The 57,671-nt window shown below is 44.0% G+C and carries 50 protein-coding genes and 2 tRNA genes (1 of these 52 running past the window's edge); 35 read left to right on the top strand and 17 right to left on the bottom strand.

The window, feature by feature from the left end:
* Positions 1-345 precede the first annotated feature (345 nt).
* From CZ794_RS07315 to CZ794_RS07360, 10 genes are all read left to right on the top strand, one after another.
* Positions 346-786 (top strand): thiol-disulfide oxidoreductase DCC family protein, encoded by a 441-nt coding sequence (locus CZ794_RS07315; RefSeq protein ID WP_087040985.1) that lies wholly within the window; start codon positions 346-348, stop codon positions 784-786.
* Positions 773-1,162 (top strand): DoxX-like family protein, encoded by a 390-nt coding sequence (locus CZ794_RS07320; protein WP_087040986.1) that lies wholly within the window; start codon positions 773-775, stop codon positions 1,160-1,162. The genes CZ794_RS07315 and CZ794_RS07320 overlap by 14 nt, the downstream gene beginning before the upstream one ends.
* A gap of 106 nt (positions 1,163-1,268) precedes the next feature.
* A complete protein-coding gene (locus CZ794_RS07325; RefSeq protein WP_087040987.1) occupies positions 1,269-1,802 on the top strand; it encodes a (d)CMP kinase in 534 nt (177 codons plus the stop codon).
* 86 nt (positions 1,803-1,888) lie between these two features.
* Positions 1,889-2,233, top strand: a complete 345-nt coding sequence (locus tag CZ794_RS07330; protein ID WP_087040988.1) for a lactoylglutathione lyase — start codon at positions 1,889-1,891, stop codon at positions 2,231-2,233.
* Positions 2,234-2,344: 111 nt separating this feature from the next.
* On the top strand, positions 2,345-2,764 hold the full coding sequence (locus CZ794_RS07335; RefSeq protein ID WP_087040989.1) for a GFA family protein: 420 nt from the start codon (positions 2,345-2,347) through the stop codon (positions 2,762-2,764).
* Positions 2,765-2,951: 187 nt separating this feature from the next.
* On the top strand, positions 2,952-3,782 hold the full coding sequence (locus tag CZ794_RS07340) for a TIGR02391 family protein (RefSeq protein ID WP_087040990.1): 831 nt from the start codon (positions 2,952-2,954) through the stop codon (positions 3,780-3,782).
* A gap of 18 nt (positions 3,783-3,800) precedes the next feature.
* Positions 3,801-4,976 carry a HEPN-associated N-terminal domain-containing protein gene (locus tag CZ794_RS07345; protein WP_218778316.1) on the top strand — a complete coding sequence of 392 codons (1,176 nt, stop codon included), beginning with the start codon at positions 3,801-3,803 and terminating at the stop codon, positions 4,974-4,976.
* Positions 4,977-5,137: 161 nt separating this feature from the next.
* Positions 5,138-5,551 carry an OsmC family protein gene (locus CZ794_RS07350; protein ID WP_087040991.1) on the top strand — a complete coding sequence of 138 codons (414 nt, stop codon included), beginning with the start codon at positions 5,138-5,140 and terminating at the stop codon, positions 5,549-5,551.
* 4 nt (positions 5,552-5,555) lie between these two features.
* Positions 5,556-6,017 carry a flavodoxin family protein gene (locus CZ794_RS07355; RefSeq protein ID WP_087040992.1) on the top strand — a complete coding sequence of 154 codons (462 nt, stop codon included), beginning with the start codon at positions 5,556-5,558 and terminating at the stop codon, positions 6,015-6,017.
* 57 nt (positions 6,018-6,074) lie between these two features.
* On the top strand, positions 6,075-6,716 hold the full coding sequence (locus CZ794_RS07360; protein WP_179207272.1) for a DUF938 domain-containing protein: 642 nt from the start codon (positions 6,075-6,077) through the stop codon (positions 6,714-6,716).
* Positions 6,717-6,838: 122 nt separating this feature from the next.
* Here the strand turns inward: CZ794_RS07360 and CZ794_RS07365 are convergent, their stop codons facing one another.
* Positions 6,839-7,630, bottom strand: a complete 792-nt coding sequence (locus CZ794_RS07365; RefSeq protein ID WP_087040993.1) for a dienelactone hydrolase family protein — start codon at positions 7,628-7,630, stop codon at positions 6,839-6,841.
* A 423-nt stretch (positions 7,631-8,053) separates the two neighbouring features.
* Here CZ794_RS07365 and CZ794_RS07370 point away from each other — a divergent pair, with 423 nt between their 5' ends.
* Complete coding sequence (locus tag CZ794_RS07370) at positions 8,054-10,141, top strand: catalase (protein ID WP_087040994.1); 2,088 nt, start codon at positions 8,054-8,056, stop codon at positions 10,139-10,141.
* A gap of 286 nt (positions 10,142-10,427) precedes the next feature.
* Positions 10,428-11,213 carry an MBL fold metallo-hydrolase gene (locus tag CZ794_RS07375; protein WP_087040995.1) on the top strand — a complete coding sequence of 262 codons (786 nt, stop codon included), beginning with the start codon at positions 10,428-10,430 and terminating at the stop codon, positions 11,211-11,213.
* Between the two features lie 58 nt (positions 11,214-11,271).
* On the opposite strand, the gene CZ794_RS07380 is transcribed toward CZ794_RS07375, so the two are convergent.
* The 7 genes from CZ794_RS07380 to leuS form a co-directional block, all read right to left on the bottom strand.
* Positions 11,272-11,347, bottom strand: a tRNA-Lys gene (locus CZ794_RS07380).
* A 143-nt stretch (positions 11,348-11,490) separates the two neighbouring features.
* Positions 11,491-11,566, bottom strand: a tRNA-Lys gene (locus CZ794_RS07385).
* A gap of 322 nt (positions 11,567-11,888) precedes the next feature.
* On the bottom strand, positions 11,889-13,886 hold the full coding sequence (locus CZ794_RS07390; protein ID WP_087040996.1) for a MacB family efflux pump subunit: 1,998 nt from the start codon (positions 13,884-13,886) through the stop codon (positions 11,889-11,891).
* Between the two features lie 97 nt (positions 13,887-13,983).
* Positions 13,984-15,315, bottom strand: coding sequence for an efflux RND transporter periplasmic adaptor subunit (locus CZ794_RS07395; protein WP_087040997.1), 1,332 nt, complete (start codon positions 15,313-15,315; stop codon positions 13,984-13,986).
* Positions 15,316-15,571: 256 nt separating this feature from the next.
* A complete protein-coding gene (gene holA, locus CZ794_RS07400) occupies positions 15,572-16,648 on the bottom strand; it encodes a DNA polymerase III subunit delta (protein WP_087040998.1) in 1,077 nt (358 codons plus the stop codon).
* A 41-nt stretch (positions 16,649-16,689) separates the two neighbouring features.
* Positions 16,690-17,409: a hypothetical protein gene (locus tag CZ794_RS07405; RefSeq protein ID WP_087040999.1), complete on the bottom strand. Its 720-nt coding sequence runs from the start codon at positions 17,407-17,409 to the stop codon at positions 16,690-16,692.
* 93 nt (positions 17,410-17,502) lie between these two features.
* Entirely contained in the window at positions 17,503-20,232 is a 2,730-nt protein-coding gene (leuS, locus tag CZ794_RS07410; protein ID WP_087041000.1) for a leucine--tRNA ligase, read from the bottom strand.
* A 219-nt stretch (positions 20,233-20,451) separates the two neighbouring features.
* Between leuS and CZ794_RS07415 the strand changes: the two genes are divergently transcribed.
* On the top strand, positions 20,452-20,823 hold the full coding sequence (locus CZ794_RS07415; protein ID WP_087041001.1) for an arsenate reductase: 372 nt from the start codon (positions 20,452-20,454) through the stop codon (positions 20,821-20,823).
* A gap of 81 nt (positions 20,824-20,904) precedes the next feature.
* Positions 20,905-21,288: a hypothetical protein gene (locus tag CZ794_RS07420; RefSeq protein ID WP_256958913.1), complete on the top strand. Its 384-nt coding sequence runs from the start codon at positions 20,905-20,907 to the stop codon at positions 21,286-21,288.
* 73 nt (positions 21,289-21,361) lie between these two features.
* Here CZ794_RS07420 and CZ794_RS07425 read toward each other — a convergent pair whose 3' ends face one another.
* The 6 genes from CZ794_RS07425 to CZ794_RS07450 all read right to left on the bottom strand — a co-directional run bounded on the left by CZ794_RS07425 (position 21,362) and on the right by CZ794_RS07450 (position 28,715).
* On the bottom strand, positions 21,362-21,595 hold the full coding sequence (locus CZ794_RS07425) for a hypothetical protein (RefSeq protein WP_087041003.1): 234 nt from the start codon (positions 21,593-21,595) through the stop codon (positions 21,362-21,364).
* A gap of 24 nt (positions 21,596-21,619) precedes the next feature.
* Positions 21,620-22,522 carry an acetylglutamate kinase gene (argB, locus tag CZ794_RS07430; RefSeq protein ID WP_087041004.1) on the bottom strand — a complete coding sequence of 301 codons (903 nt, stop codon included), beginning with the start codon at positions 22,520-22,522 and terminating at the stop codon, positions 21,620-21,622.
* Positions 22,523-22,596: 74 nt separating this feature from the next.
* On the bottom strand, positions 22,597-24,312 hold the full coding sequence (locus CZ794_RS07435; RefSeq protein WP_087041005.1) for a phosphomannomutase: 1,716 nt from the start codon (positions 24,310-24,312) through the stop codon (positions 22,597-22,599).
* A 319-nt stretch (positions 24,313-24,631) separates the two neighbouring features.
* On the bottom strand, positions 24,632-25,096 hold the full coding sequence (gene dut, locus CZ794_RS07440) for a dUTP diphosphatase (protein ID WP_087041006.1): 465 nt from the start codon (positions 25,094-25,096) through the stop codon (positions 24,632-24,634).
* Between the two features lie 69 nt (positions 25,097-25,165).
* Positions 25,166-26,569, bottom strand: a complete 1,404-nt coding sequence (gene mgtE / locus CZ794_RS07445; RefSeq protein WP_227681163.1) for a magnesium transporter — start codon at positions 26,567-26,569, stop codon at positions 25,166-25,168.
* A gap of 112 nt (positions 26,570-26,681) precedes the next feature.
* Positions 26,682-28,715 (bottom strand): UvrD-helicase domain-containing protein, encoded by a 2,034-nt coding sequence (locus CZ794_RS07450; protein WP_087041007.1) that lies wholly within the window; start codon positions 28,713-28,715, stop codon positions 26,682-26,684.
* 821 nt (positions 28,716-29,536) lie between these two features.
* Here CZ794_RS07450 and ndhC point away from each other — a divergent pair.
* From ndhC to CZ794_RS07520, 14 genes are all read left to right on the top strand, one after another.
* Positions 29,537-30,160, top strand: a complete 624-nt coding sequence (gene ndhC, locus CZ794_RS07455) for an NADH-quinone oxidoreductase subunit A (protein WP_087041008.1) — start codon at positions 29,537-29,539, stop codon at positions 30,158-30,160.
* A gap of 183 nt (positions 30,161-30,343) precedes the next feature.
* Positions 30,344-31,012, top strand: coding sequence for an NADH-quinone oxidoreductase subunit B family protein (locus tag CZ794_RS07460; protein WP_087041009.1), 669 nt, complete (start codon positions 30,344-30,346; stop codon positions 31,010-31,012).
* A gap of 131 nt (positions 31,013-31,143) precedes the next feature.
* Positions 31,144-32,919, top strand: a complete 1,776-nt coding sequence (gene nuoC / locus CZ794_RS07465; protein ID WP_087041010.1) for an NADH-quinone oxidoreductase subunit C/D — start codon at positions 31,144-31,146, stop codon at positions 32,917-32,919.
* Positions 32,920-33,098: 179 nt separating this feature from the next.
* On the top strand, positions 33,099-33,608 hold the full coding sequence (gene nuoE, locus CZ794_RS07470; protein WP_087041011.1) for an NADH-quinone oxidoreductase subunit NuoE: 510 nt from the start codon (positions 33,099-33,101) through the stop codon (positions 33,606-33,608).
* Positions 33,605-35,029, top strand: coding sequence for an NADH-quinone oxidoreductase subunit NuoF (nuoF, locus tag CZ794_RS07475; RefSeq protein WP_087041012.1), 1,425 nt, complete (start codon positions 33,605-33,607; stop codon positions 35,027-35,029). The genes nuoE and nuoF overlap by 4 nt, the downstream gene beginning before the upstream one ends.
* 10 nt (positions 35,030-35,039) lie before the next feature.
* The gene (gene nuoG, locus CZ794_RS07480; RefSeq protein WP_087041013.1) at positions 35,040-38,126 is read left to right on the top strand and encodes an NADH-quinone oxidoreductase subunit NuoG; all 3,087 of its coding nucleotides are present in this window, start codon (positions 35,040-35,042) and stop codon (positions 38,124-38,126) included.
* Positions 38,127-38,178: 52 nt separating this feature from the next.
* The gene (gene nuoH, locus CZ794_RS07485; RefSeq protein WP_179207286.1) at positions 38,179-39,171 is read left to right on the top strand and encodes an NADH-quinone oxidoreductase subunit NuoH; all 993 of its coding nucleotides are present in this window, start codon (positions 38,179-38,181) and stop codon (positions 39,169-39,171) included.
* Between the two features lie 55 nt (positions 39,172-39,226).
* A complete protein-coding gene (gene nuoI / locus CZ794_RS07490) occupies positions 39,227-39,775 on the top strand; it encodes an NADH-quinone oxidoreductase subunit NuoI (RefSeq protein ID WP_021813437.1) in 549 nt (182 codons plus the stop codon).
* Entirely contained in the window at positions 39,772-40,488 is a 717-nt protein-coding gene (gene nuoJ / locus CZ794_RS07495; protein ID WP_087041015.1) for an NADH-quinone oxidoreductase subunit J, read from the top strand. The genes nuoI and nuoJ overlap by 4 nt, the downstream gene beginning before the upstream one ends.
* A 98-nt stretch (positions 40,489-40,586) precedes the next feature.
* Positions 40,587-40,895 carry an NADH-quinone oxidoreductase subunit NuoK gene (gene nuoK / locus CZ794_RS07500; RefSeq protein WP_087041640.1) on the top strand — a complete coding sequence of 103 codons (309 nt, stop codon included), beginning with the start codon at positions 40,587-40,589 and terminating at the stop codon, positions 40,893-40,895.
* A 4-nt stretch (positions 40,896-40,899) separates the two neighbouring features.
* Positions 40,900-42,774, top strand: a complete 1,875-nt coding sequence (gene nuoL, locus CZ794_RS07505) for an NADH-quinone oxidoreductase subunit L (protein WP_087041016.1) — start codon at positions 40,900-40,902, stop codon at positions 42,772-42,774.
* Position 42,775: 1 nt separating this feature from the next.
* On the top strand, positions 42,776-44,401 hold the full coding sequence (nuoM, locus tag CZ794_RS07510) for an NADH-quinone oxidoreductase subunit M (protein ID WP_087041017.1): 1,626 nt from the start codon (positions 42,776-42,778) through the stop codon (positions 44,399-44,401).
* A gap of 3 nt (positions 44,402-44,404) precedes the next feature.
* The gene (locus CZ794_RS07515; protein ID WP_087041018.1) at positions 44,405-45,883 is read left to right on the top strand and encodes an NADH-quinone oxidoreductase subunit N; all 1,479 of its coding nucleotides are present in this window, start codon (positions 44,405-44,407) and stop codon (positions 45,881-45,883) included.
* A gap of 315 nt (positions 45,884-46,198) precedes the next feature.
* Positions 46,199-47,041 (top strand): ferredoxin--NADP reductase, encoded by an 843-nt coding sequence (locus CZ794_RS07520; protein ID WP_087041019.1) that lies wholly within the window; start codon positions 46,199-46,201, stop codon positions 47,039-47,041.
* Between the two features lie 128 nt (positions 47,042-47,169).
* On the opposite strand, the gene CZ794_RS07525 is transcribed toward CZ794_RS07520, so the two are convergent.
* Complete coding sequence (locus CZ794_RS07525) at positions 47,170-47,943, bottom strand: hypothetical protein (protein WP_087041641.1); 774 nt, start codon at positions 47,941-47,943, stop codon at positions 47,170-47,172.
* A gap of 388 nt (positions 47,944-48,331) precedes the next feature.
* On the opposite strand from CZ794_RS07525, the gene CZ794_RS07530 reads away from it, so the two are divergent.
* Both CZ794_RS07530 and CZ794_RS07535 read left to right on the top strand, forming a co-directional pair.
* Positions 48,332-49,219 carry an energy transducer TonB gene (locus CZ794_RS07530; RefSeq protein WP_087041020.1) on the top strand — a complete coding sequence of 296 codons (888 nt, stop codon included), beginning with the start codon at positions 48,332-48,334 and terminating at the stop codon, positions 49,217-49,219.
* Between the two features lie 84 nt (positions 49,220-49,303).
* Complete coding sequence (locus CZ794_RS07535; protein WP_087041021.1) at positions 49,304-50,179, top strand: mechanosensitive ion channel family protein; 876 nt, start codon at positions 49,304-49,306, stop codon at positions 50,177-50,179.
* Between the two features lie 57 nt (positions 50,180-50,236).
* Here CZ794_RS07535 and ybeY read toward each other — a convergent pair whose 3' ends face one another.
* A complete protein-coding gene (ybeY, locus tag CZ794_RS07540) occupies positions 50,237-50,842 on the bottom strand; it encodes an rRNA maturation RNase YbeY (protein WP_087041022.1) in 606 nt (201 codons plus the stop codon).
* A 253-nt stretch (positions 50,843-51,095) separates the two neighbouring features.
* The gene (locus tag CZ794_RS07545; protein ID WP_087041023.1) at positions 51,096-52,184 is read right to left on the bottom strand and encodes a PhoH family protein; all 1,089 of its coding nucleotides are present in this window, start codon (positions 52,182-52,184) and stop codon (positions 51,096-51,098) included.
* Positions 52,185-52,880: 696 nt separating this feature from the next.
* Between CZ794_RS07545 and CZ794_RS07550 the strand changes: the two genes are divergently transcribed.
* The 5 genes from CZ794_RS07550 to CZ794_RS07570 all read left to right on the top strand — a co-directional run.
* Positions 52,881-54,179 carry an FAD-dependent monooxygenase gene (locus CZ794_RS07550; protein WP_087041024.1) on the top strand — a complete coding sequence of 433 codons (1,299 nt, stop codon included), beginning with the start codon at positions 52,881-52,883 and terminating at the stop codon, positions 54,177-54,179.
* Between the two features lie 93 nt (positions 54,180-54,272).
* Positions 54,273-55,532 (top strand): FAD-dependent monooxygenase, encoded by a 1,260-nt coding sequence (locus CZ794_RS07555; RefSeq protein WP_087041025.1) that lies wholly within the window; start codon positions 54,273-54,275, stop codon positions 55,530-55,532.
* 75 nt (positions 55,533-55,607) lie between these two features.
* Positions 55,608-56,225, top strand: a complete 618-nt coding sequence (locus tag CZ794_RS07560) for an OmpA family protein (protein ID WP_087041026.1) — start codon at positions 55,608-55,610, stop codon at positions 56,223-56,225.
* Positions 56,226-56,237: 12 nt separating this feature from the next.
* The gene (locus CZ794_RS07565) at positions 56,238-56,828 is read left to right on the top strand and encodes an OmpA family protein (RefSeq protein ID WP_087041027.1); all 591 of its coding nucleotides are present in this window, start codon (positions 56,238-56,240) and stop codon (positions 56,826-56,828) included.
* Positions 56,829-56,879: 51 nt separating this feature from the next.
* A protein-coding gene (locus CZ794_RS07570) for a hypothetical protein (protein ID WP_087041028.1) crosses the window boundary here: on the top strand, positions 56,880-57,671 show its 5' portion. Its footprint extends 423 nt past the window's final position; the window shows 792 of its 1,215 coding nt (coding positions 1-792); its start codon is at positions 56,880-56,882; its stop codon lies off the right edge, out of view.

Here is a 57,671-nt window from a genome sequence, read left to right on the forward strand (position 1 = left end):
GTGGTTCGCCCATGTGAGAGTAGGTCATCGTCAGCTCTCTATTCTGACTAGCCCCCTGATACTAACGTATCAGGGGGCTTTTCTTTGTGTGCTATTCTGATAATTCTGCGCTTTACACTTGCTGCCAATTATATTCGTTTTATTTACTATTTATATCTCATATGGTTGTTTCCATTATGCTGATATTCAGCATGTCTTTATCTTATGCTTTGTTTATTATCAGTCTTTCAGATATTCAGTTATTAATTGAATAAAGTCGATTCAAAGTTTGTATTTATATTGTTGCTCTGAGAGATTAGTGCTAACTTTGGTTAATGCTACATTATCATTTCAAAGAACAAAACCATGAATACAGACAAACTCCCTCCTTATATCAGCGCTTCAGATAGAGTTATTCTCTTTGATGATGTTTGCAAGCTGTGCAACGCATGGAGTAACTTCATCATCAAACATGATAAACACCGCCTTTTTAAGTTGTGTAGCGTACAGTCAGAAGAGGGGCAAGCAATACTGCTTCATTTTGGCCTACCTATCGATTCTTATGAGACGATGCTCTATGTAGAAGGTAATCAGTCATTCCAAAAAAGCGATGCTTTTTTTCAAGTAATGACAAAGCTAGGTTTTCCGTGGAAAATGGCTTGTATCTTTAACGTTATTCCAAGGCCAGTACGTGATTGGATGTATGATCGTATTGCGTTAAATCGCTATAGCCTCTTCGGTAAATATGACTATTGTACTTTGCCATCGCCAGATCATAAGACGCGCTTTTTAAATGCAAAACTATAAACTTACTCATGTCTCATTTATCAGCAGATTATCACTCGGCTTCTTATTTATTTATCATGGCTTAGTGCCCAAAATACTATGGCTAAGCTCAATTGAAATTCATTTAGCTTCACTGAGTGGTCTTAATATCTCAGCTAATATTATTTCTCCAATAGTTGGCATAGGTGAGATGATTTTAGGCTGCTCAATTCTATTCTTTAAAAAATCTATTATTCCAGTTTATATAGCAGTGATCGTTTTATTGTTGCTACTACTCTTTGTAAGTTTGGTCAGTCCAAAATATTTAATTGATGCTTTCAATCCTGTTACTACCAATGTATTAGGGCTGGGGTTTTGTTATCTAATCTGGTTTACGCATGACAATCAAAAGATCTAGTTGATAGATATTTGATCATTCGCTTTAATGTCTTATATGTAGAACTTGAATAAAACCTTATTTAGCTTAGTATCGTATGTTTGAGAAGTATTTTAGGCGCAAAGCTATGAAAAAAATCAATGTGGTAGGAACCAGTGGCAGTGGAAAATCTACTTTTAGCCTTATGCTAGCGAAAAAATTGGGTTATCGGTATCTTGAAATGGATGCGATGTTTTGGAAACCCAATTGGCAAGAATCTACGGATGAAGAATTTTTTGCCAAACTTAAAAGTTGCCTTTCGCAGGACGCTTGGGTGCTCGATGGTAATTATAATAGGACAGTTGCTATAAAATGGGCTGATATTGATCAGGTTATATGGATAGATTACTCGTTTCCTCGTACGGTCTATCAAGCAATCAAACGTGCCTTTATTCGCTCAATAACGAAAACTGAGCTTTGGGATGACACTGGAAATATTGAAACGTTCCGCAAATCATTTTTTAGTCGTGATTCAATCATCATTTGGACGCTAAAAACGTATAAGCGCAACCGTGTCCGTTATACTGAGATGTTCAATGATCCTAAATATAATCATATAGAATTTGTAAGATTGACAAGTCCAAAAATGGCTAAGAAATTTATAGATGAGTTAAACCTATAGCAGTAAGCTTAGTCGGGTTTATTTCATATTTAGCGCTACCATTAGTAAAAATTTTAATGCAGCTTTAACTACTTCTGGAAATGATTATGAATGTTACTGATATAAAAGTGTTTGTACCTAGTAAGGACTATGAAATCTCAAGATCATTTTATGCAGACATTGGTTTTAAGCCTGAGTTCATAACCGATGATTTGACACTCTTTCAAAACGGATCGTGTTCTTTATATTTGCAACGCTTTTATAATCAAGAATTGGCAGATAATTTTATGCTGCAAATCTGCGTTTCAGATATCGAAGAAGCCTTCAATATATGTTCAAGCTCTGAGCATAAGACAAGAATCGCGCCTATTGAACAAGAGGTGTGGGGCAAGGTGTTTTACTTGTGGGGACCCGCGAGTGAGCTGCTACATATTACGGAGTTTAGTAGTTAGCAGACGTATCTTTAAGGTAATTTCTAATATCTGATATATTACTCATGCGGTACTATATGTATTGTCGCATTTCAAAAAATAATAAAGCATCAAATTTTGAAGGAATGATTAATGAAAGGTGAGTGTCTCTGCGGTAATGTAAAATTTGAGATTTCGGAGAAGATTCGAAACTTTTATCAATGCCACTGCTCCTTGTGTCGCAAAGCCACTGGAGCATCAGCCAACACTGCTACTTTTGTGCAGGACAAGGCTTTTCGTTGGATATCAGGTGAAAGCGACATTAAATCGTATAAAAAGCCGAGTGGTTACAGAAGTGATTTTTGCTCAGTGTGTGGCAGTCTGGTTCCGAATAGCTTAAGAGACAGTGGTATGGTTTGGGTTCCGGCGGGTTTGCTCAATGAACCAGTTGCTTCAAAAGTGTCTGTCCATCTGCATATAGAATCAGCCGCCACTTGGGAACAAGATGCTGTTGAGTGTGTTCGACTGGATGGTGGGCCTGAGAGTCTAGAAGCGCTTAATAGCTTGTTGTAGTTTACTTATATAAGATTGGTGTTCCAAGCTACGTCAGACAATCAGTCTAAAAATGATTAACTTACACTTATAAAACTTTAGGCAGAAAATTTGTTTTTCGGCTTCTTTCTTATCACTGGGTATAAATATAGTTTTATTCCAGAGGCTACAGCTACTCTCTGCATTAGGTAATTGAGGTGAGGAAAAAGTGAAATCTAAATTTGCGGGTATTCAATATCTAGGTGACAGTGGTGTCACACAGATATGTAAAGCAGCCATCATACAGCTTATACATGCTGGTGAAGACATAAAAGACGTAAAAATACTCACTTTTGAAGAAACTTACTCACATGCTCATGCGCTATTGCTAACCCTGAGATATGATATTCAGGTCATTATTAAAGGTGGTTTTGCTTCTGGTTATAATGGAGAAGCCCCGAAAGGATATGCATTCGTCTTAAACCTATTGCGCAACTATACAGACAGTATTAATGAATACATCATTTCAAAGTCGATTTTTGAACGTATCTCCAATTCAAGTTTAACTGTGAAAGACTTAGAATATATCAATAGTATTAATCCAGTGCGTCCTGCTAGGTGGTATGAGTCTGTTTATCTCTATAAGGAACATGAGCGCAGTATTTTTAGTGAGTTTCCGCTTACTATTCCTATGGCACTTCTTGACCCACGACTGATCGAGCTAGCATTAGATTTTGATAAGAATCCAGACAATGCAATTATGGGTGCATACCGAAAGCTGGAATCTATCGTTAGAGAGCGTACAGGCTTGCATAATGAAAGCAGTACTAAGTTACTTAAGAAAGCCTTTCAAGTTAATGACTCAATATTGCATTGGAAGGACTTAAACTCAGGCGAATCTATAGGACGGGCTTCTTTATTTTCTGATACTTTTATGGCTTATCGCAACAATCGAGCACATCAAGAGCCTCGTCACAATCTAAGTGATGATATTAGAGAGTTTATGTTGATTAATCAGTTGTTTGTTTTGGAAAGTGAGGCGGTTGTTAGATACGCGTAATAGCGAAAGGAGGAAGATTTGGGATATTTTTCAGACTTATCGATTACTATGCATGAGTCGCCTCAGCTTAGTGAGCTTAACAAATCGATATGTGCAGACTGTGTTTTAGATGATGAACTCGTTAGTCTAGTCGCTAATAATCTTAGTTCAAACTCATGTTCCTATTGTGGAGAAGAGAATGAAGAAAGTGATTTGATCGCCGCTCCATATAATGTAGTGATGAAACGAATATATGACTCAATATTTCAGTATTATGCAGATGCGCAAGATGTAGGTATGCCATGGGTTGAAAAAGAATGGTTGATACCAGAAACGACTATATCAGAAATTATTGAGCATTTTGACCCTGGTTGGTGTGGAGAGTTTTGCAAAGATTTAATAAGCAGCTCTGATTCGAGTATGTATTTAGTAGAGCATGTCAAAAATGACTGGTCTATTGAAAGTTCGTCTTCAGCATTATCATATGGTTGGTCGGCTTTTAAAAATCAAGTTCTATACAAAACGCGCTATTTATTTTTGTCTGAACCTGAAGATGAATACTCATCTGGTAGACCTGATTATATTTCTGTTTCAAGTATGCTAAATGCTCTTGGAACACTTTGTAATAAAGAAAAACTTGTTACTACTATTCCGGCTGGAACTGAGTTTTATCGAGTCAGGGTCAACCAAGAAAGGGATGATTTCACAAAATTTTGCGATATTGGCGTACCTCCAAAAGGAAAAGCTAGTGCTGGTCGTATGAATCCAGCTGGTATTTCTTATTTCTATGTGGCCTATGACCAAAATACAGCTGAAAAAGAAGTAATCACAGATGCGACAGCATGGTCAATTGCTAAATTTAGGTTAATAAAAGATATTCAAGTTGTAGACTTTGTTGATATACCAGAAATACCAAGTATTTTCGAGCCTGAAAAGTATGAGGCTAGGCAAAATATGTCATTTCTTCATTCGTTTGTAGATGAGTTGACGCTACCTGTTATAAAGGATGGTAGAGAGCATGTTGAATATGTACCGACACAAATTGTATCAGAGTATTTTAGATTCAGATTCCAAACTGAAAATGCGCAGCCTATTTTAGGATTGCGTTATAGCAGTGTGAAGAATCCTAATGGTATTAATATTGCGATATTTGATTCAGAGAATGAGTCACTAGAAAAGAGTTTTGAATTGGTATCTATCAAAAAAAATTGCTAACAAGTTAATTATTGGTACTTTGCAACTCATGGCATTGCACTTGAATATAAGAAAGGTAATATCACACAACCTACGATAAGAGTTGTAAGCAATGATACTATTGATATTATCCCCGTGACTACTATATTTTAATACTTAACTCCATTTACTAGAGAACCCCCATGACCACATCAAACGTAACTTACCAAGGCGATTTGCGTACCACCGCCATTCATTTGCAATCGAACAATGAAATCATCACCGACGCACCAACGGACAACCAAGGCAAGGGCGAGGCATTTTCACCAACGGATTTGCTAGCCACCAGTTTAGCAAGTTGTATGCTGACCATTATCGGTATCAAAGCCCGTGACATGGATATTGACCTCACAGGCACCACGGCTGAAGTGACCAAAATCATGGCCGCTGATCCAAGACGCGTGAGCGAGATCCATATCATCGTGACGTTTAACAGAGAGCTTGATGATAGAACGCAAACGATCTTTTATAACACCGCATTGACTTGTCCAGTCGCCAACAGCATTCATCCTGATATCACGCAGAACCTCACATTCCGCACTGCGCGTGAACTCTAAGACTATGGCAAAAACGTTATTGATTGTCGCTCATGCACCATCACCCAATACTGAAAAGTTGGCTCAAGCAGCCTACAAGGGCGCCAATCATCCTGATATAGCTATCAATGTCATTTTCAAGTCACCGCAAGACACACAGCCAGAAGACGTGCTGGCTGCCGATGCGCTATTACTGGGAACGACTGAGAACCTTGCGTATATGGCAGGGCTGACCAAAGACTTTTTTGATCGTTGTTATTATCCTGTGTTAGAGGAGAAGCAGGGGTTGCCATTTGCTGTATACATTCGAGCAGGGCAGGATGGTACGGGTACTAAGCGTGCGCTAAAGACGATTACGACGGGTTTACGTTGGTCATGGATACAAGACGCGCTGATATTACAAGGCGCGTGGCAGGATGACTTCACCCAGCAAGTAGAGACGCTGGCGATGACACTTGCGGCGGGAGTAGAAGCTGGGATTTATTAGCATCATAAACATTGTTATCTATGTGGTGCCATTTGTCATATAAGAAGTGAAAATACGATGATATATAGCAATACTGATTTTATGCCCTCTGAGGCGTTACCGTTTTCTCAGGCTTGTGAAAACAACAAACAACCCATTTTATCGGTTTTACAAAAAGAATTGGCAGAGACGTCCCACGTGTTAGAAGTGGGTTCTGGAACGGGTCAGCATAGCGTGTATTTTGCGCCGAGACTCGCGCACCTAATATGGCAGACCAGTGATGTATTAGCCAATCACAGTGCCATTCATGCATGGCATAACGCGTATCCTGCGTCTAACTTGTATGCGCCATTGGCATTTGACTTGTCTAGTGATCCCATACCGGTCAATACAGATAGTCATACACCTTATGATGCGCTGTTTACTGCCAATACCTTACATATCATTGCATGGTCGTTGGTAGAGCGCTTATTTGCGTTGGCAGGTGATACCTTGCCTATAGGTGGTAAACTCATTGCCTATGGCCCTTTTAACGAAAATGGTCATTATACGAGTGCCAGCAATCAACAGTTTGACATAAACCTGCGTCAGCGCGATCCAAAAAGCGGTATTCGTCATAAAGAAGATATTGTCGCATTAGCAAGTCAGCATGATCTGACGCTGAGCAATACTTATGCGTTGCCTGCCAATAATCAGATATTGGTCTTTCAAAAAGATTAAATAATTAAAAACGTAAAAAGACACCTCAGTGGATCGTTATAGGATCGTAATAGAGGTGTCTTTTTTTAAATTACTTATATAGTTACTGATATACGATGCCTGATACTTTTTAGGCTGCTAAATTATTTATATTCATCTGCCAAAAAATCCAAATACCGTTTCCAAGAACGCTCATCCGCACGTGCATCGTAACGATCACTTCCAAACACGCTAAAGGCATGTGGTGCGCCGCTGTAAGTAATCATTTCATGAGGTACTTTGGCTGCTTCTAACGTTTTGCCTAAAGTCGCAAAACTCTCTAGAGACACGGACTCATCGGCAGAACCATGAAATACCAAAATCTCTCCTGTGGTTTTACCATAGTTCTGTCCCGTTGGGATATCAAAAGCACCGTGGAAAGGCACAAAAGCTTTTTGCGGGAAACCTGAACGTGCCAACTCTAATGCCACCGTACCGCCAAAACAATATCCCATGGTCACACCTTCACGCACATCATTACCTTGTAATCGACCTGCATTCAACGCACCTTCTAGTATGCGGCGCATTTTACTACGGTCATCATATAGAGCACCCGTTAAGCGCTTGTTTTCTTCAACGGAGGTCGGACGAATACCTTGTCCAAACATATCTGCGGCCAGTACATTATAGCCTTCATTCGCTAACATATCCGCGCGTTTGCGCTCATAGTCGGTCAGACCATCCCAATCATGAATCAGTAAGATAAAAGGGGCGTTGGGCTTGTCGGCTTTGGCATAATAGCCTTCATAGGCTTGGCCATCGACAGTATAAGTAACATTTTTGGTGGTGATGGCAGCTGCCGTCTGACTGAATGTCAATGCCATGACGCCCATTGATGCACTCGCCAGCAATGTGCAATAAGATTTTTTGGATAAAACATTTGATGTTGGTCGCATAGTAGATAGCCTTATAGTTGTATAAGAAGGCGATAAAGAGATGGCTAAACACCATGCCACTATCATTATCGATAATTTTGGGACGTCATAAAAGCATACCTTAAAGAATAACTACATTACAAGATTGGATTGTTAATGTTTAGACGCGTTCAAAAGCCGTCAAGTGGTTGAGGGACTGCGCACGTAAACTTTAACCAAACATCAACAAGGTTCACTATATACGCAACTATAAGCGACTTAGTTTTTGGGTAAGATAAGCCGTATGCCTTTTATTCCTTTATCTTTTTTAATAATTGGTCATGCAGCAGCACAGACAAATAATCGACAGATGAAGTCAGTATTATCCCAAAGGATACAACACCTGTGTAAGCACAATTTTAATGGTCTAAAAACGACCATTTTACTCATTAGCTAGGATGTTTTATGAATAATAATATCGATCATACCGACCCAGCCAAAGACATGAATTCTGAGCGTGGTAATGGTGGTGAAACCCATCAGCGCGCAGGCGATGACACCAAAGTATTAACGACGCAGCAAGGCGTGCCTATTTCTGACAATCAAAACTCTCTAAAAGCAGGTTCACGTGGACCTACGTTGTTAGAGGATTTTGTACTGCGTGAAAAGATCAACCACTTTGACCATGAGCGTGTCCCTGAGCGTATCGTCCATGCTCGCGGTAGTGCGGCACATGGCTATTTTGAGCTGACGGAATCATTAGAAGAGTATACAACGGCCAAAATCCTTACCGAGACTGGTAAACAAACGCCACTTTTTACCCGTTTTTCGACCGTTGCTGGTAACAAAGGCTCAAAAGACACGCCACGTGACGTGCGCGGATTTTCTGTAAAAGTCTATACCGAAGAGGGAAACTGGGATATCGTTGGTAACAACATGCCAATCTTCTTTATCCAAGATGCGATTAAGTTTCCAGATTTGATTCATGCGGTTAAGCCTGAGCCAGATCGCGGATTCCCGCAAGCGGCATCTGCCCATGATACGTTTTGGGATTTTGTCTCATTGAGCCCTGAAACCATGCACAACTTAATCTGGCTGATGAGTGATCGTGGTCTGCCACGTAGCTTACGTATGATGGAAGGTTTTGGTATTCACAGCTATCGTTTGATTGATAAAGACGGTAAGAGCACTTTTGTACGTTTCCATTGGAAACCCGTACTTGGCGTACAGTCAACCACATGGGACGAAGCCGTAAAAATCTCTGGCGCAGATCCTGATTATCATCGCCGCGACTTGTTTGAGTCAATTGATAATGGCATGTATCCTGAGTGGGAGTTTGGCGTTCAGTTATTTACTGAAGAAGAAGCGAATAACTTCCCATTTGACCATTTAGACGCGACCAAGCTCATTCCAGAAGAGCTAGTACCGGTGAAAATTGTTGGTAAAATGGTCTTGAATCGCAATGTAGATAATTTCTTTGCCGAAACAGAGCAAGTGGCGTTCTGTCCATCGCACGTAGTACCAGGTATCGACTACAGTAATGATCCTCTGCTTCAAGGTCGTCTATTTAGCTACCTAGACACGCAGTTGTCGCGTCTTGGTTCGCCAAACTTTGCGCAGATTCCAATCAATGCGCCAAAATGTCCGTTTGCCAACAACCAGCAAGACGGTCACATGCAAATGCAAGTACCAAAAACGCGCGTGATGTATGAGCCACAAAGCCTTGATCCAAGCCGTCCACGTGAAAGCGAAAAACGCGGCTATGCTTCTTTCCAAGAGCAGATGGATGATGGCGTAAAAGGTCGTATCCGTGCCGAAAGCTTTGCTGACCATTACAGCCAGCCACGTATGTTCTACCGCAGCCAGACTGACGCAGGCAAGGCACACATTGCCTCCGCTTATGCCTTTGAGCTGGGTAAAGTAGATACCGCGCATGTACGCACGCGGATGCTGAGCCATCTGCCGCATATCGATGACGACTTGGCAAACCGTGTGGCAAGCGCGCTTGGTATGGAACTGCCAGAGCCAGCAGACGCCGCCGCTCCTGTACAGGATCTTGGCACCTCAAAAGCGCTGCAAACCATCGGTATCTCACCAAAGAGTTTGAAAGGCCGCTTGGTCGGTATCTTGGTTGCTGAAGGCTCAAGCCATAGCGAAGTTGAGAAGTTTGAAACTGCCGCAAAAGAAGCGGGTGCAACCGTGAAAATCGTCGCGCCTAACAAAGAAGTGACGTTAGATGATGGTACGCACATTCAAGCGGACGAACGTCTTGCTGGTGGCCCGTCTGTGCTCTTTGACGCTGTGGTCAGTATCATTATGCATCCACCAGCCAAAAAGCTGGCTATGGACAGCGCAGCGCTAGATTGGTTCAATGATGCTTATGCACATTGCAAAGCGATTGCTTATTGCCCTGCGACTGAAGAACACATCTTGAGCAAACTACCTATCGAAAAAGATGCGTTTGTAACGCCGCTTGATGATGTTGCTGGTTTTATCGAAAACGCTAAGACCCGTCTGTGGGAGCGTGAGCCAAAGGTACGTGACTTGGCGTAATTGATGGCGCAGGCTTTGAATATATAAAACATACTTGTGATATAAAAAACCCAGCCTAAGTGCTGGGTTTTTGCTTTTATACGAGCAGAAAGCAATCCGTTATTAGATGGAAGGTTGAGTTTTAATAAGGTCTATTTATGATTATCTTTTTCACTAATGGATATATATAGTCACAAGCGTTCACTCAAAGTCGTTTTTTTTGAATTGGCGGACGTTATACTAAAGATCGATTATAAAATTGAATAAAACCTCATAATAGTAATTATAAAGGAGGTGAGGGGTACCAATGAGTTTATGCAGAATTGTACGTCTAGAAGGGTATATACAAAGCACCTACCTTGCGATATATCCAGACAAGATCATGCTGCTGGACGGTGGCTGCCGTGCTGATGTGCCGATGGTGCTCGATTATATCAAATCCACATTGCAACGACCCATCACGGATTTAAAAGTCGTCGTCGTCACACACATGCATCCTGATCATGCTGGTGGCGCAAATAAGTACCGAGAAAAGACAGGCTGCCTGATTGTCTCCTCTGATAAAAAACATCAGTGGTACGGCGGCATTGCTGGACGTGCCATGCACTTTATAGATATAAATCTTGCGTATTATGTGGCGAGACGTCAAGGGCGCTCATTTAAAAACTTATATTACCCAGCAAATCTAAAACCAGACATTACCGTGACCGATGGCGATTACGTGCCAAGGTTTGAGGAGTGGCAAGTATTAGAAACGCCGGGGCACACCGATAGGGATTTGTCCTTGTTTCATGTGCCAAGTCGACAAATATATACCGCTGATTTGATCATCAAGCTGCGGCACAAATTTGTGGCACCTTTTCCTATTTATGATCCCAACGTCTATACTCAGTCACTGACCAAAGTCAAAGAGTTAAAGCCTTCTATGGTGATGATGGCGCATGGGCGTGAGCTGGCTATCGACGAGGCGACTTTTGATGGGCTTATTGTTGGCGCGCCCAAACATCCTCGTACGATCAAAGACACAATCAAACACAAGCTATTGTGGCGAAAAAGTAGAAACCGTCATGTTTTTAAACAAAATCGCAGATAACAAAAAATAAAGTCAAAAAAAAGCCCCGTGACGATATTGTCATGGGGCTTTCTAAATATGGTGGGCCGACCGCGACTCGAACGCGGGACCAATTGATTAAAAGTCAACTGCTCTACCAACTGAGCTATCGGCCCTGAGAAGCATTAAAAACTTAGCTTCACAAGATAAATTTCCTTAAAGGCAAACTTATTAAAACTGGATACCTTAACGATATCTTTTAAACTTGTTAATCAACCACCGGATAGGGCAGAACGATTAATAAGCATCAAACTAAATATGGTGGGCCGACCGCGACTCGAACGCGGGACCAATTGATTAAAAGTCAACTGCTCTACCAACTGAGCTATCGGCCCTGAGAAGCATTAAACATTAGCTTCACAAGATAAATTTCCTTAAAGGCAAATTTATTAAAATAAGACATCTAATACATGTCTTAAAACTTAATGCTTTACATATTGAGCTGTCAATAATAAAAGAGACATTAAGCTTTTATCATCGTTTTGAGAATTTGTATCCCTAAACGTGAGAGCACATTATATATATAATTCTGACAATTGCAACCCTGCATCGTAAAAAAAGTGCAATTCTTACGTAAAAAGCCCAATTTTTCTAGAATTTTATAAATATGCGTATTTTGACTCCCATTTTGAGCAAAAACACGCTCTTGATTGGTTATTAATCTCTAGAGAGTGCTTCAACAGGATCTAGTTTTGCGGCATTGCGGGCGGGCAAGAAGCCAAAAACCACGCCAATGAGTGTCGAGCAAACAAAAGCTGCGATGATGGAGGTCATTGAATAAATCACTTTGAAACTATCGCCACCCACACGGTTGATCAATTCGCCAATAGCGAATGCCATCCCAATACCAATTAGTCCTCCTAGGACACAGACCAAAACGGCTTCGATCAAAAACTGCTGCATGATATCGCTTTGGCGTGCGCCAACCGCCATACGTACACCAATCTCATTGGTACGCTCGGTCACGGATACCAGCATGATGTTCATGACGCCAATACCACCGACTACTAATGAGATAATGGCAATAGAGGATATCAAGAGCGTCATGGCGGTTGTGGTAGACTCAATGGTTTGGCGAATAGAGTCTGAATTACGTATGCGAAAATCATCCGTACCGTGGCGACTTTCCATCAACTGATAGATGGCAGACTCAGCGGCTGAAGAAGATATCTTGTCATCAATGAGCGCGACGAAGCTTTCAATATTATCACTGCCTTTGATGCGTGACATCATGGTGGTATAGGGCATATATAATGTCGGGGTGTCGACCTCGCCGCCGAACCCACTGTTGTTGGGCTCAAGCACACCAATCACTCGTCCCGGTACGCTACCAATCAATACCACTTCACCAATAGGATCAGCATCATTTGGAAAAAAAGTGTTTTTGGCATTGTCATCAATAATGATGTCTTGCGTACGACGTAAAATGCTTTGATCATCAAAGCCTTGACCTTGCGCCAGTGTCTCGCCACTGACGCTCAGATAGTCTTGTCCGACACCACTAATACTTGCAGCCTCTTGTATGTTGCGATAGCGCACATTCATATTGGCGTCAAGTTGAGGACTGACACTAATGACGTAAGGTTGGTCTTCGACTGCCTGAGCGTCTTGTGGGGTCAAATTCTCATCGTTGTATTGTCGCCTTGGGTCACCATAAGGATACCCATCACGAACGGTAATTGTATTGGTACCAAGTGAGCTAATATTGGTGAGGATTTGTGCTTGTGAGCCTTTACCCAGACCCACGACGGATACCACTGAAGCAATACCGATGATAATACCAAGCATGGTAAGCAAGGTACGCATTTTATGGGCACGCATGGCCAGTAGTGACATTTTAAACGCTTCAAGCAAACGATCGATAAAGCTGCTAAAAACACTCTTGCGATTGTTGTCTAAGATAGGCGCGGGTTGAGTGGTCGTTGATTTATAATGATCGTTTTTATAGTCTGCAATCACATAACCATCTTTTAGCTCAATCACACGCTCAGCTTGGGCAGCGAGGCCTGGGTCATGAGTCACCATGATGATGGTATGACCTTGAGCGTTTAGGTCATATAGGATTTTCATCACATCTTCGCCAGACTTGCTGTCAAGCGCCCCTGTGGGTTCATCGGCTAAGATGATATCGCCCCCATTCATGAGCGCCCGTGCAATGGACACACGCTGCTGCTGTCCACCTGAGAGTTGGTTAGGACGATTATTTACTTTTGCGCCCAAACCCAAATCTGCTAATAGTTTTTCAGCACGCTCACTACGGGCTTGTCCATCCATACCCGCATAAACGGCAGGGACAGAGACATTGTCTCGAGCACTGATATCGCCAAGCAAATGATAACGCTGAAAAATAAAACCAAAATGCTCACGGCGTAGCTTAGCCAACTCATCAGCGTCTAAGCGACTGACTGACTGACCATAAATTTTATATTCACCAGCAGTCGCTTGATCTAAGCAGCCAAGAATATTCATCAGGGTTGACTTACCTGAACCTGACTGACCGATGATAGCAACCATTTCACCTTGGTTGATGGTCAGATCGATATCATGGAGCACCCGAATGGTTTGTTCACCAGCTTTGAACTCTCGTATCAATCCTTTGACCTGCATCAATGGAGTATCTGCTGCGGTAGTAGGGCTGGACTCTTTGCTATTCATTTGCGATGCTGCCTGTATCAATGCTGCTTATATAATTGCTCTTATCGCAAGTCATGTGCTTGGCGATGAAGATTGGTACCAAATGCTTCTCTAGGTATTAAAACCCTCTCATGCCTCTACCGCCTTGTTGCTTTTTTTGTCCTTCTTCTCCCAATATCACCTCATCGCCTTGATTTAAACCACTTAGAATCTGTACGCTAACCCGGTTATTAATACCTGTTGTTACGGTTTGCTCGACTACTTGACCATCCGCTTTGAGCACGCGTACCATCGCCGTTTTGGTATTAGGATCTGTATTGGCGTCACGAGACTTATTGGTTTTACTGACAGGTTGTAGGGCCGCTGCTGGTATAAGGAGGGCGTCTTTTGCTTGATCGATGACAATATAAACCTGCGCTGTCATGTCAATACGAAAACGTCGTTCAGTATTTGGCACTTCGATATAACCAACATAATAAATAGCAGAGTCGGTTGAGCTGGTATCACTGATGACTTCAGGAGCAGGTTCGACAGCTTTTAGGACAGAGTCAAACTTTTGATCGGGGTTACCAATAATATTAAAATAAACGGGCATACCAGCGTTGACGTTGATGACGTCAGCTTCTGATATTTGAGCATTGATTCTCACCGTGGACAAGTCGGCCAAGGTCACGATAGTCGGTGCAGTTTGGTTGGCGTTAACGGTCGTGCCTTGCTCTGTGGTAATTGAGACGACAGTGCCTGACATAGGCGCACGGATGGTGGTATAGCTAAGGTCTTCTTCAGCTGTATTGACGTTGGTCTGTGATTTGCGCAAAGCTGCTTCTTGGCTGTTGATATTGGCCTCAGTCGTTGCAATTGCAGCTTTGGCAGTATCGATAGCAGCAAGGGCATTGGCTACCGCAGCCTTGGCTGTCTCTACGCTGGTTGCTTGAGTGTCATATTCTTGCTGAGAAATCGCGTTAATGGCGACCAAAGATTTCAAACGAGTAAAGTCCGACTGCGCTTGTTTGAGCTCAGACTGGCGGCTGGCAAGATCGGCATAAGCACTTTTTAAGCTGGCCTGCCGGCTCAAAGATTCGGCCTTAGCGCTTTGTATGGCGGCCACGCTTTGCTCGAGACTGGCTTGCTCGTTACTTAGATTGTTCTTTTGCGTGACTTGATCGATTTGGGCAATCAAATCGCCTTGCTGCACCTCATCACCAACGTCCACATAAAGACGTTTTACTTCACCTGAGACTTGAGCACCAACATCAACCGTGTTCAGGGCTTTGACCTTACCAGACGCCATGACATTGTTTTCGATATCACCAATCTCAGCCGTTGCTGTCAAATAATTGGGCGTGACTTCTTTTGGTTTTAAGAAATGATAAGCCAAGGCCGCGAGTGCTATGACAATTAAGGCGATAACCCCCCATTTAATAGCAGATTTTTTGCTCATTTTGCGCATAACAACAGTCCAATCACAATTAAATCAAATGTAGCTATAGTAGAGGCTTCATCAGTAAAAGGGAATGGGAATTAGTTTAAGAAAGGTTAAGGTAACGTGAGACAAGGTAAGGATGTAGTGGCAAAACAGGCGTCAAGTAGCCAATTGCCGTAAACATTTAGGAAAAATAATATTTGTGTAGGCGCGATGATGAGAAGAAAGGTTGTACAAGAGAGTCAGTAAATACTCAAAGTCAGCAAGAGGAGTAAAAGGAAGTTTATCTTGTGATAAACAAACGCTTTCCAGCCAGCTCAAGTGCGGTTTGCAGTAGTAATTCCCATGCAGGCTGGCGAATAAGTCCTTTAATAGCTTGGTCACAACGATAAAGTAAGGCGGGCCACTCGGCAGTTCGTACTTTTGATTGCCTACGACAGGCCTGCTGATACAATCCCTGTTTACTACGCCAAATGCCAAGCGCTTGCGGGTCTTGTCCATCCATCAATTGTATGATTTGACGCATGTCTTTACTGATTGCCCATAACACCAAAGTCGTTGGTTCATCTGTGGCTTTAAGCTGAAACATAATCTTTGCCACCTGAGCGCTGTTGCCCATCAGCATGGCGTCTGATAAATCAAACACGCTAAACTGGGCATCACTGACCAAGGCCGCTTGTAGATCATTTATGTCCAGCGCGACACTGGTATCAGACGGGTGCGATGTACGACTGGTTTGCACAGTGTTTTCATTTTGACTGACAAGTTGCGGTGCAAACAAATAAGACAGCCGCCACAAGGTTTGGTAAGCGCTCAACAGATGATGCTCAGTATGGGACATAAGCAGCTGCCATGCTTCTTGTGACAAGCGTAATCCAAATTGCTGGGCTTGTATTTGTAAAAGCTGTTGTCGCTGCTGTTCGTTGTATAAATTACAGTCGATCACGTGACCATATTGAGCAAATGGCGCAAACCATTTGCTACTTTGACTGCGTTTGTCTTGCTTTGGTGTTAGCCATAACACGCTATGAGTATGGGCGCCCGTTTGCGCCTCTTGGGCAAAACGCTCTAACGCCTCAATCACTGCTTTATCTGGTTTATGATTGCCAGTCACAATCAACGCACTGGCATCATCAAATAGGGATTGACTGCCAAGCTCTGACAATACCTCTTGCCAACTCTTGACTGATATCAGCTCGATACGTTTGACGGCGTAGTTTTGCGCTCGCCAGTGTGGCCGTAACGCATCAATAAGCCATTGACTCAATAGCGGCTCATCTCCATGAGCCAGCCACAAGCCTGCTACCACAACAGAAGAGTGTAGTAGTTTTGGATAGGCTTGTATAAAGGTATCTTGCATAGAGTAGAGAGACGCAGGTTAAGAAAAATGAACGTGAGACGTTAAGGGGTTGGCACCACAACGGTTGTTGAGCCTACATTATTACTAACGGGTATTGGTTTGCTAGCACCGTTTGAGGTCACTTTAGGTAAAGAGATGGCGACATATTGATCCGTGATGCGGCGTGCCAGACTGTCATAGAGCCAATCACGAATCTGATCACCCTGTAGATCGTCTGTACTGACCGAGGCTTCATTATACTGATAGCTACGCTCAACTTGAATCGGGTTGGTTAAGGTAACGGGTTTGCCATTTTCAGTCGTTTGGTAAGTGACATTGGCTGATAATACCAAGCGTATTTCTGTCAAAACACCCACCAGCTCATAACGTTTAAAGCGCACGTTACTGATATTGATGGCGGCAATTGGATCAGTATTGACGTTTTTATTATTCGCCATCACATCAGATACCGTCATGTTATCAATAACCTCGACACCTAACGTTTCTAGACGATGCGTCAACGGCAGTTTGAGAGGAAACGAGATTCTATTGTCCTCAATAATCACTGCTGTTTTGGCGGCATCAAACAACATTGGAGAATCATAACCACGAAGCTGAAAACCGCAGCCACTAAGCCCAGCGGTTGCACCAACGACACCAAACATCGGCAAGGCAGCAAGTAGGGCGGCTGCCAGCTTCTGTTTGCTTGATGATTTGGCAAGATGGGCGGGTGCGCTCAATTTGATATGAGGTGACTGCCCAGCTCTCTGCTTATACCACATAATCGCTATCCTTAAATGTTAAGAAGGCTTAGAGAGCCAAGGCTAAAATACTCAGCTCAATGTGCTTATTTTACAGTACTCAATTTAAAGCACTTAGCCTGCAACCACGATATTCACCAATTTATTAGGAACGACGATTTCTTTTTTAATGTCGCCCGTAATGAATTTTGCCACACTTTCCATCGTACGTGCTTGTACTTTTAGCTGCTCAGGATCGCTGTTCGGTGCCACATCCATCTTACCGCGCATCTTACCATTGACCTGTACCACCATCGTAATGGTATCTTGTACGAGCGCATTCTCATCAACGGCTGGGTAAGTTAGGGCGCTACTCTCAAGACCAAGCGCTTCAAGTAAATGCTCGCCCACATGCGGCGCATAGACAGATAACATGGTTAGCAAATCAACCAAGGCTTCATGTTGTACGCGCAAATCTTGCTCATTACTGGCTTTGAAGCTTGCAAGCTCATTAGAAAGCTCCATCAAGCTAGACACTGGCGTGTTCAATGCCAAACGATCGCCCAAATCATTATCAATCTTGGCAATAGTTTCATGTGTTTTACGGCGCAAGTTTTTGGCTTCTTTGCTCAAATCGTCTGTATTCAAGGCATCGTTGTTTAGCGAATCGAGGCTTAAGTTTGCATCAGCAAGTGCTTGCATGTGTTCAGTTGCAATGCGCCACACTTTTTTCACAAAGTTGTAAGGGCCTTTTAACGCGTCATCTGACCATTCAAGCGTTTGGTCAGCAGGTGCGGTGAATAACGTGTACAAGCGTACGGTGTCAGCACCATATTTATCGATGGTAAGCTGTGGATCAACACCATTGTTTTTTGACTTAGACATTTTTTCAATTTTACCAATCGTCACAGGTTGTCCATCTGCTTTTAACAGTGCCTTGATGGGTTGTCCGCGCTCATCGAATTCAATGTCGATGTCTTCTGCAAAATAGTAAGTCGTACTGCCATCCGCATTGACGCGATAGAACGTGCCAGCGAGTACCATTCCTTGGGTCATTAGATTGGCAAAAGGCTCGTCGCCTGTGACTAAGTTTTCGTCACGCATCAGCTTGTGGAAGAAACGCGCATACAATAGATGCATCACCGCATGCTCGACACCGCCCACATATTGATCAACAGGCAGCCATTTATTGGCAGCAGACTTGTTGACCATGTTTTGCGCATCGTTTGGGCTAGCAAAGCGCGCATAGTACCAGCTTGACTCAACAAAGGTATCAAAGGTATCAGTTTCACGCTCAGCAGGATTGCCACATTTTGGACAAGTGGTGTTTACGAACTCTGGAATGTTTTTGAGTGGGTTGCCGCGGCCATCAGGCACGACATCAGTCGGCAACACAACTGGTAAGTCTTGCTCTTCAACAGGCACCGTACCGCAATGCTCACAGTTGACCATTGGAATAGGGCAACCCCAGTAACGCTGGCGCGATACGCCCCAGTCACGCAGACGATATTGGATTTTTTTCTTAGCCAATTCTTGTGGCTCAAGCTTGTTCAGCATCGCTTCAAACGCTTGCTCAAAAGCTAACCCGTCAAATTCACCTGAATTGACCAGTGTATTGCGTTCGGTATAAGCAAGATTGGCTTGAGTATCGTTGGCCTTGGCATCAGCTTCTATCTCATCAAAATAACCGTTTGGAATATCGATTACTTGTTTGATAGGGAGGTTATATTTGGTCGCAAACTCATAGTCACGTTCGTCGTGTGCTGGTACTGCCATCACTGCACCTGAGCCATAACTCATCAATACATAGTTGGCTACCCAAACAGGCACTTCTTCACCAGTTAAAGGATGCGTTACGGTAAGACCCGTATCCATACCGATTTTCTCAGCTTTGGCAAGATCCGCTTCAGCCACTGAACCTTTTTTGCATAGGGCACAGAACTGCGCGATGACGTCGTCTTGTTCAGAAGCGTACTGTGCAAGTGGGTGCTCTGCTGCCACGGCAACATAAGTCACACCCATCAAGGTGTCAGGACGAGTGGTGAACACATCTAGCGTGTTTTCTTGACCAGCAAGCTCATAAGGGAAGTGTACTTCCATGCCTGAGCTACGACCAATCCAGTTGCGCTGCATCGTCAATACTTCAGACGGCCAATGACCTTCTAGTTGATCCAAATCGTCTAGTAGCTCATCAGCATAATCGGTGATGTTGAAGTAATACATAGGAATGTCACGTTTTTCGACTGGTGCACCACTACGCCAGCCTTTACCATCAATGACTTGCTCGTTTGCTAATACGGTATTATCAATCGGATCCCAGTTAACGGTAGACAGCTTTTTATAGACCAAGCCTTTTTTGTACAACTGCAAAAATAACCACTGCTCCCACTGATAATACTCAGGGCTACAGGTGGCAAATTCGCGCGACCAGTCAATGGATAAGCCCAATAGCTTTAGCTGTGCGCGCATATTGTCAATATTGGCAAACGTCCATGCCGCAGGCGGGGTCTGATTGGCAATCGCCGCATTTTCTGCTGGCAAACCAAAACCATCCCAGCCCATTGGCTGCATGACCTCAAAACCTTTGAGACGGTAGTAACGGCTTAACACATCAGAGATGGTATAGTTACGCACGTGCCCCATGTGCAGCTTGCCACTTGGGTACGGGAACATCGACAGCATGTAACGACTTGGCTTATCGCTTGGCTCATTACCCACTTCATAGCGCTTATCATTTGCCCATTTGGCCTGCTGCGCAGCTTCGATCAGTTGTGGCTGATACTGGTTGCTGTTATTAGAAGTGCCATTTGCGCTGATAGGGCTGTTGTTAGTATTAGATTGGTCTGCTGTCACGGCATTGCTCATAGTCGGCTCGGAAGAATTGGTTAATACTGATAAAAATAGGTGGAATTTGACAATGCCATAGCATAGCGTAATTTGGCAAAAATTGCGACGATATGATGTATTTGCTTGTCAGGTTTACCGCTAAACATGTGATAGCAGAGACAGTATGTCTACATATGGTCAGTGTTAGGTATAATGCAGCGACATTCTTATAAATAATCGCATTGAGTTGGAGTAAATATGACCATCACCATTTACGGTATAAAGTCTTGTAGCACCATGAAAAAAGCGTTCAATAAGCTCGATGAACTAGGCGTCAGCTACGAATTTCATGATTATAAAAAACAAGGCATCGATAAAGCAACGGTGCAGCGCTGGGTTAACGAACTTGGTATTGAAAAAGTACTCAATAAGCGCGGTACGACATGGCGCAAACTCGATGACAATCAAAAGCAAGCGGCTGATGCCAGCGTGGACAATGCCATTGAGCTACTGGTTGAAAACACCAGTATGATTAAGCGTCCCATAGTAGAGGGTTCGCTTGATGATCAAAATGCGTCGATACTTGTATGTGGTTATGATGAAGCGGTATTCGACACCAGTCTTTGTTAATAAAATTTTCATAAATATGCTATGCCTTTTGCTCATTATAACTTATGCTACTTTTAATGGAATTATGTTTAGTAGTTAAGCATGTACAATGACGAGGATAAAATGATGAAAAAATGGTTAATAATAGCGGCTTTGGCAGTCGCACCCTTGATGGTGACCAGCGTGCAGGCGGCTGATTCATCCACTAAGATAACCTTTGCAAAAGACAGTTATTGCGGTAGCTTTACTGGCAATATCAAAGACGGAAAAGTATTTCGCTTGTGGCTCATGCCAGATCAGAACTTAATCATTCGTAATGTGGGCGACGATCAAATCAATGTCGCTTATGTGACAGGGCCTAATGGGCGCTTGAGTGGTGATCGCTATGATAAGGAAAACTCTTATTTTATTCAGCGTAAAGGCAATCATCATATGAAAGTATATGGTAACAGCAGCCATAGCGCTGTTGAGTTCTGTGCTTACTAGATTTTTTAGACTTATATTTTTAAAATTAGTTTTTTAAACTAAGATTGATACATAACATGTGAAAAACCCAAGCTTAGCTCCATCTAAGCTCGGGTTTTATGATGCCAGCAATAAACCAAATCAAACTTGCCAGCCATATAATTAATACGTAGAGACGAATCTGCTCGGCGTTCCAGTTTAGAGCAAACCATTCAATCATAAAAAAGGATTTCCAGCCTTCTATCCATCTTGCGCCACCATAGCTGATAATCCACCAACAATATATGCTTTCTAATACGAAAAGCAGACACCATAGCGCTAATGACATGGTTATCTCCTACTGCTCGCTCGATTAAGCCTCTATCTCACGACTGATGAGTGTACCAACCCCTTCGTTGGTAAAGATTTCAAGCAAGGTGGCGTGAGGGACGCGACCATCGACGATGACTGCACTTTTAACACCGCTACGTACGGCATCAAGCGCACACTGAATCTTAGGAATCATACCACCTGAAATCGTACCATCTTCAATTAAGGCATCGACTTTCTTGGGGGTGAGTCCAGTCACCACTTCGCCATCACGGCCAAGTACACCTTTGATATTGGTCAATAGCATCAGTTTCTCTGCTTGTAAAAACTCAGCGACTTTACCTGCGACCAAATCAGCGTTGATGTTATAAGTATTGCCTTCTTTATCAACACCAAGCGGTGCGATAACGGGGATAAAATCAGAGGCAATGAGCATATTGATCACGTCTTTATTGACACTCACTACGTCGCCCACAAACCCTAAATCTACGGGAACAGCGATACCGTCTGCGCCAATTTTTTCCATCATCAGTTTTTTGGCTTGGATCAAATTGGCGTCTTTACCCGTGAGGCCAATTGCGCGACCGCCGTGCTTGTTAATTAGGCTAACAATCGATTTGTTGACGCTACCGCCTAACACCATCTCTACGATGTCCATGGTGCTTTTATCAGTCACCCGCATGCCATCGATACGGTCAGATTGGCGACCAAGCTCTTTTAAGAGGTTATCTACTTGTGGGCCACCACCATGTACAACGACTGGATGCATGCCGACCGTTTTTAGCAAGACGATATCACGAGCAAATGAGCTTTCGAGTTCAGGGTCAGTCATGGCGTTGCCGCCGTATTTCACCACGATGAGTTTCTTCTCATAACGCTGAATATAAGGCAGCGCGGTGGTTAATACTTCAGCGGTGTTTTTGGCGTCATCTAAATTAAGCGTCATTCCTAACTCCTAAAGGGTGGGTTTTAAATGGGTTGTTCTTTTTAGCATATTCAATTGATGCCCGCTCAATACAGCTATTCAGCGGGCATGGTGGCAATTTGCTCTGCTAGCTGCTGATCAAATGGGCGACACAGTGCCGCAAACTTTGCTTGAATGTCTTTTAAATCAGCCAAGGTATTACCAGCGAAGCGCGCTGTCAAATTATGACTGGTGTTTGATTGACGTAGTACACCAAAACCGTGTGCAAAATCTAAACGTACGCCATCAATGCAGCTCAGCTTTGTACCTGCTGGCAGTAGATGCTGAGCTTGTTCAAGCGTTATGTGATGCGTGTTTATTGAACACTCACACAGTGATGGTGGACACGTCTCTAACGGATAATAACCAAAATCGCTCTCGGTAGTAGTCGCTACAAGCTTACGTAAATAATGACAAAGCCTCGCCAATTGCTCTACAACAGGGCACTCTTGGTCAGCAGTGCTGGGCATTGGCAAATAATGATCCGCCGTACTGACTGTGGCTGGCAAGGATCGAGTGATATTAACCAAAACATCCTTGCTGTCAATGGCTGCTAACCAATGTAGTAAACGTAAAGCCGCGTACATGGCGTCATCATAAATAATAAAATGGCCGTCGTTAAATATAAAATGCCCCGACAACTCACCTGCAAAAATAATCGGGCTGTCGGCATGTTGCATGCGTTGACGCATAAAACTGCTGCCTGTCTTGCTGAGTATAGGTGTTGAGCCAAGCTGAGACAGCAAGGTTGGCAGATGATGAGAGCACTTGATATCAAATAAAACTTGCGGTGTGGGCCGAGAGTCCATTAGCGATTGTGGGCGTTCAGCCAATGCAACTTGTGCCAATAAATAGAGCATGTGATCAGAGCTGACAATGTTACCGTGATTGTCGACCATCATCAAACGGTCGCCATCACCATCAAACGCCATACCTAAGTCCGCGTGGTGAGCAATTACGCTTTGCTGTAACTGAATCAGACGATAAGGTTCAGTCGGGTCAGGGTTACCAGTAGGAAAATTGCCATCTGGTGTGTCATTAAGCATGATGACTTGTCGGCAAAAACGCTCAAATAAGCGCTGCGCAAGTGTGCTGGTCGCGCCATGCATACAGTCAATGACAATGACCAAATCAAGCTGATGGGGTAAATGGCTGTCAGCTTGTTTATCGGAGGGATAAATCTTTGCAAACACTTGAGTAATGGCAGTCATATAAGCTGTGGCAACATGCTCACTGGTTAAATCAATGGGTTTCTGACTGAGGACTGAGTCTATTGTGTGTAGATGTGTGTGTTGATCTGGGCAGTGTGCTTGACGATTGAGACGGTTTTTTGTTTCGTTGATGATGAGCTGTTGATAAAGGGACTGAATTTGTCTGCTGTCAGGAGATTTGTGGTCTACTAGCCATTTCATACCCAAAATGTCTTTGGCAGAATGACTGGCTGTCACAACAATACCATGACCCTGATATTGCTGCGCCCAAAAAGCCATCATAGGGGTGGTGATCAACCCAAGCTGGATGACTTGTATGCCATATCGAGTCAAGATGTGGGCCAGTCCTTGAGCAATGCGGTCGCTACCGCAGCGCACGTCATGACCAATCACGATGATAAGGGATTTAGAGTGCGTTTGTTGTTGGTCGTTGGAATTAGCTGTATAGAGAGTAGCAAAAGCCCTGCCCAATGCTTCTATAAAACAAGGCGTAAACAGCTTGTACGATCCGCGGATATCATACGCACGAAATAAGGATTGCTGCGCAGCAAAAGGGGGCATTGCTTACTCTCCTTATCGTCGTAATCTGTATGGTTGTAGCCAGTTATTTTAAATCATTATTGCGAATAAATAGGGCTGCCAGTGATAATGGCAAAGCCCTCATCGATACTATGAGCCGATGTGAATATTAGCACTCTACGATGAGTCGTCACTGTTTAATCTGGTAAAATTGCTAGGCTAATAGTATTGATGACTTATTAGTATTGATGACTTATTAGTATTGATGACTTATTAGTATTGATGACTTATTAGTATTGATGACTTATTAGTATTGATGACTTATTAGTATTGATGACTTATTAGTATTAACGACTGACCACTATTGACGACCAGAGTGGCCGAAACCACCAGCACCGCGTGCGCTTTCGTCACTGAATTCTGTGACCACTTCAAACTCAGGACGAGCCACTGGTACGACCACATACTGCGCCATACGCTCTGCTGGATTGAGAATAAAGTCGTCTTGGCTGCGATTCCAAATACTGACCATCAGCTCGCCCTGATAATCGGCATCAATGAGTCCAACCAAGTTGCCTAAAACAATACCGTGTTTATGACCCAAACCTGAGCGCGGTAAAATCATGCCTGCATAGTTAGGATCTTGGATATAAACAGCGAGGCCTGTACCGATTAAATGCGTGGTACCTGCCTTAATGATTAAAGGCTCATCGATACAAGCACGCAAATCAATACCAGCACTACCATCGGTGGCGCGAGTAGGCAGAGAAAAAGCCTCATCTTCGATGATTTTAGGGTTTACTACTTTAACTTGTACAGCTTGCATAACGCACTCTCTTAACAATTTAATGGTTTTATAGATAGAAAATATGAGTTTTAATGTTGCAAATTTTTATCAAAGTATCAGCACACTGGCTAAGCCCAAAAATGACATAAAGCCAATGATATCAGTGACCGTTGTCAAGATAACGGAAGCAGATAGAGCAGGGTCGATATTCATACGTTTTAATAACAATGGAATACTGATGCCTGAGACATTGGCAACCGTCATGTTAATGGCAATAGCAAAACCGATCACCGCACTGATTTTAGCATCATGAAACCATAATTGCGCAATAAACGCCATGATTATCGCCCATATGATACCGTTTATCGCGCCAACCCACAGCTCTTTATTGAGCAGCCACAAACGGTTAGACCCCCCGATTTGACCCATTGCCATACCACGAATCACGACAGTCAGTGTCTGTGAGCCTGCAATACCGCCCATACTGGCGACCACAGGCATAAGAATGGCAAGCGCGACCACTTCTGCTAGTACGGCCTCAAACTGACCAATCACTGCGGCAGCCAGCAATGCTGTTCCCAAGTTAATACCCAGCCAAACGCTCCGACTTTTGGCACTGGTCAGAATCGGCGCAAACAGCTCTTCGTCTTGACTAACACCAGCCAAGCTCTTCATGGTGCTATCGACATCGTCTTGGATAATCTCCATGATGTCTTCACCATTTAATTGACCAACCAGCTCACCATGACTATTAATGACAGGGGCAAAACGTATGTCTTCTGAGCGAAAAATCGCGGCGGCATCTTGAATGTCTAAGCGATCATTGATCGTAATGGCAGGATCAATCAGCTCTGAAACCAAAGTGCTTTGAGTGTGTTTAATCAAATCAACCAAACTGAGCAGTCCAAGTAACTGTTGACTCTGATCGACCACCAATAGCTCTTGGCTTTCATCATCGAGCAACTCATCGTTTTCTCGTAGCCAATTTTGTACTTCAAACAGACTCACATCTTCTCTGACTTGAATTAGGTCAGGGTCCATATAGCTACCCACTTCCCAGTCTTCATAAGTGTCGAGCTTATTGACCTGTATACGGATGTCTTCGTCCAAGGTCGCCATGACCGAGGTACGAACGCTTTCAGTGACCGTATCTAAAATCTCGGAGATGTCTTGAGCATCAAGGTCTTGGGTGAATAAAGAGATTTCTTTTGATGAGATATTTTCCATCAATGGCTGGCGCGTATCAAAATCCAGCTCAGCCAGTACTTCACCTTTGAGATGCTCAGGCACTTGCGCCCAAATCAGTAGGCGGTTTTGGGGAGGGAAAGATTCTAATAAGCTGGCGATTTCATATTCTGACTGCTTTTCTAAAAACTCAGTGATGGCATCGTAGGCCTTGTCAGCTACTAACCCCTGCAAGTAAAGGAGCTTATACTCGGCACTGTATTCTGCCGGATTGTAGTCTCCTTGTAGCGTCGAGGGGCGTTCCTGATCAGGCATAGGGGTAGACATAAGGGTTCCCGTATTTTTAGAAGATGAAAATAAGTACAACAATAAAAATCAGTATTGAAAAAAATCGCTACTGATTTTTTTATTAAGTAGTGAGTGCTCGATACCGCTTTTACTAGCGTTTGCCAAGTAGTGCTCGAATATTGGCCAAGTATTCATCTGCGACTTTTGCTGGATCTTTGGTCGCTTGTTTCTTTTTGGCTTTGGCAGGCCAGTCGATATGATCTTCTGGCAGCTCCTCTAAGAAGCGTGACTCTGAGGTGACGCGCATCTGACCACCAGCTCGGCGCTGAGTGGCTAAAGTCAAAGTTAATTCGCGGCGCGCTCGGGTGATACCCACATACATGAGACGGCGTTCTTCTTCGATCGTCTCGCTCAAGATAGAGTTGCGATGTGGCAGCATCTCTTCTTCAAGTCCCATGATATAGACGTAATCAAACTCCAGACCTTTTGCCGCATGCAGCGTCATTAGATTGACTTTATTGGTATTTTCTTCTTCTTGCTGCTGCTCTAGCATATCCAGCAACACCAGTTTGCGAATGATGGTGTCAATCGTCCGATCTTCGTCCTCTTCAGCACGATTGATGAGCGACTGAATACTGGTGTATAGCATATCGATATTATCAATGCGATTTTTTTCTTGCTGCGGGGTTTTGGCATCGCTACGGACAAAATCGATGTAACCTGTCTCATCAATCATTTGACGGACGATAGGGACGGGGTCAGGGTGTTGATCCAGCTCACGCGTATAGTGCTCGATAAACTCACCAAACTCTTTGATCGTGCCATACGCTTTTGACGGCAACACATGAGCCAAGCCCGCATGAGTGCAAGAGGCCAATAGCGAGATACTATGCTCTTGTGCAAATAAGCCAAGCTTTTCTAGCGTTGCCGGTCCCATACCGCGCTTGGGTGTATTAATAATACGCAAAAACGCACTGTCGTCTTCAGGATTCAATATCAGGCGCAAGTAACCCATGATGTCTTTGATTTCACTACGGGCAAAGAACGACTGACCACCCGATAATTTATAAGGCACTTGGAGTTGACGCAATTGCGCCTCTAGCATACGCGCTTGAAAATTACTGCGGTAGAGTACGGCATATTGCTCCCACTCATTGCCAAAGCGCAGTTTATGCGTAACGATTTCTTTGGCGACGCGCTCAGATTCATCATCATCATTACGGCAGTTAATGATGCGGATCTTTTCGCCTTGTCCTTTATCGGACCATAGCTTCTTTTCAAATAAATGCTCGTTGTTGAGAATAACGGCATTGGCGGAAGTCAAAATACGCGTGGTAGAACGATAATTTTGCTCAAGCATGACAATTTTTAGTTTAGGGAAATCTTCTTTTAGCAATGCCATATTTTCAGGTTTGGCACCGCGCCATGCATAGATAGATTGATCATCATCACCTACCACGGTAAACCGACCTTGTGGCCCAACCAAGTATTTAATCATTTCATACTGAGCCGTATTGGTATCTTGATACTCATCGACCAGCAGATAGCGGATACGGTTTTGCCATTTGTCTCGCAGCTCTCTGTTTTCTCGTAGGATTTTGGTCGGTAATACAATCAAGTCATCAAAATCGACCGCATTATAAGCGCGCAGGTTACGCTCATATAAGGCATAGAGCGTCGCAAAAATCATATCTTCTGGGTCGTCTAACGTTTCCATCGCCTTATCTGGCTCAATCAGATCGTTTTTCCAATCAGAAATCATCTTGATGGCTTTTCCAACCAGCTCACGACTTTCAGCGCCACTCAAATTGTCACGCATCATCAGCTCCATCAAGAGGCGTTTACTATCATCACTGTCCATGATAGAAAAGTTACCCTTTAGCGGAGTATGAATCAGCTCATAACGTAAGAACTGAAGACCAAACTGGTGAAAGGTAGACACCGTCAGACCGCGCATTTTTTCGCTTGGCAACAATTTACTGACACGAGCCTTCATCTCACGCGCCGCTTTATTGGTAAAAGTCACCGCTGTGATGCGCTCAGCTGGCATGTTACATTCTTCGATGAGATAGGCAATTTTGCGTGTAATAACAGACGTCTTACCAGAGCCTGCTCCTGCTAGTACCAGCAATGGACCGGAGACGTAGAGCATGGCTTCTTGTTGTTTGGGATTCAGTTGACTCATAACGTGACCTGTAAGACAAAAACGAAAAGAATAAAGCGGAGAGTGCTGGTTCAAAATGTATCAATAAATATCGTGAAATATCGTATATCTCATCAAAATTGACATTGGAACGGTATTTTTAATAAAAAATCTTATAGTAAAAGCAAGTTAATTTTGTGCTCAGTGATATTTTTATTGTCATAAGATATTGAATTTAGGTGGGCTATTATAAAGCAAAAACCACATCTTTAGGGCATCAGTTGCGTGCTGATATTAGCAGATTGGATGACAGATCAAGGTCTTATGAAAGGGTAATGTGAGTGATAAGTCAAATGCATGGATTTGGGGTTAATATAAGGTAACGTCTATATCATAATTTATATGCAAAAAAATACAGTTTTTTTGCATATAAAGTGACCGTTCAATACAGTTAAAAACTAGCTTTTAAGCGCCAAAATGCGTATAGTACGTAAATAATTTATGCCAGTTGTCACGTCATTATTAACCACGTGTAATGAGCTATTAAATCAATTAAATAAACTATCGGATATGATATTGATTTAATACGTTGATCTTACGTTGTTATGAGATGCGTTAGGCGACCAGCCATTTATCCGCGTGCGTACCGGAATATGTTTAGTTGGTCATGTCTGACACCGTCGTTGATAAGCTTGATAATTGGTTATTACCAGCACAGTACCTAAAATAGTTACTTAAATGCAGTGGCTCAATGACAGTCGCTTTGTGTTTTCGTCTGCGTTAAGCCTGTCGCCAGACGACCTTGAATGGGTCGATTCTTGCGCTTGGTTTAACACGCTATTGGGTGAGGAGCACGTATTATCATGTCTGCTTTTAATTGGTCAGCAGTTGCTTTTATTCTAGCCGCCATTGGGTTAGTTGTCTTTATGCTGGTCGTTCCGCGCTTACTTGGCGGTCGTTCTCAGGGCTCACAAAAAGAAGAGATATTTGAAGCGGGTGTTGTCGGAGCTGGCAACGCCCGTATTCGTTTGTCTGCCAAATTCTATTTGGTGGCGATTTTCTTTGTGATTTTCGATCTAGAAGCTCTCTATCTCTATGCTTATGCCGTTTCAGTACGAGAAGCTGGCTGGCTTGGCTTTGCCGCCGCTGCTGTGTTTATTACCATCCTAATCATCGGTTTGATATACGAGCTGAGTTTGGGGGCGATGAACTGGGCACCTGCTGATAAGCGTCGCAAAAAAGCACGTCTATATGCCGCGCCTGCTGGCTTCAATTTGGCAGACATCACAGGCTTTGATGGTGTTGATGAGCTGGTGGTTGATCCGACAGGCAAGATACCAGCACAGTCCTCTGGACAGATTAATGTCTCAAACAATATTGAGACCAATCGTCGTCACCTACAAAACATCGATCATATTAATACCACAGGTAATGTTACGTCCGTGGATTTTGTGTCGTCTTTGCCCCAAGATCACGTTGGACGCTAACTACTTTTGCCTGCCTTTGTCTAAGCTTTCGATAGCTTGGACAGATGGACGGTGAGGGTATGATCACAAAATTCTGTTTGTATACTACATTTGTATTGATGACCATTTATTCATAATAGAAGTTAAGGCAGTGGTGATGACAAGAAGATTGTCACGCTAGGCCTAATAAAAAGGTTGTATGTTATGAAATACACATTAACAAAAGCCAACCCTGATGCAGATGTCTATCCTGCACAGACCAGCCAAACGGTCAATGATCCTATCGAAGACGAAGTCAATAAAAACGTCTTTATGGGTCGTCTAGAAGACCTCGTTCATTCGACAGCAAACTGGGGACGCAAGCACTCACTTTGGCCATTTAACTTTGGTACCTCTTGCTGCTATGTCGAATATGCCACTACCTTAACGGCCGTGCACGATTTATCCCGCTTCGGGGCAGAAGTCATTCGCGCCTCGCCCCGTCAGGCAGACGTCATGATCGTGGCTGGTACTTGTTTTGTCAAAATGGCCCCTGTTATACAGCGTCTTTATGAGCAAATGCTTGAGCCAAAATGGGTGATTTCGATGGGTGCCTGTGCCAACTCAGGCGGTATGTATGATATCTACTCTGTTGTACAAGGCGTGGATAAAATCATCCCTGTCGATGTGTATGTACCAGGCTGCCCCCCGCGTCCAGAAGCGTTGATTCAAGGCTTGATGTTATTGCAAGAATCTATCACCAAAGAGCGTCGTCCGTTAGGTATCCATGTCAATGAGCAGGGTGTCTATCAGCCGCAAATGACGCCTGAACGTGACCGTAAGCAAGCAGATCGTATCGCAGTCAAAAACTTGCGTAGTCCAGATAGCATCTAAGTTTAGATAGCATTTAGATTCACAGCAATAACTTCAATATTTTATGCGCTTATCATAGTTCGGTTATGATTAACATAGCTCAGTTATGGTTGACATAGTTTAGTTATGATTAATGAAGGAATACGTCATTCATGGTCACGGTAGTCGAAAACATAGATCCTAAGATTAAGCCCGTCCCAGCAGTCATCACAGAGCTTACGCAGAAGTATGCTGGCAAGTTTGTGATACAGCACACTGTGGATGAGATTCCAACAGTTTGGGTGGCTCGTGCTGACTTGCTCGATGTGCTTTTATTCTTGCGCAAGCTTCCTAAACCTTACGTCATGCTGTTTGATTTATCAGCGATAGATGAGCGCCTGCGCCAGCATCGCGCAGGGTTGCCTGACAGTGACTTTACGGTGTTTTATCATTTGATGTCGCTTGAGCGCAATAGTGATGTGCGTATCAAGGTCGCGCTGAGCGAAGACGACCTCAATGTGCCAAGCGCCACCCAGATTTGGCCCAATGCCAACTGGTACGAGCGCGAAGTGTGGGATATGTTTGGTATCGTCTTTACAGGTCATCCGCATTTGACCCGTATTTTATTACCAAAATATTGGGAAGGTCATCCACTGCGTAAAGAGTATCATGCGCGTGCGACGGAATTTACCCCGTACTTCTTGAACACCGCCAAGCAGCAATACGAGCAAGAAAACTTGCGTTTTGTCCCAGAAGAGTGGGGCATGAAGCGCTCAGGTCGTGATGAAGACTTTATGTTCTTGAACATCGGTCCTAACCATCCCTCTGCTCATGGAGCCTTCCGTTTAGTGCTACAGCTAGATGGTGAAGAAGTCGTCGATTGTATTCCTGATATCGGCTATCACCATCGCGGCGCCGAAAAGATGGCTGAGCGTCAAACATGGCATTCATTTATTCCTTATACCGACCGTATTGATTATCTTGGCGGCGTAATGAATGAGCTGCCATATATCATGTCAGTCGAAAAGCTGGCAGGTATTACCGTGCCCCCACGTGCTGAAACCATCCGCGTGATGATGAGCGAGTTTTTCCGAATCACTAATAACTTACTGTATGTCGGTACGTTCATTCAGGATGCAGGCGGTATGACCCCTGTATTCTATATGTTTACCGATCGCCAAAAAGCCTATGACGTTATCGAGGCTGTGACAGGCTATCGTATGCATCCAGCATGGTTCCGCATTGGCGGTACGGCAGCTGACTTGCCACGCGGTTGGCAGCGATTGGTTCGTGAGTTCCTAGATTGGATGCCAAAGCGTCTGGATGAGTATGTCAAAGCCGCTCTACAAAATAGTGTATTAAAAGGCCGTACCCAAGGTATTGCTCAGTACAATGCCAAGCAAGCATTGGCTTGGGGTGTGACCGGTGCAGGTCTGCGTGCAACAGGTGTGGATTTTGATTTACGTAAAGCGCGTCCGTATATGGGCTATGAGAATTACGATTTTGAAATACCGGTTGGTTACAACGGTGATGCCTATGATCGTTGTATGGTAAAAGTCGAAGAGATGCGTCAGTCACTACGTATTATCCGTCAATGCATGGACAATATGCCACAAGGCCCTTATAAAGCGGATCATCCGCTGGCCGTACCACCGCCAAAAGACCGTACATTAAATGATATTGAGACGCTGATTAATCACTTTATCTCAGTATCTTGGGGTCCTGTGATGCCAGCGGGTGAGTGTACGACGATTGTAGAGGCAACCAAAGGTCTGAACAGTTATTACATTACCTCAGACAAGGCCACGATGAGCTATCGTACCCGTATTCGTACGCCGACATTTGCACATTTACAACAGATGCCATCGGTCATCAATGGCTCGCTGGTTTCTGATGCCATTATGTACCTAGCATCGATCGATATTGTGATGGCGGATTGCGATCGTTAAGGTTGTGATTGTTGTCACAGTTATTAAGGTTAAAGCCGCCGCGTCAAAAGTAGTTGTTCATCAATATATTATTGCCTGATGGCACACCAAAATGCTGTCACTTGTCGATATAACCCAGTTGCAATCAGACTGATATTGCCTAGTGATAGAGCAGGATGAGTGAGGAAAGACAGAAGATTATGAAAATTGTTTCCGACAAAATGCCAAAAGTAGATGTGGAAAGCATCCTTACCACTGAGGAAATCGCTGCCATTCACGAGTTTATGCATCATTATCCGCAAGCGCGTGCCGCCTCACTGGATGCCCTAAAAATCGTGCAGAAGCGTAACGGCTGGGTCAATGATGCGCAAGCAAACGCCATTGCCAATATCCTAGATATTCCGATGTCAGATATGGATGGGGTTGCGACGTTCTTTAACCGTATCTATCGTCAGCCTGTTGGTCGTCATGTGATTCTCATTTGTGATTCTGTGGCTTGTTATTTGACAGGTTATGAAGCGCTATCAGCTGAGCTCAGATCGCAGCTGGGTATTGAGTATGGTCAGACCACAACTGATGGACGCTTTACGCTGTTGCCAATTTGCTGCTTGGGCAATTGTGATAAAGGCCCTGCAGTACTGATTGATGAAGACACTTACGGCCCTGTCCAGCCATCTGAGGTCGCGCAATTATTGGAGCTATACGCATGAGTTTAACGATTTCAGAGCAGATTGCTCGTCGCGGTCAAGGCCAAGCGCCAAGCCAGCTAAATGCACAGCGTGTTCCAATCTATGGTGATAAAGCGACAGCCACTAGCGAAACCAAGCCATTGACTTGGCGTTTGGCGCATCATGACGCCGTGCTTGATTTATCTACTTATGAATCTTTAAAAGGCTTTACGGGTCTAAAAGAAGCGCTATCTAAGTCGCCTAAAGACGTCGGCAATATGATTAAAGCGGCCAATGTCCGAGGTCGTGGTGGTGCAGGCTTTAACGCAGGTCTCAAATGGTCATTCATGTCGCCGCCAGATGGTTTGCCGCGTTATCTTATCTGTAATGCTGATGAAATGGAGCCGGGTACGTTTAAAGATCGCTTATTGATGGAGCGTTTACCGTTTCAGCTGATCGAAGGGATGCTGATTACCGCTCATGCGATTGGAGCAACTGACGGCTACATCTTTATCCGTGGTGAGTATATTTTGGCAGCGCAGCGTTTGGTGACGGCTATCGAAGAATGCTTGGCCAACAATCTCATGGGCGATAATATTTTAGGCTCAGATTTTAGCTTTAATTTACATGTACATACCGGTGCTGGACGTTATATCTGCGGTGAAGAAACCGCATTGATTAACTGTCTAGAAGGTCGCCGTGCTAACCCACGTACTAAGCCACCGTTTCCACAAATCTCTGGCGCATGGGGTCGTCCAACGGTGGTTAACAACGTTGAGACTTTGTGTAATATGCCAGCGATTTTGAATCACGGCGTTGAATGGTATCAGTCGTTGTCTGAAATCAAAGGCAAAAGCAAAACACCAGGCACCAAACTATTCGGCTGCTCAGGACTGGTCAACGATCCAGGCCTGTGGGAATTACCGTTTGGCTATACGGCGCGCGAAATCATTGAGGATTTAGCGGGCGGCATGAAAGACGGGAAAACGCTGAAAGCATGGCTGCCAGGCGGCGCATCGACAGACTTTTTGACCGCTGATCATCTAGACGTAGTCGTAGACTTTGACCCAATTCAAGAAGCGGGTAGCCGTATGGGTACTGGTCTGATTATGGTCGTTGATGAATCACAAGACATGGTGCCATTATTGCGCAACCTTGAGATTTTCTTTCAACGCGAGTCGTGCGGTTGGTGTACACCATGCCGTGATGGCTTACCGTGGGGCGTTAAACTACTTACCGCCATAAATGATGGTGAAGGGCAAGTGGGCGATGTAGAAAAACTAGAAGGCCTGACGCGTGATTTATGGATTGGTAAAACATTCTGTGCGCATGCCCCAGGTGCGATGGAACCACTAATGAGTGCGATTAAATATTTCCGTCCAGAGTTTGATCAAAAAATCGCGCAGGCGGTTGGTGTCGATGTTATTGATGCTGCAGCCAACCAACAGCCAGTAGTGAAATAAGGAGAGCGGCATGGCAGTCATACATATTGATGGAACCACTGTCGAAGTAGATAGCGCAGATAACTTGCTACAAGCCTGCTTATCACTCGGCATTGATGTGCCGTATTTTTGTTATCATCCAGCGCTTGGCTCAGTAGGCTCGTGCCGTCAGTGCGCGGTCAAGCAATTCCAGAATAAAGACGATATGGAAGCGGGTCGCGGTCGCCTAGTCATGTCATGTATGGTCGCTCCTGGCGATGATATGTACATCTCTGTGACTGACGATGAAGCCAAAGCATTCCGCAAGTCGATGGTTGAGCTACTTATGACCAACCATCCGCATGACTGTCCAACTTGTGAAGAAGGTGGACATTGTCACTTGCAAGACATGACCTATATGTCAGGTCATAGCCGTCGTCGCTATCGCTTTACCAAGCGCACGCACCACAACCAAGAGCTTGGTCCATTCATCGCGCATGAGATGAACCGCTGCATCGCTTGCTATCGCTGTGTACGTTTTTACAAAGACTATGCGGGCGGCGAAGATTTGGGCGTTTATGGCTCAAACAATCGTGTTTACTTTGGCCGTGATACCGATGGTCAGTTTGAAAGCGAATTTTCAGGTAACTTGACGGAAGTGTGTCCAACAGGCGTGTTTACTGATAAAACACATTCTGAGCGCTATAACCGTAAATGGGATATGCAGTATGCCCCTAGCATTTGTCATGGCTGCTCGGCGGGCTGTAATACCTCACCAGGTGAGCGTTATGGTGAATTGCGCCGTATTGAGAACCGTTATAACGGCGAAGTAAACCGTTATTTCTTATGTGACCGTGGACGCTTTGGTTACGGCTATGTCAACCGCGCGGATCGCCCAACCCAAGCGCTTGAGCGTATCAATGACAAGCATGTCAAAATCAATATCGACTATGCACTTGATGAAACCATTAAGCGTATCAAGGATAAAAAAGTCATCGGTATTGGCTCACCACGTGCCAGCCTAGAAACCAACTTTGCCCTAAAGAACTTAGTTGGCTTTAATAACTTTTCAACTGGTCTGAACCATCAGCAGCAAGCTTTGGTCAGTAAATGTATCGAAGTACTTAGCACTGATGGTATCTATAACCCAAGTATGACCGATATCGAAACGCATGACGCGGTGCTCGTATTGGGTGAAGATATCACGCAAACATCATCAAGAGTCGCGCTGTCAGTACGTCAAGCCGCAAAAAATGAAGGCTTGAAAATGGCAGCGGCGTTGCAAACGCAGCCGTGGCTTGCTGAACCAGTTAAGCGTATTGCCCAAGATGCGCTCAGCCCCGTTTATGTCATTGATGTCACTCAAACCAAGCTCGAAGATATCAGTAAAGTGAGTGTGGTAGCAACGCCTGAAGATATTACCAAACTTGGTTTTAAAGTCGCTGATGAGATTGCAAGCTTCGCTGATGATTTAGCAGACATAGTAGACCCACAAAATACTGATGCCAGTGGGGATGTTGATGGTATGCAAGCGCTTGCTCAGCAAATCGCTTATGACTTGATTCAAGCTGATAAGCCGCTAGTCATCTCAGGCACGGGTCTGTCGTCTATTACCTTAATAGAAGCCGCTGCACAAATCACACAAGCATTGACCCAAAAACGTGCCGCCATTCAAGCGACAGAGCAGCAGCAGGTTGAGGCACATAATGCCAAAGTACAAGCAGCTCAAGCAAAAGCGGCTAATGACCAACCTGAAGAAGACCAAGATTTATCTGCCAAGCCGAACAAACCTGAAACGGGCGTAAATACAGAAGCGCAGGATGATGTCGAGCGTGAGCCAGCAGAAAACCTTGAGTTAAAAGAAGTAAACAAACAGTATCAAGCACAAGCAGGTATTTATCTAACGGTTCCTGATGCCAATAGCATGGGCGTTTGTATGCTTGGCGGTCAATCAGTCGAAGAGCTGCTAGCAAGTGACTTTGAGGTTGTCATCGTCGCTGAAAACCAGCTGACCGATGCGATTGATGCTAGTAAATTAACACAGCTATTGACGGATAAAACCGTGATTGCGCTTGACCATCAATTGCTTGATTGGCACAAAGCTGTCGACATCGTATTACCAGCGGCAAGCTTTGCAGAGGCAGACGGTACATTGATATCAGCTGAAGGTCGTGCTCAGCGTTTCTTCCAAGTTTATGATAATAATTACTATCACCCAATGAGCAGTATCAAAGAAGGCTGGCGCTGGCTGCATGCGGTGCATAGCAGCTTAGAAGGCAGAGAGGTCGATTGGACGCAGCTAGACGATGTGATCAATGCGTTGATTGCCACGCATCCTAAGCTTGCAGGTATCAAAGGCGCCGCACCAGAGGCGGATTACCGCATTACTGGTCTTAAAATTGCCCGTCAACCGCGGCGCTATTCAGGCCGTACTGCCATGCGCGCACCGATATCCGTCCATGAGCCAATGCAGCCAAAAGATTTAGACACAGGTTTAACTTTCTCGATGGAAGGTTATAGCGGCAAACAAACCCCAAGCTCGATGATTCCGTTTGCCAATGCGGCAGGTTGGAACTCACCGCAAGCATGGAACAAATATCAAGACAAAGTGGGTGGTCATCTAAGAAATGGTGATCCAGGTGTGCGCCTGTTCGATCGATTAGAACGTCTAGCCACTCGTCAGTATGTGGCACCTGAAGCCATGTCTACAAGCACAACGAATATGCAGCAAGGCCAAGCCAAGCTGGTCCCTATCTACAATATTTATGCCAGCTCAATAATGGCATCACGTAGCCCAATCGTCGCCGAGCAATTACCAGTAGCTGCATGGCGGATCGGTCTTGATGATGCCAGAGACTGGAATATTGCTGCTGGTGATTATCTAGCGATTGAAATCGATAATCAACAAATCACTCTACCAGTACAGCTTGTTGGTTATTTGGCAGAAGGTTGTATCGGTTATCCAGTCGGGCAGGTGGGTATCATTCACCCATCAATGCCAGCGTCAGTACGTAAAGTAGATGCACCAGTGACTATGATGGGTAGTATGGCTGAAGATATGACGAACGATAATGACATGATTAACGATAGTGACACTGCGCAAATGAACACAGCGCCGACCACCACACAGGAGGTGTAATATGCAAGTTACCCGTATTATCCCTGATGTGCCAAGCTTTTTGGCCAGTAGTATGAGCTTTGATACTTGGTCTATTCTGTTTTTGGTGGGTCAATCATTAGTCATCTTTTTGGTCGTGGTATTGGTTGCCGCGATGATGATTGTTTATGAGCGCCGCATGCTCGCCTTATGGCAAGATCGTTATGGTCCAAACCGCGTTGGACCTTTTGGTTCGTTGCAGTTAGTTGCGGATATGCTCAAAATCTTCTTTAAAGAAGACTGGACGCCAAACTTTACCGATAAGTTTATGTTCACTTTGGCACCTGCGGTCGCGATGTTCACGGCACTGGCCTCGTTTGCCATTATTCCTATCTCGCCAACGCTAGGTGTGGTTGATTGGGATATTGGTATTTTATTCTTCTTTGCCATGGCAGGTATCGCGGTTTATGCGGTGATGTTCGGTGGTTGGGCCTCTGCCAACAAATTCTCGTTACTTGGTGGTTTGCGCTCAGCGGCACAAACGATCAGTTATGAAGTGTTTTTGGGTTTATCGCTGATGGGCGTTGTTGCGCTAACAGGCTCATTTAACTTGCGTGCCATTGTTGAATCACAAATTGATGGCTGGTACATCATTCCGCAGTTTTTTGGCTTTTTGACTTTTGTGGTCGCTGGTGTGGCAGTGACGCACAGACATCCATTTGACCAACCAGAAGCAGAGCAAGAACTGGCTGAAGGTTATCATGTTGAATATTCTGGCATGAAGTTCGGTATGTTCTTCATTGGCGAGTATGTCAACGTTGTCTTGATTTCTGCCTTGATGACTTGCTTGTTCTTTGGTGGTTGGCTTGCACCTTTTAATTTAGATATTCCATTTATTCCACCAGCTTTTTGGTTCATGATTAAAACGCTGTTTTTTATGACCATGTTTATTTTGGCTCGAGGCTCACTCATGCGTCCGCGTTATGATCAAGTGATGAATTTTGGCTGGAAAGTATGTCTGCCAGTAACGCTGATTAATCTATTAATCACTGCTGCAGTCATTTTGATCTTTTCCCCAACGTTGTAATCGTCACTAGCCATCACTGATGAACTAGGGTAAAGCTGATAAGGATAATAATCCCATGTTTACTACCATAAAAAAGACCGTCATTGGTATTTTTACCATTGTCCGCAGCATGTGGATGGTCAACAGTCATGCGCTCAGACCGCGTGACACCATTCTTTATCCTGAAGAGCCGGTACCGGTACCGCCGCGTTTTCGTGGACGCATTGTGCTCACGCGTGATCCTGATGGAGACGAGCGCTGTGTGGCTTGTAATTTGTGTGCGGTGGCCTGTCCGGTCGGGTGTATCTCATTACAAAAAGCCGAGCGTGACGATGGACGCTGGTATCCAGAGTTTTTTCGGATTAACTTTTCGCGCTGCATATTTTGCGGATTGTGTGAAGAAGCCTGTCCAACGACAGCCATTCAAATGACCCCAGATTTTGAATTGGGTGAATATAAGCGCCAAGATTTGGTCTATGAAAAAGAGCATTTGCTTATTTCAGGACCGGGTAAATATCCTGATTATAACTATTATCGTGTGACGGGTATGGCGGTAGCGGACAAACCAAAAGGCGCCGCGCAAAATGAAGCGGCACCGATTGATCTAAGGAGCTTGCTGCCATGATGAATATTTTGAACCATCCTGAACTGGCTGGGTTTTATTCACTTGCAGCAGTGGCGATATTTGCCAGTCTGCGCGTCGTGACTCAGGCCAATCCAGTGCATGCTATCTTATCGATGATTGTGTCGTTGCTAGCCATCGCGGGGATATTTTTTGTACTGGGTGCGCCATTTGCGGGTGCGCTTGAGATTGTCGTCTATGCTGGTGCCATTATGGTGCTGTTTGTCTTCGTTATCATGATGCTCAATTTGGGTATGAGTAATGACGAGCGCGAAGAACGTTGGCTCGATGCGGGCACTTGGGCGATACCGACAGGTTTGACCATCATAATTGCTGTGATTCTTTATGCACTGATCGGTCTTAATGATGACGGTACGGCTATGATTGGTGGTACCACTGTATCTGCCAAAGCCGTTGGCACTGTGTTATTTACCAAATATGTGATGCTAATAGAAGTAGCAGCTTTATTACTGTTGGCAGCTTTAGTAGCCGCTTATCATTTGGGCAAAGAAGCCAATGATGACGAGATTGTCAGTCATGACAGCCAAAAACTGCATTCAAATGCTGACTTGATGAAATCCTACAATCACAATGGCTCTCATGTAGAAGACGACGCAGCAAAAACTTATGAATATAAAGATGTTGATCCACGTGACTACGTGGGTGCAAAAAGAGTCGTGGATATGAAACGAGTCACGCGCAAGGAGTCAGACTGATGGTACTAGCAGCGAGCGTGGCACAAGACGTATCGAATGTGCCGTTTGCCCATGAAGTGGCAGGTTTAGTACAGCCTGCTGCTGAGGCACAAAACTTGTTGGGAATGATACCGATGAGCCATGGATTGATTTTGGCAGGTATTTTATTTGCCATTGGTTTGTGCGGTGTCATGGTACGGCGTAATTTCTTATTTATGTTAATGAGCCTTGAGATCATGATGAATGCCGCAGCACTGGCATTTGTCATAGCAGGTAGTCGCTGGGTCGATCCTGATGGACAAATTATGTTTATCTTTATTTTGACATTGGCAGCAGCAGAGGCCGCCATTGGTTTGGCAATATTATTGCGGTTTTATCATAAGCGTGGGCATCTAGATGTCGATAGCGCCAATGAGATGAAAGGATGATGTCATGAGTTTATTACCATTAACCTTTATATTCCCGCTCGTTGGCTTTTTGATTTTAGCCTTTATGCGCGACAAGTTAACGGAGCAGGTAGCAGCGATTGTCGGTGTTGGTAGCATGCTGCTATCGGCATTGTGCACACTGGTGGTCAGTTATACCTTTTTGACCACGAGTCCTGCCGGCACGGTTATAGAGATACCGCTATGGACATGGTTCCAAGTGGGCGATTTTGCGCCAAGTTTTGGACTGAGCTTTGATGGCTTGGCATTGACCATGACAGGTGTTATTACTGGCATTGGCTTTTTAATCCATTTATTTGCTGCTTGGTACATGAAAGGTGATACTGGCTTTGCGCGTTTCTTTAGCTATATGAATTTGTTCGTGGCCAGCATGTTATTGCTGGTATTGGCAGATAATTTGTTCTTACTTTATCTTGGCTGGGAGGGTGTGGGTATCTGCTCGTACTTGCTCATCGGTTACTATTATCATGATAGAGCCAATGGTCGTGCGGCGATAAAAGCCTTTACGGTCACGCGTGTGGGTGACGTATTCTTAGCCTTTGGTTTATTTTTATTGTTCCGCGAGTTTGGTACGCTCAATATCCAAGACATTATCACGCGCGCGCCAGAAGTTTTTGACATCAATAATCCAATCATGATGTTAACTACTATGATGCTAGTCGGTGGTGCAATGGGTAAATCAGCCCAGTTGCCACTACATACATGGCTTGCCGATGCAATGGCAGGACCGACGCCCGTATCAGCACTGATTCACGCCGCGACGATGGTGACAGCAGGGGTATATCTAATTGCTCGTCTACACCCATTGTTTGAGCTGACGCCAGGTATTTTATTGTATTGGGTTGGTGGTGGTGGTGCCTTGACGTTGGTCGTTGCTGGATTCTGTGCACTCGCGCAAACAGACATCAAACGTATCCTTGCGTATTCAACCATGAGTCAGATTGGATATATGTTCTTAGCGCTTGGCGTAGGGGCATGGCAAGGTGCGATCTTCCATTTGATGACACATGCTTTCTTTAAAGCCTTACTATTCTTATCATCAGGTGCGGTCATTCTTTCGGTACATCATGAGCAAGACATTTTTAAGATGGGCGGTTTGCGTAAAAAGATACCATTGGTATTTTGGTGCTATATCGTCGGTGGTGGTGCGCTCGCTGCGATACCTTGGGTTACCGTTGGTTTTTATTCTAAAGAAGCGATTCTTTGGGAGACTTATGCCACAGGTCATCTTGTCTTGTTCTACATGGGTGTGTTCGGCGCGTTCTTAACGGCAATTTATACCTTCCGTATGATTTGGATCATATTCTTTGGCGAAGAAAAAACCCATGCGCATAAGCTATCAGGGGTGTCTTATTGGTTGCCTTTGACGGTATTACTTGTATTGTCTACCGCTGTTGGTGCGTGGATCACGCCGCCATTAAATGGGGTATTACCAGAGAGCGTTGGTCATCTATTGGAAGTGGCAGGACAAGATCACGCTAAGCATACCGCAGAGTATATTGCGATGGGTGCGATGGCAGCTGGTTTGATTATCGCTGCGCTGCTTTATGTGGTCAATAAAGGTCGTATGCTAACCAGCTTTAAACGGTCACGTATAGGCGGGGCGCTATATCACTGGTGCTATCACGGTCTAGGCTTTGATGCGTTATATGATCTAATTTTTGTAAAACCCTTTTTATTCATCGGCCGCTTATTTAAAGCCGACCCTATTGATAAAACGTGGTATGTATTACCCAAGCTGGCTTCAGCAGGTAATAAGATATTGTCTGCGACGCAAACAGGGTCACTTCGAGGTTATGCAACAAGCTTTGGCTTGGGTATGGCTGTATTGCTCGTGCTGGTAATGATGACGGTGGTATAAGATGATTGAGTTACAACAAACGTGGATGCTACCAGCATTAATCGCAATTCCTTTTATTGCAGGGTTGCTGTGTTGGTTGGTTGAGCGATTTAATAAGCGTCTGCCACGCTGGATTGCGTTGGTCGGTATGATATTGACCTTTGCACTATCACTGATGCTCTGGCAGTACGGCAATTTTAGCGGTATGAGCAAGCAAGTCATTGCACCAGATTCAGCCGTGCCTTGGGTGGCTGAATTTAGTGTGCCTTGGATTCCAAGCTTTGGTATCAGCTTTCATTTGGCGCTAGATGGTCTATCACTACTAATGGTGGCCTTGACAGGTCTGCTAGGTATTGCCGCTGTGGCCTGTTCATGGAATGAGATTCAACGTCGCGTTGGCTTCTTCCACCTGAACTTGCTATGGAGTCTGGGCGGCGTCATTGGTGTTTTCTTAGCCATTGATTTGTTCTTATTCTTCTTCTTTTGGGAGATGATGCTGGTTCCTATCTATTTCTTGATCGCTATTTGGGGTCATGATGTGGTTGGCAAAACCAAAGAATACGCGGCCACCAAGTTCTTTATCTATACCCAAGCCTCTGGTCTTATCATGCTGATTGGTATTTTGATATTGGTCATTATCAGCTACGCACAAAAAGGCGTGGTGAGCTTTAACTATAATGATTTACTCGGTACGTCACTTGGCGGCTGGGAATATCCAATCATGCTGTGTTTCTTTATTGGCTTTGCCGTTAAGTTGCCGATTATTCCGTTCCATGGCTGGTTGCCAGACGCGCATGCGCAGGCACCAACAGCAGGTTCGGTGGATTTGGCAGGGGTTTTGATTAAGACTGCGGCTTATGGTTTGATTCGATTTGTTTTGCCGTTATTTCCTGTGGCATCTCAAGAGTTTGCGCCGATTGCAATGACGTTGGGTACGATTGGTATCTTTTACGGCGCATGGTTGGCCTTTATGCAAACCGATATGAAGCGTTTGCTGGCGTATACCAGTATCTCGCACATGGGTTTTGTGGTATTGGCTATTTATGCTGGTACGCTACTCAGCCTACAAGGCCTGATGATTCAGATGCTGGCGCATGGCTTAAGCTCGGCGGCACTCTTCATTATGGCGGGGCAGTTATATGAGCGTCTGCATACTCGCGATTTGACCTTGATGGGCGGTATGTGGGGTCAGTTCCGTTACTATGCACCGATATTAATGTTCTTCTGTGCTGCGCTGCTGGGTATCCCTGGTACAGGTAACTTCATCGGTGAGTTCATGATTTTATTTGGCTCGTTTGCTCAATATCCGATGTTCGTGGTATTTGCAACGTTTAGCTTGGTATTGGCAGGATTGTACTCGCTGATACTGATCCACCGTGCGTTATTTGGAACAAACAATATTGCCGAACTGGCGCTCGAAGAGACCAAATCACATGGGTTACCCACGCGTAGACTTAAAGATTTGGGTAAGCGTGAGCTGTCATTATTACTGGTATTGGCCGCTGGACTGGTATGGCTTGGACTTTATCCGCAGCCGTTCCTCGATACGTCGAGTCACGCGATGCAGTGGATCAATAATGCGTATGTATACAGTCAAGTAACACAGGTAGATGCATCGCAGTTGCTTGATGCAATGGAGGCACGTTAAGTCATGAATAATATTACAATGAATGATTTGATGGAATTGTTGCCTTACGCGCCAATTATTATCGTAGTCATTACGGTATTGGCAGTTATGATTGCCATTGCAATCAAGCGCTCGCATATGGTCACTGCGGCAATCACGGTTGCTGGTTTAAATATCGGCTTATTTACCTTAATTGGTCAAATGCTGGGTATTGTGAATAGTGGCAATATCATGCCAAACGCTGAGCAGTTATTTGTGATTGATAACTTCGCTCAGTTTAATATGGTGGTTATTTTTATCTGTGCATTGGCCTGCTGTACGCTATCGTATGCGTATTTGGCCAATTTAAAAGACAATAAAGACGAACTATATTTGCTCATGTTGCTATCGACGATTGGTGCGTTACTCATGGTAAGCGCTCAGCACATGGCATCATTCTTTATGAGTTTAGAGATGCTATCAGTGCCGCTCTATGGATTGCTAGCTTATACGTATATGCGTAGCCGCTCGCTTGAGTCTGGGTTGAAGTATCTGGTATTGTCTGCAACTGCATCGGCAACGTTGCTTATGGGCATGGCCTTTATTTACGCAGAGGTTGGCTCGTTGGCTTTCAAGCCCATCAGTATGATGCTGACCAATCTATTTGAGTCGCCACTATTGATTCTTGGTGCGGCAATGATGATGTTCGGTATAGCTTTTAAACTGTCAGCGGCGCCATTTCATATGTGGACGCCCGATGTTTATGAAGGCGCACCAGCACCTATTGCGACTTTCCTAGCGTCAGTCTCAAAAGTGGCGATGATGGCACTTGCGGTTCGCTTCTTAATTGATACGTCTTTATTGGCATTGCCCTCGGTACAGATGTTACTGATGGTCATGGCAACCTTATCAATCTTGGTGGGTAACTTATTAGCCATACGTCAAACCAGTCTCAAACGCCTGCTTGGTTACTCTTCGATTGCCCATATGGGTTATGTGCTGATCGTTATCGTGAGTATTGGTGCAGCAGCTGATAGTATCTCTAGTATGTACATGGCAATTTATGCGTTCACATCTATTGGTGCCTTTGGGGTTGTGACCTTGATGTCGAGTCCGTATCGCTTGTCTGGTGAAGCGGATGAGTTGACGCATTATCAAGGACTGTTTTGGCGTCGTCCTGTCCTGACCGCTGTGATGACGATTATGATGTTATCGTTGGCAGGTATTCCTTTGACAGCAGGTTTTATTACTAAGCTATTTGCGATATTGTCTGCGGTACAAGGCACGCATTGGTTCTTAGCAGCGATGATTATTTTGGGTAGTGCCATCGGCTTGTTCTATTATTTGCGCGTGATGCTCACGTTGTTCAAACGTCCTAAGCAGTTTATTGAATTTGACGTGTCTGGACAATGGGGTATTCGCATGGGCGGCATTATGGTAATTGCGGTAACAGCGATTATTGTTTTCTTCGGTGTTTTACCTAACAGCATGATTGAGTGGGCAAGTCTGGCGCGCATTTGGTAGTGGTCAGGTCTGGTCATTTGTTTTTATAGAGACAAGATGAGTCACTGCATACGGTGGCTTGTTGGTTGTTACGGTTAGAAAACCAAGATGCGCCTGCTTTGTGATAAGCTTGGCGCATCTTTTCGTTTGTGGCGTCTAAAAATTCAATAAGTATAAATATCATAGTCATTGAAAGGTAATATCCATACAACACATATTGCTGATGCAGTTTTTCTTGTTTACTGTCTCTTCGCAAGCAGAGACTGCAAAAAATTTACACCAGCAATACCGTCGCGATTTTAAAGTATTCCAATTATAGGTAAGTGAAGCATTATTATGAGTGACAATATTCAAAAGGTAACCGTGCTCAGTAAAACCACATGGACACCAAATCTATTTAGCTTTACGGTGAGCCGCCCTGATAGTTTTAAATTTACCGCAGGTCAGTTTGTACGTTTGGGCGTGAATCCTAGCCAATTACAGTACTATAAACAGCAAAACGCCGTCGCTGATAACGGTCATGATGAGGCAGCTAATACAGCACTGAACGAAGATATTTTTCGTGCTTATTCGATAGTGTCGTCGCCTTTTGACGAAGTATTAGAGTTCTTCTCTATTGTGATTCCTGATGGCGCGTTTACCTCGCAGCTCCAGCATTTACAAGTAGGCGATGAGTTACTACTCAATACAATGCCTTTTGGTTTTCTAACCTTAGCGCGTTATCAAAAACCGTTGCCAAAAGATTTATGGCTATTAGCGACTGGCACAGGTTTGGCCCCTTTCTTATCAATGCTGCAAGATTTAAAGACATGGGAAGATTACGAGCACATTGTACTTGCCTACAGCGCACGCTCGACGGAGGAGCTTGCTTATGTGGAGAAAATTGAACGTTTGCAAGAAGAATTTGGTTCGTTGGTAGACAACCCAGCGACATTGACTTTTATACCTATTGTCACTCGTGAGTCTGTCGAAGGCGCATTAACAGAACGGTTACCAAAGCTGTTGTTAGAGGGTACGTTGCAGGCGCGAGCAGGTATCGAGCTAAACATCGATAGTACGCACGTCATGCTATGTGGCAATCCAGATATGGTAGAAGATACCAAAGAGACATTGAAATCGTTGGGGCTGGTTATGAATCGACGCGGCGAGGGCAATATTGCGGTAGAAAACTATTGGTAAGTATCAGTTGCGAGCAGGCACAGGGTTGATATCGACCATTTTTAAGTTACTTTGTGAAAAATAAGGCGGTCTTTAAAAGTGAATAATCTTTTAAAGACCGCCTTAAAGTATAAAAAAGTAAATATACTTTAAGCTTGGCTGGGTTCGGTAGCATCTTCTATTGGTCTGATCGGACCTTGCATCAGCTGAGGTTCATCATCATCGCTAATGATGTCTTCATTGCTACTGGCTGCCAGCAAATCTCGATAGTTGATCTGCGTTTTTAAAATCATCTGTTCTTCTTCAAGCTCGCCATAATTCACCTGAACCTTATGCAGCGTGCTGATGATTTTCTTATTACTCTTGAGCCAGCGATTGATATCAAGATAAATGATTTCATCTTTGGTACGCGCAATATTGATGTAGGAGAGGATAAAGCCTAGCGGGTCTTTTTTGAGTATACTATGATAGAACCAGATAAAAAGCTTAACGCCTTGACGTTTGAGAAACGACTCACAGCGTAGGTTGAGCACATCAGTATAAGTCTGCTGCCCAAAGACAAAGCGCTGCACATTGCGATCAAGCTGCACATGAACCAAGCTAAAATTACTGGCGATCTCAGCATAAATGCCACTGGTATTGACCGTACAAAATAAGCGAAACCAGTCGTCATGCATCTCAACACGCAACTCTAAAATGGCTTTTACGTTATCAGTGACGAATTTTTGCAGGGCATCGTTGACGTATTTTTGGGCAACGGGTAGGGCGATTTCGTCTTCGAGTTTGTCAGTCGTTTTGTTATATATTTGCTTAATCGACTGAGTAAGGCGCTCCCAGCCTCCACTAAATGACTCGTCAAAACGGTCACCCATGTTTTCGAAAAACTCATCGAAATTCTCTGAATTATTTACGTTATCACTCATGTTATCAAAGCCACTCAAACTTATTATCCTTATAATAATAGGGGTCGTCATTGAATACTTATAAAACAGTATATAGCAAATATAACGGCTTCAAAATAAACACCTACACTTTGTAGTAATTCATTTGAGGACGACTGCGCCTAATGTAAAACAAACATTGCCATAATAAAAATATCATTGTACCGATCTATTTTCTTTTGAGCTGCTCAGCCTACTCATAGGTCGATTACAGCTACTGGTATGGCAAAATGGGATGAAAATACGGCATCACAGTTATACTGGCAGTGTAATTCTATGTCATGTTATGATAGCACTGGCATTGTTTTAGGCTCTGTAGCAATAGTGCTTTTTATTTGTTTGACTTGATTTTTATCCGCTGAGACCTATTGTGGCCTATATCAAAGATTCACAAAGTTACCATTTTTCTGCTCAAGCGCCCAAGCGTGATTTGGGTTTGCCTATCGCGATTGTGATTGCGGTTGCGATACATGTGTTCATTATTTTTGGTATCAGCTTTTCGATGGGCAAAGATCCTGCTGCAATGATGCAAGACGTCGCAAAAGCCCTCACGGACAATATGAAACCAAATGAAGACGCGCATTTCATTGCCAATGCGTCACAACAAGGTGGTGGCACAATAGAGGAGACGCTGCGGCAAGAGACTGATCAAACCAGTCCTTTGTCTGCTGAACAAATGAGTGAGACGCAAGACGTCATTAATTTACAGCGGCAAGTTCGTCAGCAGCGCTATCAAGAAAGTTACCTACGTACCACGTTGAGTTGGCGTCAAGCAGCGGTTGAGTCTGATAATGATAGCAAACAAGCACAAGACGATGCCATGGCGCAAGAAGAGCGGCTGCGCAAACAAATTGCCACGTTAGAGGCACAGCTCTCTCAGCGTCAGCAAGTCTATGCGACCAAATCAAAAGTCGTGACGATGGATAGCAATTCGACCACGCGCGGTGTCGCAGCAGATTATATCAATACCTTTCGTGAGCATGTTGAGCGTGTTGGTAACTTGCATTACCCAGCACAAGCTCGTGCTCAAGGCATCACAGGTGATGTGCGCTTGATGGTCATCATCAATAACGATGGTAACATTAAAGCCATTCGTCTGCTAGAGAGCTCAAACTCGACCATATTAGACGAGGCAGCCAAACAGTCGGTGCGTCAGGCCGCGCCTTTTGGTCCATTTACCAAAGATATGAAAAACATTGTGGAGTTGCGTTTGATACGCACCTATCGCTATAGTGACAAAGTCGATGTGACTTATTAATACTTGTAGTGAAATATCACAAAAACAGACATCAAAAAATATTAACATGAGTTTATCAATACATTTATAGAATAAAGAGTCAGTATGGAATTTTTAGGTTTTACCGTGGATATCGCAACGCTCACCGCCAGTGCGGTCGTATTAACAACCAAGCTAGTGTTGGCCATTCTAATATTCGTCATTGGATTGTGGTTGGCCAAAAAAGCAGTAAGCATCGCTCACAAGGTCATGCTAAAAAGTCGTTTGGATGACACCGTTGCCAGCTTTTTAGGTCGTCTGTTGTATGGCGTCTTACTGGTCGTGGTTACTCTAGCGGCGTTAAGTAAGGTTGGCGTACAGACAACATCTGTCGTTGCGATCTTGGGTGGTGCAGCGGTTGCCATTGGTTTGTCACTAAAAGATCAGTTATCAAACTTTGCAGCTGGCATTATGATTGTGACTTTTCGACCGTTTGTAAGCGGCGACTATGTCCAAATCAACGGCTTCACTGGTACAGTGGGCGAAATTACTTTGGTCAATACGCATTTAACGACAACCAATAACCACGATATCATCATTCCAAACGGCAATATCACAACGTCAGCGATCACCAATTATTCGTCACTGCCCAATCGCCGTGTTGATATCACCGTTGGTATTGGTTACGACGCAGATATTAAAGCGGCTAAAACCGTCATGCTCAACTTGGCACGAAATAACCCATTGGCCTTTACTGATCCTGAACCGATCGTGCGTGTCACCAACTTGGGCGATAATTCGGTGGATTTGACTTTGAATGTTTGGACCACCAATGCTGACTGGTGGTCAATGCAGTGTGAGTTGTTAGAACAATTCAAAGTGGCATTAGACGATGAGAAGATTGAGATTCCATTCCCGCAGCGTAGTGTCCATGTCAAAGGTCTGGATCAAATGATTAACCAAATGGGTGAATCACAAAAACTATCGATGAAAAAAGACTAAAGCATGTCCTCAATTTAAAGATGGGACCGTAAAAGGTCCCCAATCTAGACATATGGACTAGATGTACGGATTCGGCAAACCCAGCTTTGCTAAAATAGCGATCTCAAATTTCTCCATCTCATCTTGTTCGGTCTGTCCAAGCTCATGATCGAAGCCTAGTAGGTGCAGTATCCCATGTATCAATAGATGGCTGATGTGCTGCTCTACTGCCTTGTTTTGCGCTTTGGCTTCACGCACCATGACGTCATGACAGATGATAAGCTCACCAAGCGGTAGTGTGGGCATTAGCTCAATGATAGCAAGGGGCAAATCGCTTGGGTAAGATAAGATATTGGTGGCATAGTCTTTATTACGTGCTTCCAAATTTAATGCCTGTCCCTCAATCTCATCAGTAATATATATGTCTAGCGCTTTTGTTTTCGACTGCCAGCGCTCAGGCTCAATGTCCTCAAAGTAGGGCAGCGTCAAACCTTGATGGATACGCTCATCTATATAATCTAACGTCGCCATCATAATCGTGCGTAGTTTATCCTGAGGATAAAAGGTATCCATTATCTCGTCATCGATACTTTCAGCTGCATTAATATCGAGTGCGACTAAGTCTGCATCATTATTGGTCATGTCATCATTTGCGTGATCTTTACCATCGGTAGACTGACTCATGTCATTGTCCTTTTATCAGTTGATGAGACGATGTCTCTAAGTATTAGTATCTCAAACATTTCAGTTATTGCCTGACTGTTTTATAGTCAATCCAATATAAAATAAATACCGTGCTGCCAACGGTATATTTTTTTACTTGCTCTGGCTAATTAGACATCAGGCTAAAATGGATTGATCCATCATCGCAAAAAACCGGACTACTCGAAAAGTAATCCGGTTTTTTATTGTGGAGTGACCGCTTAATCTCGCCAGTTTATAATTTAGCCGCTGCGTTAGCAATCACTTGTCTACGTTCTTGCTCTTTGATGCGCTCAAACTTGCGTTTTTCTTCTAGTATCAATTGCTCTTCATCAAACACATCATAAGCTTCGACGATTTTTTGTACCAACTGATGGCGTACCACGTCTTTTGAATCAAACTTGGTGATATGAATCTCTTCAATACCGCTTAGAATCTCCATCGCTTGTGCCAAGCCTGATTTGTGACCACGCGGTAAATCGACCTGAGTGATATCACCTGTAATGACAGCACGTGAGCCAAAGCCCAAGCGCGTCAAAAACATTTTCATCTGTTCAGGGGTGGTGTTCTGAGCTTCATCTAGAATAACAAACGAGTTGTTGAGCGTACGACCACGCATGTAAGCAAGTGGCGCAATTTCAATGATTTGACGTTCAATCATCTTGCCCACTTTTTCAAAGCCAAGCATCTCATACAACGCATCGTATAATGGGCGCAAATATGGATCGATTTTTTGGGTCAAATCACCTGGTAAAAAACCAAGCTTTTCACCCGCTTCTACTGCTGGGCGTACCAATAAAATACGCTCAATCTCATTACGCTCAAGCATGTCGACTGCACAGGCAACCGCTAGATACGTCTTACCTGTACCAGCAGGCCCAATACCGAACGACACATCAGAGCTCAGTACGTTTTTTACATAGCGCTGCTGATTGCCGCCTCGAGGGACGATGCGGCCTTTACGCGTACGTAAGCTAATAGGCGTAAATTCACTGGCTTCTAGCTCGTCTTCGTACTCTGCATCGTCTTCTTCTTGTTCATCGGCTTCCATGTCTTCATCACGAGAGATGCTCGATTGGATAATGAGGTGCAATTCTTCTGCACTGATGTCTTTTGAGTTTTGGGCTTCGTCTACCATTTTATATATAATGCGTTCACCGCGCTCGACACCAGTCACATCGCCACTGAGGCAAAAGTCACCTTGGCGTTGGCTGATTTTGATGTCGAGGCGTTCTTGGATATATTTCATGTGATTGTTGTATTCACCAAGTACAGTTTTTAGCTGGGCTGGTGTCAATGATTCAAACTTTATACGGCGGCTCATAGAATCAGTCAAGCGATTATCCTTATGTTGTGTACCCGACACTAGGATGTATTTTTAATAAAGTGACGGGTTTAAACGGAAAATAGTTAATAGGTTTATATAAATTTCAGATCGTAGAGATAAAAATAACGGCTATGTTTTAAAAATTATTATTGGTTATTGGTTATTGGTTATTGGTTATTGGTTATTGGAAATAAAGAGAAATAAGCGTCTTGCCTTTATTATGGTAGATAGTTTTTAAATTTCAAGCAGTACATCCGCCAGATAGCCCTGTTTTTGTATGACGATTGCAACTACCTCAAGTGGTTTTTGTTTTGTACGACTCAAGAGAGGGTATCTCAAATCTTCTATATTTGACATGTGCTTACTACACGTTTTATGTACGGTTAAGAGCATAAAGGAAAAGGCAATTTATGGTAATCTACGAGTCATATCACTCCTTTTATAATTGGGTATAAAGCTGGCGTACAATGATAAAATCATGAGAGAACAATAATATAGTTAGGTCGATATAAAATAGATACGTGAATAGCCACGTGCTACTGATATAAATGTTCCTTGCGTGCTGCTAAACAGAGGCTGCGCAACATTCATCTCAGTAGCACTGTATCGGTTTTAAAGTAAATCGACTATAGCTGAGCGTATTTGGTGCGCAGACTCAATCAATAGCAATAGGCATAACAATTAGGAACAACAATGATGCAAAAAACGGATTCAAGTCTATCGCAGGCTACAACGAAAGAGGCAGTCACTGAGCAGCAGGTGCTTATCGCTGGAGGGGGGCATGTAGGCATGTCCTTTGCTTTGCTATTGGCACATCATGGCATCGCTAGCACTTTATTAGAAAAAAACAGGTATCCAAACATTAGCCCTACGGATGATAAAACCCGCAGTCATTACTTAGACAGTCGCAATACCGCACTATCACGCCGTACGGTACAGATTTATCAAGAAATTGGTCTGTGGGATGAGTTACAAAGCCATGCGTGTCGCATTGATACGGTGCAGATTAGTGAGCAGGGTAGCTTTGGACGTGCACAACTGAATAAAGCAGAAGAAAAAGTCGAATCGTTTGGACAAGTGATCGAAAATGCGTGGCTCGGGCGTAAGCTGTTATTAGCAGCTCAACAAGAGCCATTGATTACGCTGATTGATGGTGCCAATGTGATAGCGGTTGAACAGCATGTCAACAGTGTCACACTCAGCTTTAACCAAGATGGCGAAGAGCAAACTGAGCAGCAATTGCAAGCCAGCGTTTTGGTTGCTTGTGATGGACGAGACTCTACGGTGCGTCAACTGCTAGATATCGGTACGACGACTTATGATTATGGACAAAGCGCGATTGTGGGCGTGGTTGAGACAGACAAACCTCATCTCCATACCGCCATTGAACGCTTTAGTCCAGCAGGCCCGTTAGCGGTGCTACCACTGACAGATCCAGAGGGCGATGGCAACAATGAGCATCAAGAAGGTTATAGACGCTCAGTCGTTTGGATATGCCCAAAAGGGGAAGAGACGCAGTATCTAGAAGATGACGCGCATTTTTTGACGACGTTACAGCAAGGATTTGGACAACGGGCAGGTACGTTTAAGGCTGCTGGTCGACGCGGCGCGTATCCATTAACCCGAGTCTTAGCAGACAGGCAGGTGCTAGGGCGCTGCGTCATTATGGGTAATGCCGCTCATACTTTGCATCCTGTGGCAGGTCAAGGTTTTAACCTTTGTATGAGAGACGCTCATGTCTTGGCGCAAATGATGAATGCGCAAGTACTAAGAGGTGATGACATTGGCAACGCACAATTGCTGCAACGCTATGAGAAAGCCAGAAAAGCGGATCAAAAGCGAGTTATTCGCTTCTGTGATGCTGTGGTACATGGTTTTACGCACACCAACCCAGCCGTGAAGCTGGCGCGAAACGTGGCTTTGGTTGCGTTTGACAAACTACCGAATATCAAACCATTAGTGGCTACTTATGCGATGGGTCTAAAATCTTAACTTCGAAGTAATAAAAGCCTATCGTCGTAGATTGTGTTAAAAAATGAAGCGATACATACTATGAGCAGACCACCGCTCAATAAAGGATATTCCATGAAAAACAACCATACATTGATTATAGGTAGCGGTATCGTTGGTGCCACGCTTGCGTTAAAGCTGGCGCAAGCAAAAATGCCAGTGACTTTGATTGATGCTCATCCTGCGCGTGATGAAGCAATGTGGCAAGAAGTATTGAGTCAACGCGATGCCCGTGTGTATGCGCTGAGCTTAGCCAGTATTCATCTGCTAGAAGACGTAGGAGCATGGCAAAAAATTGTGGCCCCCAAACGTAAAGCAGACTATTCGCAAATGCAAGTATGGCAATTGAATGGCATGGGCGAGTTGCTGTTCGGCGAGAATAATAACCAAAATGCCGAACCTGATATATTGGGCAGTATGGTTGAGCCAGCTGTCATAGAACATGCACTGTGGCAGCGCGTCAATGACGACACAGTCAGTGACTATCTTACCGTTATCGCGGGTCAAAAAGTAGTGAACATGGATTGGCATGGCGCTGATAAAGGCTATCGTGTGACTTTAGATAACGGCACAATCATTGAGGCCGCGCTAGTGGTTGGTGCTGATGGGCGTGGATCATTTGTCCGTCAGCAAGCAGGAATTGGGCTTGATACCTTGGACTATCATCAAACCGCGATTTGCTGTGCGATTCAAACGGAAAAACCGCATCAAGCGACGGCGCGCCAAGCTATGCTGCCGACAGGCACGCTAGCTTTATTACCGTTGGCTGATATTACAGAGACTGATAAAGTCAATCCAAACTATTGGCAGTCAGTGGTTTGGACATTGCCGCGCAATCAAGCATTGTCATTATTAGAGGAAGAAGATCGCTTTATCGCGGATAAGCTTGCGGCTGCGACGAACTATGAGCTTGGTGCTATCCGACAAATTGAGTCTATCGCCAGCTTCCCACTAACGGCTCAACAAGCAAAAAGCTACGTCGCTGATAACTTGGTGCTCATTGGTGATGCCGCGCATGGCGTCCATCCGCTGGCAGGTCAGGGGTTAAACCTCGGTATGCTCGATGTGCAAGTATTGAGTAAGCAGTTAACTCATGATTTTGCTCGTAGTGGCGGTAAAATTTGGGGCAGCAATCAGACATTACGTGCTTATGAGCGCTCACGCCGTCCGCACAATAGCCTGATGATGCATAGCTTCTCTGCGCTTAACTGGCTGTTTGCAGGATCGCTTGCTCAAGCGCGTCCTGTGCAGCAAATTCGTAATGAAGGCATGTACCGCGTGGGTAAAATTAAGCCGCTCATGCGTTTATTTGCTAAGCAGGCAAGTGGGGTTTAGCTTGCTTATTTTTATTGACATAGATTTAGTGACATAGTGTAAGTATGAGCTATCATAACCAGTAAGGCGTTCGCTATGACGACGTTTAAAACAATAAAAGTCTCCACTGCCTTATGGATGATAGGGGTTGTGTTAATAGCAGGCTGCCAATCAGTGAATCCAACCACAAGTAACATGGCACAAGAGGTTTTAAAGCCATCCGTTTGCGTGGTTGAACCGCCACCTGTTGATGAAAATGGCAAACCTATGCCAGTGGATTTGGACGATAAATTATCTATGGAGTTACGAGTATTTTTCGATAAAGATAGTGCAGAAATAAAGGAACAATATACTCCAGAATTAAATAAGATCATAGAGTTCGCAGATCGCTGTCCTAATCTGACTTTTTTTGTCCAAGGGCATACATCTGAAATTGAACAGGAGTCTATAAACGATAAGACTCTACCTTTTAAAGATTCGTCTCAGATAATGGGCTTTATTCCACTATCAAATGCTCGTGCACAAAGTATTAAAGATTATTTGGTTAATCTTGACTTGCCAGCGCATAGAATTCGCACCTTTGATTGTAGCGCTGATAATCCTATTGCCCCTAATGATACTGAGGAGGGAGCACGTATGAATCAGCGAGTGTTTGGCTGGATATCAGCACGAGATATTTATTATTATACACTCTTAGAGTGTAGAGAGTTTTAAAGGCAAAATGCTATGAAAACTCAATTAAGAAATACATTTCTAATCTTGGTAAGCGCTTTAGCGCTATCAGCCTGCCAAACATCTGTTTCACAAAATCAAAAAACTGATTTACCAGTTGCTAAAGTTATTTTAGACAGCGATAGTGATGGCATACCTGACGATATAGACGAGTGTCCAGCTACTCCAGAAAATGTAGTAGTAGATGAAAGAGGCTGTCCTTTTACGGGTATGGGAGTAGGTCTAAAAATGGAGTATCGGGCCTTTTTTACAAAGGGTAGTAGTGAGTTATCGAAAGAATACCAGCTTGATCTTGATAAAGTAGCAAAAAAGCTGAAAGAGTATGAGACAGCAACGATGCGTATTGAGGGACACGCTTCAACAGATGAAGTACCAGCTGTTGATGCAGTCTTACAATCAAATGCTCTATCGAGAAATAGGGCACTTATCGTCAAAAACTATCTAATAATGCAGCATCAAATCGATCCTAATCGCTTGATCATCGCTAGTTATGGTGCTGAGCAACCTATCGCGCCCTCTGACACTAAAGAAGGTAAGTCTATGAACCGCCGCGTTTATGGACTGGCTCAGGAGCCTGAAGACTAATTACTCAATCAGCAGATTTTGACTTAAAACAACTATCCCAAGGTCAACCCTATGCTCATCCCGAAATACTGGGCGCAATATAAGCAGCGCTTTGACTCAAAAACTGAGTTTAATAAATCTCCTAAGCAGGTCACCATCAAGCGTTATGGGTGGTCGGATATTAGTCCAGAAGCGGCTTTGGTCCACGCTAATGCGCGTGTTGCTAATGCGCATAGTCGTTGGTTAGCTGGTGAAGACATTGTTAGAAGTGAGCGTAGGGAAGAGTATAACACCAGTAATGGCATCCCTATTCGTGAAGCCATTATTTCGGAATATGGTTTTTCAGAGAATGGCTTAATAGAAGGCAATCTAGAAAATAGATTGGCTGATAGCCAGCTCATTATCACGCGTAACAGTTACGGTGCGAAGGTTGCCAATGTCAATAATATTGCGATTATTGATGTTGATCATGATGATTTATTGCCTCAAAAATTTCCTGATAGCTATGATAAGCAAGGTTTCATGGGTGTATCTATTATTGATAAAAGCCAACCATCGTCAATGAAAATAAAAGTTTGGTCTTTTGTTCTTGTCTTTATACTTATTGCCAGTAGCATCGCTTGGCTGGGTTTATCATGGTTTTGGCTGTTGGTGATTATGGTCGGTGTAACCGCATATCTATGGCAACAAGCCAGTAAAAAAGATAAAGCACGTGCGCAAAAATATGCTGATGACCTTGCCTCATTACTGCCTTTTATAACGGATTTAATCAAAAAGCGCGTTGCCAGTCATCCAAAGGAATCCTTTCGTTTGTATGAGACGCCAGCAGGATTTCGTATTATTGCCACCCACGATACCGCTGTA

The sequence above is a fragment of the Psychrobacter sp. JB385 genome (assembly GCF_900163785.1).
In the GTDB taxonomy this organism is placed as follows: Bacteria; Pseudomonadota; Gammaproteobacteria; order Pseudomonadales; family Moraxellaceae; genus Psychrobacter.

Excerpts from the sequence above, each read along its gene's own strand:
- CZ794_RS07315 (WP_087040985.1), top strand. The coding sequence starts at position 346 with ATGAATACAGACAAACTCCCTCCTTATATCAGCGCTTCAGATAGAGTT.
- CZ794_RS07320 (WP_087040986.1), top strand. The coding sequence starts at position 773 with ATGCAAAACTATAAACTTACTCATGTCTCATTTATCAGCAGATTATCA.
- CZ794_RS07325 (WP_087040987.1), top strand. The coding sequence starts at position 1,269 with ATGAAAAAAATCAATGTGGTAGGAACCAGTGGCAGTGGAAAATCTACT.
- CZ794_RS07330 (WP_087040988.1), top strand. The coding sequence starts at position 1,889 with ATGAATGTTACTGATATAAAAGTGTTTGTACCTAGTAAGGACTATGAA.
- CZ794_RS07335 (WP_087040989.1), top strand. The coding sequence starts at position 2,345 with ATGAAAGGTGAGTGTCTCTGCGGTAATGTAAAATTTGAGATTTCGGAG.
- CZ794_RS07350 (WP_087040991.1), top strand. The coding sequence starts at position 5,138 with ATGACCACATCAAACGTAACTTACCAAGGCGATTTGCGTACCACCGCC.
- CZ794_RS07355 (WP_087040992.1), top strand. The coding sequence starts at position 5,556 with ATGGCAAAAACGTTATTGATTGTCGCTCATGCACCATCACCCAATACT.
- CZ794_RS07360 (WP_179207272.1), top strand. The coding sequence starts at position 6,075 with ATGATATATAGCAATACTGATTTTATGCCCTCTGAGGCGTTACCGTTT.
- CZ794_RS07365 (WP_087040993.1), bottom strand. The coding sequence starts at position 7,630 with ATGCGACCAACATCAAATGTTTTATCCAAAAAATCTTATTGCACATTG.
- CZ794_RS07370 (WP_087040994.1), top strand. The coding sequence starts at position 8,054 with ATGAATAATAATATCGATCATACCGACCCAGCCAAAGACATGAATTCT.
- CZ794_RS07375 (WP_087040995.1), top strand. The coding sequence starts at position 10,428 with ATGAGTTTATGCAGAATTGTACGTCTAGAAGGGTATATACAAAGCACC.
- CZ794_RS07390 (WP_087040996.1), bottom strand. The coding sequence starts at position 13,886 with ATGAATAGCAAAGAGTCCAGCCCTACTACCGCAGCAGATACTCCATTG.
- CZ794_RS07395 (WP_087040997.1), bottom strand. The coding sequence starts at position 15,315 with ATGCGCAAAATGAGCAAAAAATCTGCTATTAAATGGGGGGTTATCGCC.
- holA (WP_087040998.1), bottom strand. The coding sequence starts at position 16,648 with ATGCAAGATACCTTTATACAAGCCTATCCAAAACTACTACACTCTTCT.
- CZ794_RS07405 (WP_087040999.1), bottom strand. The coding sequence starts at position 17,409 with ATGTGGTATAAGCAGAGAGCTGGGCAGTCACCTCATATCAAATTGAGC.
- leuS (WP_087041000.1), bottom strand. The coding sequence starts at position 20,232 with ATGAGCAATGCCGTGACAGCAGACCAATCTAATACTAACAACAGCCCT.
- CZ794_RS07415 (WP_087041001.1), top strand. The coding sequence starts at position 20,452 with ATGACCATCACCATTTACGGTATAAAGTCTTGTAGCACCATGAAAAAA.
- CZ794_RS07420 (WP_256958913.1), top strand. The coding sequence starts at position 20,905 with ATGTACAATGACGAGGATAAAATGATGAAAAAATGGTTAATAATAGCG.
- CZ794_RS07425 (WP_087041003.1), bottom strand. The coding sequence starts at position 21,595 with ATGTCATTAGCGCTATGGTGTCTGCTTTTCGTATTAGAAAGCATATAT.
- argB (WP_087041004.1), bottom strand. The coding sequence starts at position 22,522 with ATGACGCTTAATTTAGATGACGCCAAAAACACCGCTGAAGTATTAACC.
- CZ794_RS07435 (WP_087041005.1), bottom strand. The coding sequence starts at position 24,312 with ATGCCCCCTTTTGCTGCGCAGCAATCCTTATTTCGTGCGTATGATATC.
- dut (WP_087041006.1), bottom strand. The coding sequence starts at position 25,096 with ATGCAAGCTGTACAAGTTAAAGTAGTAAACCCTAAAATCATCGAAGAT.
- mgtE (WP_227681163.1), bottom strand. The coding sequence starts at position 26,569 with ATGTCTACCCCTATGCCTGATCAGGAACGCCCCTCGACGCTACAAGGA.
- CZ794_RS07450 (WP_087041007.1), bottom strand. The coding sequence starts at position 28,715 with ATGAGTCAACTGAATCCCAAACAACAAGAAGCCATGCTCTACGTCTCC.
- ndhC (WP_087041008.1), top strand. The coding sequence starts at position 29,537 with ATGTCTGCTTTTAATTGGTCAGCAGTTGCTTTTATTCTAGCCGCCATT.
- CZ794_RS07460 (WP_087041009.1), top strand. The coding sequence starts at position 30,344 with ATGAAATACACATTAACAAAAGCCAACCCTGATGCAGATGTCTATCCT.
- nuoC (WP_087041010.1), top strand. The coding sequence starts at position 31,144 with ATGGTCACGGTAGTCGAAAACATAGATCCTAAGATTAAGCCCGTCCCA.
- nuoE (WP_087041011.1), top strand. The coding sequence starts at position 33,099 with ATGAAAATTGTTTCCGACAAAATGCCAAAAGTAGATGTGGAAAGCATC.
- nuoF (WP_087041012.1), top strand. The coding sequence starts at position 33,605 with ATGAGTTTAACGATTTCAGAGCAGATTGCTCGTCGCGGTCAAGGCCAA.
- nuoG (WP_087041013.1), top strand. The coding sequence starts at position 35,040 with ATGGCAGTCATACATATTGATGGAACCACTGTCGAAGTAGATAGCGCA.
- nuoH (WP_179207286.1), top strand. The coding sequence starts at position 38,179 with ATGAGCTTTGATACTTGGTCTATTCTGTTTTTGGTGGGTCAATCATTA.
- nuoI (WP_021813437.1), top strand. The coding sequence starts at position 39,227 with ATGTTTACTACCATAAAAAAGACCGTCATTGGTATTTTTACCATTGTC.
- nuoJ (WP_087041015.1), top strand. The coding sequence starts at position 39,772 with ATGATGAATATTTTGAACCATCCTGAACTGGCTGGGTTTTATTCACTT.
- nuoL (WP_087041016.1), top strand. The coding sequence starts at position 40,900 with ATGAGTTTATTACCATTAACCTTTATATTCCCGCTCGTTGGCTTTTTG.
- nuoM (WP_087041017.1), top strand. The coding sequence starts at position 42,776 with ATGATTGAGTTACAACAAACGTGGATGCTACCAGCATTAATCGCAATT.
- CZ794_RS07515 (WP_087041018.1), top strand. The coding sequence starts at position 44,405 with ATGAATAATATTACAATGAATGATTTGATGGAATTGTTGCCTTACGCG.
- CZ794_RS07520 (WP_087041019.1), top strand. The coding sequence starts at position 46,199 with ATGAGTGACAATATTCAAAAGGTAACCGTGCTCAGTAAAACCACATGG.
- CZ794_RS07525 (WP_087041641.1), bottom strand. The coding sequence starts at position 47,943 with ATGAGTGATAACGTAAATAATTCAGAGAATTTCGATGAGTTTTTCGAA.
- CZ794_RS07535 (WP_087041021.1), top strand. The coding sequence starts at position 49,304 with ATGGAATTTTTAGGTTTTACCGTGGATATCGCAACGCTCACCGCCAGT.
- ybeY (WP_087041022.1), bottom strand. The coding sequence starts at position 50,842 with ATGAGTCAGTCTACCGATGGTAAAGATCACGCAAATGATGACATGACC.
- CZ794_RS07545 (WP_087041023.1), bottom strand. The coding sequence starts at position 52,184 with ATGAGCCGCCGTATAAAGTTTGAATCATTGACACCAGCCCAGCTAAAA.
- CZ794_RS07550 (WP_087041024.1), top strand. The coding sequence starts at position 52,881 with ATGATGCAAAAAACGGATTCAAGTCTATCGCAGGCTACAACGAAAGAG.
- CZ794_RS07555 (WP_087041025.1), top strand. The coding sequence starts at position 54,273 with ATGAAAAACAACCATACATTGATTATAGGTAGCGGTATCGTTGGTGCC.
- CZ794_RS07560 (WP_087041026.1), top strand. The coding sequence starts at position 55,608 with ATGACGACGTTTAAAACAATAAAAGTCTCCACTGCCTTATGGATGATA.
- CZ794_RS07565 (WP_087041027.1), top strand. The coding sequence starts at position 56,238 with ATGAAAACTCAATTAAGAAATACATTTCTAATCTTGGTAAGCGCTTTA.